Source organism: Cupriavidus sp. HMR-1 (assembly GCF_000319775.1).
Taxonomy (GTDB): domain Bacteria; phylum Pseudomonadota; class Gammaproteobacteria; order Burkholderiales; family Burkholderiaceae; genus Cupriavidus; species Cupriavidus metallidurans.
Genome location: NZ_ANKP01000129.1, coordinates 1 through 48,712, shown reverse-complemented (window position 1 = coordinate 48,712; position 48,712 = coordinate 1). Strand labels below are relative to the sequence as shown.

The following is a 48,712-nucleotide window of genomic DNA, read 5'->3' as shown; positions in this document are numbered from 1 at the left end:
GGTCAACGCTCAAGAACGGTGGGGGTCGGCGCGCCAGCGGGCGGGCCGACCCGGTGTGTCTGTTTTCTTCCTGAGGAGATGGTGATGCAATCCCAGTGCATTCAACGGGCGCCCGAGCTGCGGGTGCCGTGGTGGATCGACGGCGAAGGGCGCAGCATGGCACCGCTGAAGCTGGCCGATCTGGGCGACGGGTTCAAAGTGATCTTCTGCTTCCAGCACTGGTGTCCGGGCTGCCACAGCCATGGCTTTCCGACCCTGCAGAAGCTGATCAAGGCGTTGGGTGATCGCGGCTTCGCGTTTGCCGCGGTGCAGACCGTGTTCGAGGGCGTCGAGTCCAACACCTTCGAGCGCCTGCGCGAGACGCAGCTGCGCTACGGCTTGAACATTCCTTTCGGACACGACCCTGCGATCGGACGGGCGTCGTCGCTCATGGCCGACTACGGGACGCGGGGCACGCCGTGGTTTTTGGTGATCGATCCGCTGGATGAGGTGCTCTACAGCGACTTCGAGCTCGACGAGCGGCAGCTGATCGGGGCGTTCGGCGCTTCGAACGATGGTCTCAAGGCGGCCTGAAGCCATGCGTGCTTCCACACCAAAGTCCGTGTCGGAGCCGAAGACGCCGGGGACGGGCCCGGCGTTTCGGCTGCCGTTTGACAACAGCTTCTTCCGGGACATGCAGGGGTTCTATGTGCCTTGGAAGCCCGAGCCGTCCCCGGCCCCGGCCTGGGTGCAGTTCAACGACGCCCTGGCGCTGGAGCTGGGGCTGGAACCGGCGGTGCTGAAGTCTGCGACCGGTCTGGCGTGGCTGTCCGGCGTGGAAATGCCGGCTGAGGCGGCGCCGCTGGCGCAGGCCTACGCGGGGCACCAGTTCGGCCAGTTCTCGCCACACTTGGGGGATGGCCGCGCCTTGCTGCTCGGGGAACTCATCGACACGGCAGGACAGCGTCGGGACCTGGCCCTCAAGGGGTCGGGCCGTACGCCGTTTTCGCGCCGTGGCGATGGCAAGGCGGCACTGGGCCCGGCGCTGCGCGAGTACCTCATGGGCGAGGCCATGCACGCGTTGGGCATTCCCACGACGCGTGCGCTGGCGGTGATCCGGACCGGTGAGCGGGTGAACCGCGAGGGCTCGCCCCCCGGGGCGATCTTGGTGCGCGTGGCGGCCAGCCACTTGCGGGTGGGCACTTTTGAGTTCTTCGCGGCGCGGGAGGAGGAGGTGATGCTTCGGCGGCTGCTCGACTATGCCGTGGCGCGGCATGACCCCGCCCTCGCCAAGCTTTCCGACAAGCCCATTCCGATGCTGGAGGCCGTCTGTGAGCGGCAGGCGCAGCTGATTGCACGCTGGATGGGCGTGGGCTTCATCCACGGGGTGATGAACACCGACAACATGAGCATCTCGGGCGAGACCATCGACTATGGTCCGTGTGCGTTCATGGAGGGTTTCGATCCGGCCACGGTGTTCAGCTCGATCGACCGTCAGGGGCGATATGCCTACGGCCAGCAGCCGGCCATGGCGCAATGGAACCTGGCCCGTCTGGCCGAAGCGTTGCTGCCGGTTCTGGACGCCCGCGATATCGACGTCGTGGAACGGGTGGAACAGGTGGTGGCCGGGTTTGCCGTGCGCTTTGACCGGCATTGGACCGGGCAGCTGCGCGCCAAGCTGGGCTTGGCCGCTGAAGAGCCGGACGACCGCGCCCTGGCGGACGACTTCCTGCAGCTGCTGCAGCGGGAAAAGGTGGACTTCACGCTGGCGTTCCGCCTCCTGTCCGACGCCATCACGGGGCCGGATGCCGCACTGCACGACCTGTTCGGACGGGAGCGCCCGGCGCTCTCGGACTGGCTGGCGCGCTGGCGCCAGCGCATGGCCCGGGAGGGAAGGACCTTGCAGGACTGCGCCGCAACGGCGTGGTCGGTCAATCCCTTCGTGATCCCGCGCAATCACCAGGTGGAGGCGGCGCTGTCGAGTGCCGTGGACGAGGCCGACCTCGGTCCGTTCGAGCGCCTGCTGGCGGTGCTGGGGCGGCCGTACGAGACGGTGGAGTCCGCGCGGCCATTCACGCTGCCGGCCTCGCCCGAAGTGGCCGCAGCCCACCGCACCTTCTGCGGCACCTGATTGGGGTACCCAACGATTTCTGAAAGGAGACTTCGCATGACCACAATGAAACAGGAACCCGGTGTCCTTGGCGAGGCGGCCGCTCCCCTGGGTGTGACCCGGTGGGTGGACGCGTCGGGCCAGGCGCTGGAACACTTCGACCTGGACCGCATGCCCGGCCGGTTCAAGCTCATCTTCTGTTTTCAGGACGCCTGCCCGGGGTGCCATGCGACCGGCTTTCCGGCGCTTGCCCGGGTGGTCGACGCGTTTCGGGGGAGCGACTTCGTCGGGTTCGCCGCAGTCCAGACCGTGTTCGAGGACTTCGGTTCGAACACCTGGGAGCGCATGCTGGCCAATCACGCCCGCTACGCGCTGGGCATTCCCTTCGGGCACGACGCCGGTGACGAACAGGACGGCGCGGGTTCGGAGCTGATGCGCCGCTACCGCAACGGCGGCACACCCTGGTTCATTCTGATCGATCCCGATGGCAGAGTGGTCTACAACCATTTCCGAATCGACGCCGACAAGCTCGTCACCTTTCTCAAGCGGCTGGAAAACGAACCGGCGGCACCGGAGCCTGGGCCCGACATGTTGACTTGGAAAGGAGTGATTCAACTGGTGGAAACGGGCAACCCGACGCCACCGCGCCGAGTTGAGCGCAGCGAAGCCGAGTGGGCCCAACAGCTGACGCCCGAGCAGTTCCGAATCACGCGGCTCAAGGGCACCGAACGGGCGCACAGCTCCTCGATGTGTACGCTGTTTTCGCCCGGGATCTACCGGTGCGTGTGCTGCGGCACTGAACTATTCGATGCGTCGACCAAATATGACAGCCGCAGCGGCTGGCCCAGCTTCACGCAGGCCATTGCCCCGGGTCTGGTGGGCTATCACGGAGACAACAGCCACGGCATGGTGCGGGTGGAGACGACGTGCAACGTCTGCGACGCCCACCTGGGTCACGTGTTTCCCGACGGACCCAAGCCCAGCGGTCTGCGCTACTGCATCAACGCCCTGGCACTGGAGAAAGCATGAGCAGCGAAAAGGTAGGCTTCGCTGGCAGCAGCCAGGGTCTGCTGGTGGGTGTCTTGGAACGCCCGGACCATGCACCGTTACAAGCCCTGGCGGTGTTTGCCCACTGCTTTACCTGCGGAAAGAACTCTCTCGCCGCGACCCGCATCAGCCGGGCGCTGGCTCAGCAGGGCATCGCCACGCTGCGCTTTGATTTCACCGGTCTGGGCGAGAGCGAAGGCGACTTCGGGCGCGGTGGCTTTTCGTCCAGCGTGGCGGACATTGTGGCGGCGGTGCACTGGATGCAGAGCACGATCGGCATGCCTGCACTGTTGGTCGGACACAGCCTGGGGGGGACGGCGGCCATCGCGGCGGCTGCCCGCCTCGACGGCATACGGGCGGTTTGCACGCTGGGCGCACCCGCGACGGCCGACCATGTGCTTCGTCACTTCGGTCCGACCAAGTCCGAAGAGGATGGGCAGATCCAGGTCGACCTGGGCGGCCGGGCGTTCAGGATCGCGCCGGCCTTCATTGAAGAGCTCCAGGCCCAAGCCCACGAGAACCCGGTCAAGGGGCTTCGCGCGGCCTTGCTGGTTATGCACGCGCCAAGTGACGCGGTGGTGGACATCGGCGAGGCACAGGACCTGTTCAAGGCGGCCAGACATCCTAAGAGTTTCATCAGCCTGGACGATGCGGACCATCTGCTCACGCGCCCGGCCGATGCGCAGTATGCGGCTGACCTGATTGGCGCCTGGGCCTCGCGGTTTCTGCCGATGCGAGCCGAGCGAAACGATGCGCCGTCGGACCTTCGTGCGGGCGAGGTGTGGGTGGGGGAGCACGATCACGCCTTCTGGCGATCGATGCGAGCAGGTCCGCACCACCTCGACGCCGATGAGCCAAAGGAAGTGGGTGGTGGCGAACGCGGGCCCGATCCTTATGAACTTCTGCTGATGTCGCTGGGCGCCTGCACGTCCATGACATTGCGCCAGTACGCCAAGCGAAAAGGCTATGCGCTCAAGGATGTCCAGGTCAGGTTGCGTCATGAGCGCGCGCACGCGACCGATTGCCAGGAGTGCGGGGATCGCTCGGGACAGGTTGACCACGTCACGCGGCAGCTCCTGCTGAGCGGACCGTTGAGTGAAAGCCAGCGACAGGACCTGTTGCGCATCGCCGATCGTTGCCCCGTGCATCGAACGCTGGAGAACCATCCGGTGATCACCACCACACTGATTCGGGACTGATCCCAACCACACACAAACGAAGGAGACGGAGCATGAGAGCCATCTGGAAAGGCACCACCATCGCTGAGAGCGATGACATCGTGGAAGTTGAAGGCAACGCCTATTTCCCACTCGACGCGTTGCGCCCGGAACATTTCAAACCAAGCGATACGCACACCACCTGTCCATGGAAGGGGCGGGCCAGCTACTACGACGTGGTGGTCGGCGAAGACGTGAACGCTGACGCGGCGTGGTACTACCCGTCGCCCAAGGCTGGTGCGGAGGCGGTGACCGGCAGGGTGGCGTTCTGGCGCGGTGTCGAGGTGCGGCCATGAGCGGGGAACAGAGGTTCGACGCGATCGTGATCGGAGCCGGTCAGGCCGGTCCCTTTCTGGGCGCGACACTCGTTGCCCGGGGTATGAAGGTGGCGCTCATCGAGGAGCGTGACCTGGGTGGTACCTGTGTCAATCGGGGCTGCACCCCAACCAAGACCCTACGCAAGTCGGCTCGTGTGGCTCACATGGCGCGCCGGGCCAGCGAATTCGGTGTGCAAACCGGGTCGGTCCAGGTCAACTTCAGGGCAGCGATGGAGCGCATGCAACGCCGGGTGGAGGAGGCTCGCTCTGGCCTGCAGGCCTGGCTGGGCCAGTTGGAAGGACTCACCATCATCAAGGCGCGCGGTCGCCTGGCGGGCCGTGACGGCGAACAGTTCGTGGTGCTGGCCGGCGAGCATCAGCTGGTGGCGCCCAAGGTGGTGCTGAACACCGGCACACGTCCCTTTGTTCCGCCGGTGCCTGGGCTGGACGAGCTGCCGTTCCTGGACAACGAACGGCTGTTGGCGCTGCGTGAATTACCGTCCAGGCTGGTGATCATCGGCGGTGGATACATCAGCCTGGAGATGGCTCAGATCTTTCGGCGGCTGGGAAGTGAGGTTGCCATTCTGGAAACAGGGCCCCGCCTCACGGCCCGCGAGGACGAGGACATTGCAGCCGCTGTGACCGGAATGCTGACAGCGGAAGGCATCGAAGTGAACACCGGCGTGCGCATTGAGCGGGTCGGCAAGGCGGACAACGACGCTGGCGTGCGGGTGCAGTTGGCTGGTGGCCGCAGCGTGGATGGCAGCCACCTGCTGGTGGCCACCGGGCGAATACCGAACACCGACTGTCTGGGCCTGGAAACGGTGGGCCTGGAGGTCAGTGCGCGAGGCTACCTGGTCACCAACGACCGGCTCGAAACCGCGGTTCCCGGCATCTGGGCGCTGGGTGACATCAATCAGCGCGGGGCCTTTACCCACACCAGCTACCACGATCAGGACATCGTGGCGGAGAACCTGGCCGGAGGGCAACGCAGCGCCGCCGCGCGCGTCGGCATTTATGCCATGTTTACCGATCCTCCGCTGGCCCACGTCGGTCTTTATGAGGCCGACGCGCGAAAACTCGTGACCGAAGGGCGACGCATTTCCCAGGCGGTTCACGCCATGAAGGACGTCAGTCGCGCGAAGGAAGAAGGCGAAACCGTGGGCAAGATCAAGCTCCTCATCGATGAGGACAGTGGTCATTTCCTCGGAGCGACCATGCTCGGGATCCAGTCGGACGAGATCATCCAGGCGATCGGTCTGGTGATGGCCAGTGGCGGCACCTGGAAGGTGGTCCGGGATGCATTGCCCGTTCACCCGACGGTCACCGAGTTCCTGCCCACCATCATTGATCGACGCAAGCCCTTGACCGCAAGTCCTGGGTGAGCCGGAGGACCCACACCATGCCCATCAACCGCTCATTCAGCGGCCGCAATCGCGATGTCCACAACCACGGCGGTCGACTTCCGCCAGGACAGTCCCTGACGGAAGGTTTTCCCGTGCTGACTGCGGGCCCCACCCCAAAAGCCTTGGCGCTTGGCGATTGGCGCTTGACCTTGAAGGTCGGTGTGCGGCCGGTTCGCGTTTGGACCTGGAGCGAATTCCAGGCCCTGCCCCAGACCGAGCAGGTGGTCGACATCCACTGCGTTACCACCTGGTCGAAATTCGACACCCGCTGGCGCGGTGTGACGTTGGACACCTTGTTGCAGGCGGCCGGACTGGAAGCGCCCACGCCTTGGGTGCTGGCGCATTCCCAGGACGGCTACTCCACCAACGTGCCGTTGGCCGATCTGACACAAGGGCGCGCAATGATCGCAACGCACTACGACGACCGACCGCTCGCGCCCGAGCACGGGGGACCGGCACGCCTGTTGGTGCCGCATCTCTATTTCTGGAAGTCGGCCAAGTGGGTCAATGCGCTGCAGTTCAACGAGCGCGACGAGGCCGGGTTCTGGGAACTGCGGGGCTATCACATGCGAGGCGACCCTTTCAAGGAAGAGCGCTATGGATGAGGCCGTTGGTCAGCAACGGCTGAGCTGGCAGTCCGCACGCATCGAAGCGTTGCAGGCACTGACCCCACGCGTCATGCGGGTGGTGCTGCGTCCTGACAGATGGGTTCGCCCGAGGCCGGGCCAGCATTTGGATGTCCGACTGACAGCAGAAGATGGCTATCAGGCACAACGGAGCTATTCGCTCCTCTCACCTCCTCAACGTACCGGGCTCTATGAGCTGGGCATTGAGCGGTTGGACGATGGCGAAGTATCCACCTGGTTTCACGATGGGGCCCAGCACGGCGAAACGATTGAAATTCTCGGGCCGGTTGGTGGTCATTTTGTGCTTGACGAGTCGAACACACGACCAGCCTTGCTGATTGGGGGAGGATCTGGCGTTGTTCCCCTTTTGTCCATGGCAGCGCAACGCGTGGGTGCATACAGCCAAGCGCATACAACGCTGTTGGTTGCCGCACGTCATCTGGACGAAGTGTTGCTCTGGCCCACCCTGCAGCGATGGGAAGCGTTTACGCCGCGGTTTCGCAGCCGACTGGCGCTCTCGCGGGATACCTGTGCCCCGCGCGCACAGGACCACGTTGGCCGCATTGATGAGGCCGATGTTGCTTGGGCATTGCAGCAATTGGGTGATGTGGCGACCGAATCTGCGCAGGTTTTCATCTGCGGGCGTAATGACTTTGTCGAGTCCATCGTTCATATGGTCACCGGGCTAAATGTGCCCGAGGTCTCCATCCGCACCGAGCGCTTCGGAAGTTGACTCTCTTTTTTCTCATCTGCCGTGACACCTGAAGACATCCGCCTAACCCGATACGTCTCTGTCCGTTCGCGCAGCGAACGGCTGTGTGCCCCTCTGAGCGCCGAGGACCATATTCCCCAACCGGTTTCCGACGTCAGTCCGCCGAAGTGGCACTTGGCCCACACCACGTGGTTCTTCGAGACTTTTGTCCTCGCGAAACAACAGCCGGACTATCGACTGTTCCATCCTCTGTATGGCTACCTGTTCAACAGCTACTACGAATCGGAGGGCGCTCACCTGGCACGCCCGCAGCGAGGAAGCTTGAGTCGCCCGACGGTGGCTGAGGTGATGGCGTACCGCGCGCATGTGGACGAGTCCATGCGCCGTCTGCTGAAGGAACCACTGGAGCCCGCAGTCGCGGCTTTGGTAGAGCTGGGCATGCAGCATGAACAACAGCATCAGGAGTTGCTGATCACAGACATCAAGTACATCCTGGGCCACAACCCATTGCATCCGGCGTATGACCCTCTGGGCATCGGTCCCCAAGATGTGACGGCCGAACATGATGGAACCTGCCCACCCCTGGACGATTGGCTTAGCGTCGAAGGGCAGACGATTCGCATCGGCCACCAGGGGCCAGGGTTCGCCTTCGACAACGAGTCGCCATCGCATTTGGCGCTCATTCAAGGGGTAGACATCCGTGTGGCGCTAGTCACCAATGATGAATACCTTCAGTTCATGCGCGACGGAGGATATCAGCGCCATTCGCTCTGGCATGCGGAAGGCTGGGACTGGGTGCAAACGCTCGAACACCGTGCGCCGATGTACTGGCAGCCCGACCCTAACCAGCCTGAAGGATGGGGTCATTACACGCTCCAGGGTGTGATGCCGCTGACCAGTCAGGCACCGGTGACGCACGTCAGTTACTACGAGGCACACGCTTTCTGCGATTGGGCGGGGTGGCGATTGCCCACCGAGTTCGAGTGGGAGGCAGCGGCAAGCCTGTTCGGCTGGGGGCGTCGATGGGAATGGACGCGGAGCGCCTATCAGCCCTATCCCGGTTTTGCCCGCAGCGAGGGCGCGGTGGGGGAATACAACGGGAAGTTCATGGTGAACCAGCAGGTCTTGCGCGGAGCGTCCTGGGCCACATCGCCGGGCCACGCCCGTTTGACATACCGGAACTTCTTTCACGCTCCGTTGCGTTGGCAGTTCACGGGCATCCGTCCTGTTCGCTCGCGGGAGTCCGCATGACTGATCGGGACAGACTGACGGAGCATGTTCTGCAAGGGTTGACGCGACCACAGAAGGCGCTCTCATCCGCTTGGTTCTACGACGATGAGGGCTCGCGCCTGTTTCAGCAGATCATGGCGCTGCCCGAGTACTACCTCACACGCCTTGAGCACGAGCTGCTGCGCTCACGCGCGGATGAGCTTTCCCGGTGGATAGATCCTCGGTGCAGCCCGATCGATCTGATTGAACTGGGCAGCGGCGACGGGGCCAAAACGCTGTCGCTGTGCCAGGCACTGGCGCAACGTGAAGTGGATTGCATCTACAGGCCTATGGATGTGTCCGCACACGCCCTAGCGGATCTGAGCCGCCGCTTTGACACGTACCTCCCCCGCATGGCCATCGAACCGGTGCTGGGAGACTATTTCGAGCATTGGCCTCAGGTTGCCGAAGGGCGACGCCAGGTTGCAATGTTGCTGGGCAGCAATCTGGGCAACCTGGACGAACACGGTGCCGTCAAGCTGCTGCAACGGGTGCATTCGCATTTGCGCCCAGGTGACCTTGTGCTGCTTGGTCTGGATCTGGTCAAGGACCCGGCCGTGTTGCGCGCAGCTTACGATGACTCCCAGGGCGTGACTGCTGCGTTCAATCTGAACCTGCTGACGCGGCTGAATCGCGAGTTGGGCATGGACTTCGATCTGACGAAATTTCGGCACTACGCCAGCTACTGTCCGCTGGAACACGTGGCCAGAAGCTTTCTGGTGAGCCAGGTTGACCAGGTGGTCCACAGCAGAACCCTTGACCGAGGGTTCGTATTCCATGCCGGGGAGACCATCTATACAGAGCAATCCCAGAAATACTCCCTGGCTTCGATCGAACACCTCGCAGGCCGAAGCGGGTTTGACAACACCTGCACCCTGACCGACCCCCGAGGCTGGTACGCCATCACCGTCTGGCACCGGCTACCGTTCACCCCAACGCAACAAACGTCGACCTGACATAGGAGTCCTAATGAGCAACAAGACCCATCTGCGCCAGACCATGCTGGACCTTGCCGAAGGGCGCCTGCGGTTTGCCGAACAGACCTATGCGCAATACCTGGTCGGTGCGGCGGGCCGCGGAGATGAACCCAGTGAAAGCGATGCGGCGTCGCGGGCCGTCAACAATGCTGCTCTGGCGCAGGCGTTCGAATGCCCCATTCACGACCACCAGGAGGCCCTGGAAGTCTTGCGTCAGATCGATTTCGGTCCCCGGGATTCGGTGGAGACAGGCGCCGTGGTTCGCATCGACGGGCGTTGGTTCGTGATTGCGGTTGCCAGCGATGCCTTCCAGTGCGACGGCAACACCTACATGGGAATTTCCACCCAGGCGCCCATCTACGCAGCGATCGCAGATGCCCGAGCCGGTGATGTTGTCAGCTTCCGGCAACGCGAACTGCACATAGAGGAAGTCTTGTGATGCACCTCATTCGAGTCTGAACGATGGGCAGCACGCTGCGCGACCTGGTCCGGCGCTTTCATGGCACAGGTCGGCTTGATGCCATCGTTCTGCGCCCGGATCGCCTCAAGGACGCAGTGTCCGTGCAGGAGGCCAGGGCCGAACCGGGTCTCGGGCTGATTGGCGATCACCGCTCCCTGAAGCTTCGTCAGTCGGATGCGCAACGCCATCGCGAGCTGAGTCTGATCCAAGCTGAGCACCTTGGCTTGCTCGGGGTCTGGACGGGGCAAGCTCCAATTGCCCCGGAGCGTTTGCGGCGCAACCTTGTGATCTCGGGCATCAACGTCGCCGCAATGCATTCACCCTTCCGGGAAGAACGCTTTGTCTGGCGAATTGGCGGATCGGTCCGCATTGAAATCACGGGGCCATGTCCTCCTTGTTCACGCATGGAGGACGAACTCGGTGAAGGCGGTTACGCCGCGCTGCGCGGTCACGGGGGCGCCACGGCACGGATCGTCGTAGGTGGCGTGCTACGGGTTGGAGATACCGTTAACTTCGAGGTTGAATCCACCGTGGGTTGATAGCCATGATCGAAGCAGAGCGTACGCCTGGGTTTCTCCATCTTCTCCAGATGACCGGCGGTGCGTCGTGGTTGCACATGTGCATCCACCACCGCGAGACGGAGAGTTTTCTCTCAAGCGTGACCGGCCTGGACAAGCTGATCGCCGCAGCGATGGTGTCTGAAGATACCCGCTCGCGGTTGCGCGTCCACGGGCAGGGCGTGATGGTTTTGCTCAAAGCGATGCATTTGAGAGCTGATGGAGTGGGGCATCCGGAGGACATGGTGTCCATGCGAATCTGGATTGATGAGCGTCGGGTTATCACGACCCGCGAGGAGGATGTGGATCCCATCCTCGAACTTGCGGAAGACATCTCTCAGGGGCGGGGCTCGGCAACGCCAGGTGACTTCCTTTGCGATCTCATCGAAGAGCACCTCTCGGAAGTTTCCGAGCAGGTCGAGATGCTAGAGGATGGGGTGAATCTGATCGGCGGCCTTCTGGTTCAACACCAGACGGAAGCGGCATGCCCGAGCATGGCCAATACCCAGACCGCGATCTCTGGCTTTCTGCGTCATCTTGGCCCCCAGCGGGCCGTTCTTCAAACGTTGACAACCCTCGTCGTCCCGCCGCTGAATACCAATCATCGAGGCCGACTGGAGGAGCACCTGAACCAGCTGTTGCGGTTGCTCGAAACGCTGGAGAATTTGCGTGACCGTATCGATATCCTCAGTGACCAGGCAAACCGCATTCAGGAGCGACAGCTGAACCAAAGCTCTTATGTTTTTGCCGTGGTATCCACAATCTTCTTGCCCTTGAACTTTGTCACTGGCCTGTTTGGCGCCAATCTTCTGGGACTGCCGTTCGCAGATGCCACCAACGGTTTCTGGGTGTTGGTAGGTCTTTGCTTACTAATGAGTGTTGGGTTGTTAGCGGTTTTTCGCTGGCTCAAATGGCTTTAGTAGACGGTTTGTGGACTCTCTGAGATGTATCTTCGGAGCCGTCCATCAAGGACGGGTGCGCTGTTAGGAAACACGATACGTGCCTGTTGATTCATCAGCACAACTGAGCCAGTGATCACGTCGAATACTGAGCCACTGGGTTGATGGATGTTCTGGCTACTCGGTTGTGGATAAGTCTATCGGGTCTGCTGCTTTTCGATCTCCTTTCTGAGCTTTTGCACGTGGCTTGGACGGTGCCGCGCCAGCGGCACTGGAGTGCTTGAATCGCCAGCTCTCATTGCCTGTCTCCACGATGTGGCAGTGGTGCGTGAGGCGGTCGAGCAAGGCGGTTGTCATCTTGGCGTCGCCGAAGACGCTGCTCCATTCCGAGAAGGTGAGGTTGGTGGTGATCACCACGCTCGTTCGCTCGTAGAGCTTGGAGAGCAGGTGGAACAGCATCGCACCGCCCGACTGCGTGAACGGCAGGTAGCCCAGTGTTGGCGCCGATTCAAAATTGAGCCACCGTGCCGATTGAATTTTGAGCCAGGGCTATTGGCCAACCGGTGAAGGCTGGCTGTGGATAAGTGTAGTGCCTTGAGTTGGTTTGGGTCTCCTTGGTGAACGGCCTCGGTGGTCGTCGTTGAGGGCAAGCCGCGCAGGGCGAAGCCCGTAGCGGCTTGCCCTTGAACCGCTCACCTGGACTCAGAACGGCTCAGCCTTCTGGGCCTGTTCGCGTGCCTTGATGCGCTTCTTGGCCACGGCCGTGCTGTGCATGAAGCGGTGGGACTCGTTGCCCGTCTCGACGATGTGGCAATGGTGCGTGAGCCGGTCCAGCAGCGCCGTGGTCATCTTCGCGTCGCCGAACACGCTGGACCATTCCTTGAAGTCCAGGTTGGTGGTGATCATCACGCTGGTCTGCTCGTAGAGCTTGCTCAGCAGGTGGAACAGCAAGGCGCCACCCGCCTGGCTGAAGGGCAGGTAGCCCAGCTCATCGAGGATGACCAGGTCCATGCGCTGCAAGCTCGCTGCGATGCGGCCTGGCTTGCCTTGGGCCTTCTCCTGCTCCAGTGCGTTGACCAAGTCCACCGTGGAGTAAAACCGCACTCTTGAGCTGTGGCGCGTGATGCCTGCCACGCCGATGGCCGTGGCCAGATGCGTCTTGCCCGTGCCGGGGCCACCGACCAGCACCACGTTGTGCGCCTGCTCGGTGAACGCCATGCTGGCCAGTTGTTCGATGAGCTTTCTGTCCACCGGCGAGCATTCGAAGTCGAAGCCCGCCAGGTCGCGGTGCACGGGGAACTTGGCCGTGTGCATTTGGTAGCTCACCGAGCGCATGGCCCTGTCCGTGACTTCCGCTTGCAGCAGGTGCTCCAGCAGCCAGCGCGAGCTCTCCAGTGTGGCTTGGCCGCCTTGCTTGACCAGGTCTTCCCAGGCCCCGGCCATGCCGTACAGGCGAAGCTCTTTGAGCTCCTTGTCCAGCTCACGCATGATCGGCCTCCTGCATGTCGCTGCCAGCGCGCAGGCTGTCGTAGCGCGCCGTGTCGGCCAAGGGTGTCTGGCTCACTTGCAGCGTGGTCTCCACTGTCTGCGGTATCGGCTGCGCTTGCAGGCGCGCCAGCACGTTGATGACGTGCTCGGTGCTCACCCGCCCCGATGGCGGTGCGCTCTCCAGAGCAAGCTCCACGGCCACCAGCACCGCATCCAGCCCTTGCTTGGGCACCTCGGCCAACACCTGCGCCATCACCTTGTCGCCGCCATCATGGTGCAGCAAGGCCTGGCGCATGCGTTGCAGTGGCCCGGGCAGGTCCGCAAACGGCGCGCCGTTGCGCAGCGCGCCCGGCTTGCGCTCGATCAGCGGCACGTAATGCTGCCAGTCGTAGCGGGTCTGGTTGCGATCACTCAGGCGCTCGTGCGTGGCCACCACCGTGTCTCCCGCCACCACCACGATCTGCGCCGGGTACAGACGCGTGCTGACCATGTGGCCTGCCCATTCGCAGGGCACCGAGTAGCGGTTGCGCGCCACCGTCACCAGGCAGGTGCTGCTCACCTTCGCCGGGTTCTCAACATAGCCATCAAAGACCACCGGCATGGGCATCAGGTGGCTTTGCTCCAGCTCCAGCATCTCGGCGATGCTGAACGCTTTGTGCTGGGGGTGGCGCAGCTCCTGCCACAGGGCCCGGCAGCGCTCGCCCAGCCACGCGTTGAGCTCGGCAAAGCTGCCAAAGCGCCGCTGCCCCGCCTCCACCCAGATCCGACGGCGGCTGTCTTGTACCTCCTTCTCCACTCGACCCTTCTCCCAGCCGCTGGCACGGTTGCAAAAGTCAGGGTCGAACAGGTAGTGCGCGCACATGGCCGCAAAGCGCGCGTTGACGACTCGTCCCTTGCCCTTCTTGACCTTGTCCACTGCCGTCTTCATGTTGTCGTAGATGCCACGGCGCGCCACACCGCCCAGAGCCGCGAAGCTGCGTGTGTGCGCATCGAACAGCATCTCGTGGCCCTGGCTGGGGTAGGCCACCAGCCAGAACGCCCCGCTGGCGCACAGCTTCATGTGCGAGACCTGCATGCGGTAGTACACCCCGCCCACCAGCAAGCCGTCTTCGCTCCAGTCGAACTGGAAGGCCTCGCCCAGCTCGAAGGTCAATGGCACAAAGGCTTTGGTGCTCGCCTGTTGGCCTTCACCTTGGCGCCACTTGCGGATGAAGTCCGTTACCCGTGTGTAGCCGCCCTCGTAGCCCGCTGCCTTGATCTGCGCGAACAAGGCCTTGGCCGTGCGCCGCTCCTTCTTGGGCCGCTTGGCATCGGCCTTCAAGGCTTGCATGAGTTCGGCCTCGTACGCCGACAGCTTGGTGGCCTTCGCCGCCTCACGGCGGTACTTGGGCTCGACCGGCTGCGCCTCATCCAGCCACTTGGCCACCGTGTTCCTCGACAGGCCCGTGGCCCTCGATATCTCCCGCTTCGTCTTCTTGTCTCGGCGATGCATCCGCCGAATCTTGCCAATCATGTCCATGGTGATCACCTTCTTCTTCCCACTGCCGCAAAAAGCAGCAGGGTAGGTAAAACACCTGGCTCAGTTTTGGATCGGCATCACCCAAAAAAGTGGCTCAGTTTTCGGTCGGCGTCAACAAATTCATCTTCTATACATCGCCATCCGTGGGGGAATCGGTGCTGGATCCCGTGTAGCCAGATTGAGAAAGTCTAAGCGATGACGAACAACAATGCCTCCGCCCTTCCGACACCTTCTGATCTTGACGAATGCGCGGCGATGACTGTCGCCGACGCTCTGAAGATCATTCTGGCGAACAGCTACGCGATTTACCTGAAGACAAAAAATTTCCACTGGCACGTCTCCGGACCCTACTTCAGGGACTATCACCTGCTTCTTGATGAGCAGGCCGCAGAGATCCTCGCCGTCACCGATGCGATCGCCGAGCGCGCCCGAAAGACGGGCAACACCACCATTCGATCGATCGGCGATATCGCGCGCCACCAGACGATCTTCGACCGCCACATGGGCGGTGCCGCCAGTCCGAAACAGGTCCGACGCATACAGCATCAACAGCCACAGGTTCCGGACTGGAATGCGCCCCACGAATCCGGGCGTGACCCCTGATTCGGTGGAAGTCGGTGGCGCGATGAGACCCATCACCAGCCCTGCAGCAACCGTGCGGTGGCCTGACGTGCCTCCTCAGGGGAGTCAAACCAATACTCTTCCAGCAGGGGGCCGATCTCTGTGTCCACGACTTGCTGGAACCATCGCCGGGTGCTGCCCGCATCCAGCCGATGCACGGGCGTGACATAGCTGTGACCGATTCGGAACTGCTTGCCCAGGCGTGCATCCACTGCAATCTGCTCGTTCAGCTCGGCCATGCGTCGCTCGATGTCTGACGCCAGTGCTTCATCCACACCGCAGGCTGAAACCACCCAGTTCCGCCATGCTGGGCCGAGGCGGGGCTCAAGACCAACAAACGCAAAGCGGCGCCGCAACGCCAGATCAACCAGCGCCAACGACCGATCCGCGATGTTCATGGTGCCGATCACATGAAGGTTCTCGGGGATGTGGACCGGCCGCCGTACGCCGTCAGCATCCGGGTAGCACAGCTCCAACGCCTCGCTGGGGGTGCGCTTGCCTGCCTCCAGCAGCGTCAGCAACTCACCGAACACCTGGGCCGGATTGCCTCGGTTGATCTCCTCGATGACGACCACGAACTTGGCTGCAGGCTCCTTCTTCGCAGCCTTGATCGCCTCCATGAAGACGCCATCGGCAAGCGTCAGCTTGCCTTCACCAGTAGGCCGCCAGCCGCGCACGAAGTCCTCATACGAAAGATTCGGGTGGAACTGGACGGCTCTGACCTTGCTTTCGTCCTTCTGGCCCATCAAGGCGAAGGCCAATCGCTTGGCCAGCCATGTCTTGCCTGTGCCGGGTGGCCCTTGCAGGATCAGATTCTTTTTGGTGCGCAGCCGGTCCAGTAGCTGCTCAAGCTCTGGCTCCGACATGAAGCAGCCGTCACGCGTGATGTCGGCGAGCGAGTAGGGAACGATGGGGGCCTGAGACTGGACGACTTCGGCTGCACGTTCTTCGCCTGCGTCTTCGCGTGGCATGTCCGGCGTGACGTCGTCCTCTTGAGGCGCGGGCGTCGCATCCTTGAACTGCCACGATGCCAGCGACAACTCCGGGAAGCTGTGCACCGGGTAGTCGTCCTCCGCGAACCGCGTCCGCAGGTCGTCGGCAAGTTGCAAATACGTGGCCGCATCACATGGCGCTTGCGGCGCTGGGGTGGTGATCGGAACGCCCAGGCGCTTCTGGATGTAGTGCCGCGACTGGCTGTCCAGCGTCGGAAACTCCCAGGGGGCAGTCCAATACAAGCCAGTGGACAGATTCCACGCCACACCCCAGACATGGGTGGCGCCGTCATAGGCCTCGATGAACTCGTCGCGGGTGCCCGGCCCGTCGTCTTCAACCAGCGCCTGCGCTGCGGCAAAGACGCGCCAAAGCGCATCAATGTCTCCCGCCCCTCGCTTGTCCGCGTAGCGGAAGAACCAGGAGCGCTGGTTATTGAGCACGGGGATGCCTTCGAACGTCGCGGGCACAGGCACGGTGACGCCAAGCAGCTTCGCCAGCTCTGCAGCAATCAGCTTGCGGTTAGCGTCCGTCATGCCCCGGTTGAACGTGCCCATGACTGTGAACGGGCAGATGTCCTGCAGCGGGCCGCTGCTTCCATCTGGGAATTTGTCCTGCAGATAGCCCAGGCCCTGCACACGCTGAGCAATCTGGTGGATGCCTTGAATGAGCGGCACTCGGTCGCTTGCGTACGCCAGCAGCTTTTCTGCGATGGCCTCGTAGAAGTCCGCCCACTGAAACAGGGTGCCGAAGCGGTCCTTCCAGTACGGCGCGTTGCGGAATCGCTCGATGTCTTGGGGCTTGCCATTGAATGCGAACTCGATCAGTGCATCCGCATTCCATTCGCCGGGCACAACGCGCCAGATGGTGGGGCGGTAGGTGTAGAAGTACCACTCGCGCACGCCATCGGCGGGCTGCCACTGCACTTTGACGCGCTCACCGTCCTGTGGGTTCTCGGTGATGACACCGATGGCCTTGATGCCCATGACAGACACCGTCTGCTGACGGTTGTCGAACGGCAGGCCGTGCTTGCGCACATACGCGGCCTTGATGGCAATGCGCTCACCAGGCCGCATGGAGCGAACCAGCGCCTGCTCCTTCTGGCTGGGGCTGCTGATCTCCCAGATGCCTTCTTCGAGGAAGCGGGCGCTCTGGTCATCGGTGTGACCGAAGCTGGCTCCGACGAACCACGTTGTACCGGACGATTGGTTGCTGGTCTGTTCTGTCATTTTTCTCCCTTCGTCATCCCGATGCGTCAAAGCAATGGCTTGGACGATTGCGATGCCGATTCACGGCGCCACCGCATCACGGCCTGTATTGACCGTGTGCTGTCGGCCCCTCACAATCGCATGCAACACGGCCCCTCTCGGTGTCCTCGCTGTCGAGCGAGTGCGCAGCTGAGGGGTTCTTTTTTCGCGGCGCCTGCTCGTAGGTTCTGTATCTCCCTCAAGCCTTTTGCTCGAATCGCAGGAAGGCGGTCAGTCGGTCCGACTCCTTGATTTCATCGTGCGGCACCAGCAGGTAGCGCCACGGCTTGCTGCCTACCGTGGCCGCATGAGCTGATGCGTGCGAGCACCAGCGAACAGCGGCAGCGGCCTTTGACTTCACCTCGTCCGAGCTCAAGTCGTCCCGCTTCTTGGTCTCCACCATGAGGATCATCGAGTCGGTCTCCGCCACGAAGTCGGGGATGTATTCCGGCTGCTCACTGCCCAGCTTGTAGTAAATCTGGAACTGCCCTTTGGCGGGCTTGAACCACTTCAAAGCATCGCGTTCCAGGATGACCGCGAAGCGCCGCTCGGTGTCCGAGTCAAACTTCTGCAGTGGGTAGAGGCAGCGCGAAAAACCGCCGAACAACATCTGTTTGATCTTGCTCAGCTCGGTCACCGTTTCACGGTAGTTGTGTGCCGTCTGCCCGGCCACCGCCGTGTAGTTGCACGGTTTGAGTTCTGTGAAACCTCGGCTGACCTGCACCTCGTAGTCGGTGGCTTGTTCCCAGAAGTGGGCCAGCATCTCGGCCCGGATCAGACGGGCGAGCTCTGCACCATAGGTGTGGAACACTTCATGCAGCTCGTTTTCCGAGTAGTTCTGCGCTTGGTAGTGGGCTACCGCCTGACCGGCCAAGTCGTAGAGCAACTCGGCCTGTGTGAAGTAGTCGATGTCGTCGTAGTCGATCAGCTTCTTGACGATGTAGTCCTCGAAGCGCTGCTCCCTGATGCCCGCTTCACGGCTCATGGTGAACTGATGGTTCGTGCGCAGCTCTTGGCCGACGATCTCCCGTTGCCCCGGCTGAAAGTTGGGCAGTGAACCCAGCTTGAACGGGTGGAAGCCGGTGGTGACCTCCCCGGTAGGCACCACTGCTATTCGCGGAATGTCGATGGTTTGCTGAACCACGATCTCCGTGGTCTTGGACACGACAGCCGACAAATCAAGAGCCGGTGCGGCATCGTCCACTTCAGCCAGCAACTCCCCCTGAGCAGGCTTCAGTCGCTCTGTCACTTCAGCCAGGATGGCCGATTGCACCTCCGGGGTGAGCAGGGCACTGCTCGTCGGCACGAGGTCACGCTTCACCTCGTACTTGCCGATCACATCCATCACCACGCGAGCGGCTTGGCGCTCGCGCTCTGTGGTGAACACGGGCGCAGGCGCGGCCGCCGGTGCCGTCCCCGTGCTGACAGCACTGGTGGCCACGGGCGGGGGCTCCGCAAGACCCAGGCGGGCCATGGCGCCTGAGCTGACCTGCACGCTCACCTTCTTGTCGTCAGCGCTTGGTGCCTCCAGGATCACCTGCTTCAGCCGGATCGGCGAGTCGCCTCGATTCGCCTCGTCGATGATCTCTTGAAACTTGTCGTGGGCCACGATGTTCAAGCGGTCCACCGCAGCAACACCCGTGCGCTTGCCATAGGGCAGGCGCAAGCCGCGACCGATGGATTGCTCGATCAGCGTGCGCGCGTTGGCTGCACGCAGGGGCACGATGGTGTAGAGGTTCGTCACGTCCCAGCCCTCTTTGAGCATGTTGACGTGGATGACGATCTCAGTGGGTTCGTCCACGCTCTCCACAGCCAGGAGCTTGGAGATCATTTCCTCCTCTTCGGCCCCGGTGCGGCTGGAGTCCACCTGAATCACCTTGTCCGCATAGCGCCCTTCATAGAAGGCCGATGACTCAATCAGCGTCTTCAGCTGCGAGGCATGCGTGGTGTCCCGTGCGATCACGAGCATGAAGGGCTTGACCACCTTCACGCCGTTCTCTCGGGCATAGGTCAGCAGCTCGACCTTGGTAGTCTCATGCAGGCGAACGCCATCTTCCAGCTTGATCTTTTCGATCTCTTCGGCCGAGTGCGCCTTGGCGTCGAAATTGCGCTGGGTCACAGCGGCAGGCTCTTTGACGAAGCCGTCTTCCATCGCCCGCGCCAGCGGATAGTCCATCACCACGTTTTTAAAAGGCACAGGGCCACGCGTGGATTCCACAAATGGGGTGGCCGTCACCTCAAGGCCAAACAAGGGCTTCAGTTCGTTGATGGACCGCACGCCGGCACTGGCCCTGTAGCGGTGCGACTCGTCCATCAACAGCACCAGGTCGTCCAGACTGGCCAGGTAGTTGAAGTAGCTGTCTCCCAGCACCTCGCGCATGCGCTTGATGCGTGGCTCCTTGCCGCCACGCACCTCCGAGTTGATCTTGGAGATGTTGAAGATGTTGATGCGCACGTCGTGCGCAAAACCCATCGTCTGGTCCTGAACCACCGCACCGGTCTGGTCGTAGTTGTCGCCCGTGATGATCAAGGGCGGCTGCTGAGCGAACTCGGCGATTCCCTTGAACACGTACTTGGGCGTGTTACGCGTGAAGTCGGCGATCAGCTTGTTGTAGATCGTCAGGTTCGGCGCCAGCACGAAGAAGTTGTTGATGCCATGCGCCAGGTGCAAGTAGGCAATGAACGCGCCCATCAGCCGTGTCTTGCCCACGCCGGTGGCCAGCGAGAAGCACAGCGAGGGGAACTCGCGTTCAAAGTCCTCCAGCGTCGGGAATTCCGCCTTCAGCGTGGCAAGGATGGCCGCCACATCTTGGTCGTGGCCGAGCAGCTCCGGTGCGGCCTCGATGGCGCGCACGAGCTTCGCAAGAGACTCCGCTTGCGGCGGGCGCAGAGACAGTCGGCCGGTGACGGCGTTCTGGACGCGTGCATTCATTCTTCGTTCTCCCCGAACAGACCGCCTTGCCCCGCGTTCGTGGCGGCGGATTTCTTGGTTTTGCGTGTGGCAGCGCCCGCTGTAGACACGGTCTCTTCAACCGGCTCTGTCTTCTCCGCCATCGGAAGGTTGGCGACGTTGAGGCTGTAGTCGTCGTGGCCCCACTCACAGCGGGCCAGCACCATCTTCGGAATCTTCTTCAGCGTCAGGTTCGGCCAGCGCTCGGATGCTTTGGCTGCGGTGACGCCATGGAAGGCTGCGCAGCAGACGAGCAGGCTCTGGTCGCTACCAACTTCATCCGACAGTGCCTGAAGTTGATCTGCGGATAGGTTTTGGGTGGTGACGTAGATGAAGTCCCGCTCGCTGGAATGGCCGTGCTGCCACCACTGCACCTCCGATGGGGCATAGGTGAACCCTTCCAGCTTGGAGAGGGCTTCCGCCAATTGCGCGGCGTTGTACTCGGGGTTGATGACCGGATTGCCCCAGCGGTCGTTGACGATCAAGCTGGGGGCGAGGCGGTAGTAACGGAACCCGCCGCCACCTTCCCACCCTGAGCTTTCGGTAACGCCGCCGCCATCCTCCCCATCAATGACCTTTCGAAGGCGCGGAATGATGTGAGTCTGGCAATGCTCACCCAGTTCGACCATGATCCATCGGCGCCCCATCTTGTGGGCAACGGCGCCAGTTGTTCCAGAACCGGCAAAGGAGTCGAGCACTAAGTCGCCGGGGTCGCTCGCCAGCGAGATGACTTGCGAAATCAGCTTTTCCGGCTTGGGTGTTGGGAAGTCACCGATATCGAGGGCTCGCAATTCTCGAATGCCATCTTGGTTGTGTCCAAACTCTGCGCCATCAGCCCAGAGCGTGGTGGGCATGACACCCTCACCTGCTTCACTCAGATACATCTTGAGCCGTGGGGCGTTCTCTCCACTTGGTCCCCAGTAGACGCGACCATCAGCATCCAACTTCTTGAAGCCACTTGGATTGCGACTCCAGCAACGATTCGGAGGAGGAAGAAACACCTTCCCGCTCGGCGAGGTCACCTCAAAGATGTTCTCAGAAACCCCGGTTTTTGCGTACTGTCTACCGCGTGCTCCACCGACGAGACTAATTGTCATCGTGACGGACTGCCAAGGTCCTCTCGGATCATCGTCGGGATTGCTGTATCGCTCGGTCTGCTTCGCAGATCGACCAAATTGATTCAGCCGAAGCTGCGTGCGATCCTTTGCGTAAACCAGAATGTGCTCATGTGCGGATGAGAAGAACTGTGCGTTGCTTCGTACCGCGTAGGACTTATTCCAGACCACATTGGCGATGAAGTTGTCGCGGCCAAAGATTTCATCTGCGAGCACCTTGCAGTATTGAGCCTCGTTGTCGTCCAGCTGAATCCAGCAACTACCATCTGCCGCCAGCAGATTGCGTAGAAGGACCAAACGCTCACGAATCAGCCCCAACCAGATCGAGTGCTCAAGGCCATCCTCATACTGAGCAAAGGCGGAACCGGTGTTGTAGGGCGGGTCGATGTAGATACACCTGACCCGACCGGTGAACTCATGCTCAAGTGCCTTCAATGCGAGCAGGTTATCCCCGAAGATCAACCGGTTATCGAAGATGTCGTTCCCCGTCACACGATACTTGGCGTGGTATGACTTGCCAGGGTCTTCTAGCAGGATGCGCGGCTCCAGCTTAGGGCGCTTTTCTTTCCCGATCCAAGTAAGTTCTAGTTTTTGCTTGCTCATAGCGGCACTCATAGTTGCGGCGCACGGCTCGACAAGTAGTCAAACAGGCGCTTGCGTGGATAGACGTCCGCAGCAGTCTGAATATTGCGCAACGGGGCTATCGCCGGGTCGGCGGTCAGCGCGAAGTGCGTCTCCATCAGATCCGCCAGGAACGCAGTCACATTGCTCTGGTTGCGGAAGTAGGCCAGTGGCCCCTCAAAGGTCAGGCGCTGTTGCCCCAAGCTGAACGCGTGTTGTCGTAATTGGTCGAGCGTGTCTGCCTGGCTGAGTAGTGCATCTATTTCCGCCACGTCGACAACAGCTGCCGCGCCTATTCGATTGCGCAGGCGCTTCATCATGACCGCTGTGATGACATGAATGCCGTGGCGGTAGATCAAGCGTTCTTGGCTGCGTGCCGGCGCTCGCAGCTCGTAATCAACAACCAAGGCGCGGATGGCGCGGTGGCACAAGACGGCATTGACCAGTGCCGCGCCCGTTAGCGTGTTGGCGAAGAGTGCTTGGTACTCGGCGGAGTCAGGGTTAGCCAGCCTCGCTGGTTCGCTCTTGAGCCACACAGCGTATCGAGGATCGTGTTGCTGTGAGGCCAGGGCTCTCAGCGCCTCATCCAGCGTGATCGCCGTGGGGCCGGTCGCCAGCGCCTCGGGGCGGTAGTGATACTCGAATCTCAGGTGGGCAATTTCCTGCCGCAGCCGCTCTTGTTTTTCGTCGAGCGACGCAAAGTTGGCGGTCTGGACAGGGTTCTGGTGGTTGCGGGCTTTGGTCACCCGCTTGCCGAATGGCCCGTCCGCAGGTGCCTTGATCAGGGTAAGCATCACCTTGGCGTCGTCGATGCTCCTCCCCGGATACTGGCGCACGAATTCGGCGGCCGACGCCACGGTCTGCGCGCCGTTGATGATGGACAGTCCGCGAACCTTGAATTTCTTGGCACCATTCTTGGTAGCCTTCGGCTCAATCAGGTCACAGACGGCAGTGACGCCATTGTTGAGATAGAAAAAGTCGCCCGGAGCGTCGTGTAGGGTGGTCTTGATGGCCTTGTTGACATCGGACTTGCTGCTACCGAGAAAGTACCGGATGTTCCTTTCGTACAGGGCTTTGCCATGTGTCTGATGGAGCGTCACCAAGTCGCCCAAGCGCGCGACGCCGTAATACGTGCTTCGTGGATGTTCGACCTTTTCGTGCTTCTGCAAGGCGATTTCGGCGTGCACCTGTGCATAAGCTTGCTCCGCCAGTAGGTCGCGGGTGATCTCGGTCGCTGTGTAGTACGCCACTTGCTTGACCAACCGCTCTTCGTCCAAGTCTTCGTCGTCGAGCAGCGCTTGCAAAGCATCGCTGGCCGTCTTTGAGATGCCATCGCCTGTGTAAGGCACAACCAACTTAATGTGACTGCATGAGTCGAGTGCACTTTCGATGTCAGCCTGGCGGGCCTGCACATTCGCGTTGAAGGCGGCGAAGTCCTGCTTCAGCAGCAGGCGGATGCCCTCGCAGAACGGCAGAGCATCTTCCTGCTTGAACTGTTCCGACTCCTTCAGCTTCGTCTGCAACAGATACAGCGTTTCGGTTGTTGCGTCGTAGTGGATCGCATCGATGCCCTTGTCGTTGAAGTCATCCACCACGGATGCGGCAGCGGCCTGCGGCGTGATGTCGAGCAGCTTGTGCAGCACGAAGGCGCTGAAAGCCCGAGAAAGCTGCTTGGCCTGTTGCTCTGCCGCAGGCTTGGTGGTGTCCAGCAATGGCGGCAACGAAGGCACGAAACGCTCCGCCAGCGCCTTCTTGAGGATGGTCATGTACTGCGGTTCGAGCGCTGCCATCAGCCACGCCCTCCAACCCGAGCCCGAGCGCGTTCTTGGACACGAGCCTCAAGCGCCGCACGCACTTGGGCATAGAGTTGGGCCTCAGCGTTTTCACGATCGGCGAGTACGGCAGTCAGGGCGTAAGGCTCATTGCCATCTCGGTCGTCTGACCAAGGTGAGTCTTGGCGAGTCACCACTACAAACACCTTGTCCCCATTCGCCAGTGCCTGTTTAAAGGTCCAGCGCGAGACCTGGAGTGTTCCGGCTTTGCGGGTATCGTTGGGGAGCCAGCGCCCGTTGCTGCGCTCGCCCATGCCTTCTACGCGGTTACGCCGGAAGGCTTGCGTAACCTCATCCAAACTGGACGCAGTTACCAGGGTGAACCACAACTTGGCTCGACGATAGTCAAGGCGGGTTGTTCTGACGGCAGGACTGTATGCAAGCGCGATGCTGATCTCGCGAGTGCGACGGCGGCCACTCCAAAAACCGTCTGGTAGAGGCAATTCGAAGAAGTGGTGTTGGTCGTTGCCGATTTCCTCTTCTGCCAGCAAGGTGACGGTCTGATCCAGCGAGCGAAATAGTGCGGTGTCATCCACGCGGCCGTATCCAACCAGGCGCAAGAGCTTGTCGCGCCCTTCCGTGTTGCTGGTGGCGTTGAGCAATTCGACACAAGGCTGCGGCCATTGGGCGTGCGCACCGATTAGCGAACGCAGCAGATTTGGTGTGGCGTCAGGTATCTCTGCCAGCAGCTTCGCAGCCTTGTGAGCGATCTGAGGAGCGGCATAACTGGTGCCAATATCTTCTTTGAAGGCCGGGCCTGCACCAAAGCCCCCGTTCAGCGAGATGACTCCTAAGCCCGAGTGACGCGGTCGGCCACCGGTGCGTGCCAATGCGACATTGCCAGCATGCTCGACTACATCTGGTTTGATTGCACCATTGATCGACAATCCACTACGCGTGAGTGGGAAGGGTTGCCCGGCCCGCGCCAGCGGATGATCTTCAATCGCATTCGGGTAACGCTGCGCATCACGTGTGGCTTCGTTCATGCTCAGGCCGCCGACAGTCAAGGCATTGAGCGCGGTGGCCGGGTCCACCAATCGTGCAATATCACCAAGCAAGTAGTTGGGGTAATCCTCGCGGGCGTTGGCAGGAAGATCGGCAAACAAAAGATTACCTGTCGGCACCACGAATAAGACTCCAAGCTCGCGCGTCAGGCGGTCCAACGTGTAGGCGAGACCCCGCAAATGACGACCGTCGTATATCTTGTTGAGGTCGCCATAGCTGAAATTGAATACCCGACAGCCGTACCCCGCATGCAAGTCGCGAACGGCCTCTTCAACAGCCTTTTCGACAAACTCTGTTTGATCCTGCCCATCGTCCTCGAACACCTTTCCGGAAAACAGACGGAGTTGCGGGACAAATTGGCCTTGCTGCATGCAAGCGTGTATGTCACCATACAAGGCCAATCCGCTCACGAATGTTCCATGCCAGTGAGGTGCCTCGTCGTCTGGGCTGCGATGTGGCGCGAGGTAGCCTTGCGCATCGCCAACTGACGCACCGAGCAAAGCGTGCCCAGGGGTCAACCCCGAGTCGAGAACCGCAATAGCCGGAGCGTCATCGTCAGGTGGATCGATCTGCGGGAATTGGTTGATATCGGTGTGAAGCAGCGCAACAGACACACCTAATCGAGGTGGCAAATCGATAGTGCGCACATCCCTGTGACGGAGGAGTTGCTCAGCCTGCGCCCGATTGCAGCGCACGCGCACCATGACCAGTGAAGGCTGGCTAATGTCATCAAGGCGCTGGATACCCTGATCTCGCGACCAGTCAAGGAACGAACGCAAAAGAGCTTGACGTTTGTCCTGTCGCTCTTGGGGCCAGAGTTCAGCGTCAAGCACAAAGGGCTCAACAGCAGGGAGTCCACCGTCGCGTAAAGCCGGGCCTGTGCGGTCTTGAGGCGTCCAGTGATCGAAGTCCTCAATGACAAACAGCAGTTCCTTACGTGTCACTACGCCATCGCGCACCAGTGTGGCAAGGCGGCTCTCAAACTCACTCAATCCTTGATCGGTAGCAAAAGCAAGTACGATGGCCTCATCTTCCTGGCTGACGATCTCTACGCCAGGAATCGCGTCAAAGGCTGGTACGGCCTTATCCCCCGCGCGCAGCCGAATCTTGAGAAGTTTCCGATCATCGAATCCGCCCACATCTTCTGCTTCGGCTCGTTGCCGCGCTACGCCGAGGCGTTGTGCCAATGTGGCCCCGTGAGCCCTCGGGTCGGTAGGTGGACGAATACCCGGATGACGCCTCGGATGTCGTTCAGTCAGTGGTGCCTCGCGCCCCAGACGCAGGTGTTCATATGCCATGCCTCCCATCTCCGTTCTTAGTTTTTATGGCGATATTCGCGAGCCAGCGCAGTGTCAATGTGGCTCTTTTCCAGGAACTCCCGACCGGACAGAATCATTTCCTTAACAGCCCGGCGCAGTACACGCTCTATGTCGGCGTGAGACATTCCCTTGAATAGAGATGCGATCTGGCCGTCATCGGGCTCGAAGTTCCGGCGAATACCAGATAGCTTCAATGCCAAAAGACGCTTGATCTGTTCCAAATTCGGCATTTCTAGGCGAACGATCTCATCGAAACGCCGCCAGACAGCCTTATCCAGTAATGTTTCGTAGTTGGTTGTCGCGATGAGAATACTCTCCCCACGGTAACCATCCATCATCTGCAATACGGCGTTGACCGACCGCTTTAGCTCGCCATGATCGGCGCTGTCCCCACGATCTTTCGTCAATGCATCAAATTCGTCGAAAAGCGCCACTACTGGTTGCGATGCGATGTAGTCGAATACTTTGCGCAAATTGGCTGCCGTTTCGCCCAAGAACGAGGAAATGACAGAGTCGAGTCGAACCAAGATAAGCGGCAAAGACAAACTGTTCGCGATCACCTCCGCTACCAATGTCTTGCCGCAGCCGGGAGGCCCGCAGAACAAGAGTTTTTGTGCGGGCTGCATCCCGTATGAACGTAATACATCGGCCCGATTGTGCTCCATCAGAATTTCATCAAGCACTGATTGGGCTGAATCCGAGAGGATAATATCCTTCTCCTCTCGAACCACTGGACGCTCTTCGAGCAGCGCCAAGCCATTGTCTTTGTTGGTCGGGAGAGCGCTGACCACGTGTAGCTTCCGAACGGAATTCGGGGCCCTTGCTTGATCGCCATAAAGCAGGCGCTCAAGGTCGTTAGCTAGTAGGTGGTGGTTTTTTTCGCGCTCTTCTTTGATGACTGCTTCGGACGCGGCACGAAAACTCGCAGAGTCGCCTTGCGCTCCTGATTTGATCAACTGGCGGAGCAATTTAGCGTTTGCCATTTTCGCACCTCTTAGATTTCTGCATGAAGCATTCTCTGGAACAGGTTAGTTCTTGGATTAATTTGCTGTCAGGCATTACAACAGCTCCCATTCAACGGTGAACAGGGTTTGCTCTTGCACCTCCTGCTGCAACTTTAATTCCAACTCATTAATCAGCTCGTTGCGCTCAGCCTCAATCGCATCTTGGCGGTTGAAAAGCTCGCGCCGCAGCTTGGTGCGCTTGGTCTCAAGTTCCCTTTGTTGCTTCTGCCATGAGAGCTTCTCCTCCAGCGTGGGGGCGCTGGCTGCTGTGCGACGTACTTCCTTGATCTGGCGGTCGATCTCTTTGATCTCCTGCTCAATGCCCAGCTTCAAGTCATCTGCCCACGCATCGAGCTTCTGGACTTCCTGCTCGAAGTAGCCCAAGTTGCGCTGGTTGATCTCGCGGAGCACGGCAGACATCCGAGTCGCTACGTCTTCGCGAAGTTTGGCGACATCCGGGCCAATCTGGTCGGCAGGTAGCGTTCGCGCGGGCAAGCGCAGGAGCTTTTCGGGGTCGTCCTCCGCAAGGGGCTGTCCGTCTGAGGTGATAGCTGCCACCACCAGACGCTGTTCTGCGTTTCCGAGGGCTTCAACAGACACAAGCTTCAAGGTCAGCCAGCCGGTCTTGCCACGATAGGGCTTCAGGGTGCTGACTTGGATGCCGTGCGCGTCGTAGTCGAACACGAGGCGCGAGCCCGCGAGTACGCGGCCTTTCGCCTTCTCTGTCACCCACTCGGCAAGCGGATGACCGATGCGATAGAGATGTGAGTCGCCAGAGCGGCGGGGCAACTCATAGCGACCGAGTTCAACGGCATTCAGGGTGTCGGCCGGCAGCTGTCGCAGGACGAAGCCGTCGTCATCGAAAGAAGCGCACTCGCCAAGCTCCGCTCGCGTGAGTTCGAGCAGCATGTTTTCGTATTTGCTGCGTGCCGCACGGCTATCAGCAGCACGCACGCGCAGTTTGTCCTGGACTTCTTCGTCAAAGTTCTCAAGCAGGATTTGCCGGGTCTTGACCATGGCCTCGTTGATCTCGCCGGACAGGTCCCGCTGCAACTGCTCGAAGCTGGCCTTGATCGCATCTGGGTCACGGCAGTTTTGATAGATGTCCGCGATACGCCGCTCGAAGTCCACGCCGGAGCCGATGGCGCCCAGCACCTCGTCGCTGGCACCAAACACGCCTTCGAAGAGTTGGAACTTTTGGTCCAGCAGCTCGTAGACGCGGGCGTCGGCTTCATTGCTGCGGTCAACGAAGTTGACCACCACAACGTCAAACTTCTGTCCGTAACGATGGCAGCGACCGATACGCTGCTCGATCCGTTGCGGGTTCCATGGCAGGTCGAAGTTGATCACCAGCGAGCAGAACTGGAGGTTGATGCCTTCAGCGCCTGCCTCGGTGGCAATCATCACCGTGCCGCGCTCTTTGAAGTGCTCTACCAGGGCCGCGCGCGTGTCGGCCGTGCGCGAGCCGGTGATCTTGTCGGTGTCCTGGTGGCGCTTGATCCAGTCCGCGTAGACAGCCTGGGCTCGGGCGTCGCTGTTCGTACCGTTGAAGAGCACGATGCCTTCGCCGTACTGCGTCTTCTCTAGGAGCGAGAGTAGGTACTCCTGAGTGCGCTTGGACTCGGTGAAGATGATGGCCTTCTTGGCGGCTCCCAACCGCTCAAGTTCGGCGAATGCCTTGTCCAGGGAGGTCAGCAGCGCGGTGCCCTTGGCGTTCTCGCGGATGTTGGTTGCCAGGGCCTTGAAGTGCCGTAGCTCGGCGATCTCCTGTGCAACAGCGTCGCGCTGGGCCGCGGGCGATGCGTCTGTAGTCGCAGCGCTGCCATCCCACTCGTCTGCGGTTTCGTCGAGTGACTCGTAATCGTCGTCGAGTACCTCAGCCAGATCGGGGACATCGGGCGATGCTTCGAGCTCGCCTTCCAGGCGCTTGGCCATGGTTTCCAGGGCGCCAGCAATTGCGTGTGTGGACGACGCCAGCAGCTTCCACAGTACGAGCGAGATAAGCTGCCGCTGGCCCTCTGGCAGGGCTTTGAGGTTGGGCCGGCGAAGGTAGTCGGCCACCAAGTTTGAGAGTTCGCGCTCTTCAGTCGAGGGGGTGAACTCCTCCACCATGGCTCGCCTCGCCGTATATGGCACGTACTGCTGGACTTGCCTGCGCAGCGTTCGCTTGCACACGGTCGCAAGCCTGGAGCGCAGCACAGCGAAAGCCTGCTCACGGGGTTGAGCGGTGAACTGCGAGCGGAAGCTGTCGATGTCGCCGAACACACGGTCGTCGATCATGCTGACAAGGCCGTAAAGCTCCAGCAGCGAGTTCTGCAGAGGTGTGGCGGTCAGCAGCACCTTCGAGTGAACGTGCGCCAGCGCCTCCTTCAGCGTCTTGGCGATGACGTTGCTGGTCTTGTAGACATTGCGCAGGCGGTGGGCTTCGTCCAGGACCACCAGATCCCACTCGACGGTCTTGATGTCATAGGCCTTGGCCTTGGCGAACTGGTACGAGCAGATGACGGGGCCTGTTGCGCCTTGGAACGGGTTGCGGCGGTCTTGCTTGCGAAGGGAGTTGTAGCTCTTGGCTTCTAGCAGAACACCCTGCAAGTTGAACTTGTCTTGCAATTCCTGATGCCATTGCTTACGCAGGTTGGCGGGCACGATGATCAGGATGCGACGGCGGCGCTCAGCCCAGCGCTGGGAGATCACCAGCCCTGCCTCGATGGTTTTGCCGAGACCCACTTCATCAGCCAGGATGACGCCGCGCGATAGTGGATTTGCACACGCGAACAAGGCCGCCTCAACCTGATGGGGGTTGAGGTCAACTTGCGAGTCCACCAAGGTGGAGGCCAGCGACTCGACAGAGTCGCCCGCCGCGCGTCGGGTCAGCAGCCAGGCGTAGTACATGCTTTGATACGGCGTCAGCGTCTGTTGCATCAGGCTTTACCCTCCGCCTTGATCAGCGACCATTTCGCGCCGCGTCCCTTTCCCGTTGGGGCAATTAATCCCTCAACCTTCATGGCCCGCAGGATTACTCGCACCATGTCGCGGCTGACGCCGGGGCAGGCTTCTTCGATCTCCGAAATGGAGAACGGCAACTGGCGCTTGAGAATTTCTGCGCGAACGCGATCCCCCTTGGCGCCCCTTCCGCGCTCAATGGTGCCCACGCGCTCCTCGAATTCTTTGTAAGCGCGCAGCAGAGCCCCCCAGAAATAGTCGAGCCACGGGGCGATGTTGTGAGCCGCTTCGTGCCAGCCTTGAGAACTGGCTTCCAGCGTTTCGTAGTAGCTTTCCTTTGACTCCTCGAAGATGCGCTCCAAGCTGATGAAGCGGCCCACTGCATAGTCAAAGTGATAGAGCAATTGCAGGGTCAACAGGCGTGCCATGCGGCCATTGCCATCCGGGAATGGGTGAATGCACAGGAAGTCGAGGATGGCCAGCGGCACCAAGACCAACGGATCGGCCAGGTGCTGATCCAGCGCAGTGCGGTAGCGACTGATCATGTCAGCCATCGCCATGGGTGTCAGGTACGCAGCAACAGGACGGAAACGCACCCTTGAACTGCCGTCAGGATGGCGCTCAATGATGTCGTTGTTCGTCGCCTTCCAATGCCCGCCAGGCTGAGGCATGTAGCGGTACAACACGCCATGGAGTTGCAGCACGGTGCCCTCTGAAAACGGCATCTGGTCGCCGCTTTCATGAATCAGGCCCAGGGCATCGCGATACCCTGCCACTTCTTGCTCGGACCTGCTCTGCGGCGTGGCATTTTTCAGCACCAGAGACTTGAGCCGATGGGCCGCGACGACCACGCCTTCCAGCCGGTTGGACGACTCGGTGGACTCAACCACAGCAACCTGCCGCAGGTCACTCAAGACCTCAGGCGACTGCGCCACGAAAAGCTGCTGCTTACCCCTGTATTCACCCAAGGCGCGCAGCGTCGCCAGTTGCTGAGCGTCGAAGCGCAGCTTGGCGAGGTAGTCTGGCGAGAGTGATTGCATGCAGCGGCTTCCGAGTAGGCAAGAATGGGGTAATGCTAATGCAAATAAGGGTATATCGAAGCCGATTTACCCCAATTTCTGATTGATTACCCCATTCGGCTATCACCGTCAGCTCACTGGCCCAGGTTCGTCTGGCTTGTTCAGGGCAGCCGGGGCTGCTGCGTCTTTCACAGGGCGCTCAACCTCGATGCTCACTGGCTGCAACAGATACCCCCGTCTGCCCTGTGATGCCGTGCCGTAAAGCTTTTGAGTCTTGGCAGACAGGTGGCCAAGCCCGCGACTGACCGCACCAGCGTCACCAACCCGCTTGACATCCGCCGCCCACTGGTGTCGCAGGCAGTACGCCGTGATCGCCTGCGGGTGTGCGGGCCAAAGGCTGGCGGCCAATCGGCGCACCTCCACAGAGAAGTTGCCCGCGTGGTCGATCTGGACGACCATGGGCGTTTGCTGAGAGTTGCTCAACACCCCCTTGAGCATGAGCACCAGAGGGTGTTCATCGTCTTCGGCATATCGGATACGGCGGATGGGCTGTCCTTGCATCTTCTTGACTTTGGTCCCGTCGATCACGATCTCGATCAGTGATTGCCCAGTCACTGGGCTGACCACTCGCGAGACCTCAATCCCCCTCTCCAACTCGGACGGGCGACACCCGCTCAAGGCTGCCAGCAACAAGGCGTCGGCGTACCGGCCTGTGCTGCCTCGATGACACAACTGCTCCCGCCAGTCTGGGGGCAGTCCGCCCAGGGCAACTCGTTTGCTGCGGCGCCGCGCCCTCTGGCCCACCAGACCCTGCCGCCTGAGTTCAATCACCGCTTGGATGTGGTCAATCTGCTCGTCGAGCAAGCGCAGCCACTTCTGAGCCAGCTCTGGTGTCACCGGCTCCACGATGCTGTCCAGCAGTTCCAGCTGCCTCGACTGCAAGGTGAAACGCAGTGCGGCGATGCGCTTCTGGAATGTGGTTGGGCGTCGGGTGTCCGACACGGCACCGATCAGCCCACCATCGGCCGTTTTGGCACGCGTCAGCAAGGTCTGGGCGAGCCGCAGGTAGTCGTGTTCGGTGTTTGGTGAGCGACCGGTTCTGCGATTGCGCTCCGAGGCGATCTGTTGAATCAACTCGGTGGAATGCAGCAGCTTGGCCTTCAAGTCTTCGATGAGGTCACTCATTCGAGCCTCCCTTCAGCTTGGCGACAGGGGGCGGTGAGGCGTGCAGTGCCAGGCCGCCGTCGAAAGGCTCGACCTTCGCCTTTGGGTAGACCATCTGAACCTTGTGAAGGCCATGCAGGAACCCTCGTCGGAAGGTCTCCTTGGCATGCAGCCCTTGAGGCTGATGGGCAAACTGTCCCATCAGCGCGGCCCACGGGATAGCGACGGGGCCACCTTGGATGCGGTGCAGTCGGTAAGCCAGCCAGGTGTAGATGTCCAAGGCCAGAGCCGAGCCCTTCAGCGCGGCGAGGGCACGGCCATCCAGCGGGACACCGTGTTCCAGCAGCTCAGCGTAGAAGGGCTCAGACAACACTAGCAACCCTGGCCAACGAGACGTTGCCCCAAGCGTTCGCGGGTGCCACGCTTCAAATTGCTGTACTGGCAGGCTGTTGAACGTACGCCCCTGGAATCCGAGCTGCAAACGACATGCAGCCAGGGCATGTATCTGCTTGCGGAGCATCCTGTAACGGTGCCCCTGAAGGTCGTAGCCGAGCATGTGCAAGAACTCGGCGGCGCTTCGCCCAATGTCAATTTCGCGTGTTTTGTAACGCAGGGCAAGCGTCGAAATGCAAGTCAAGGCCAGCCTCGCCGTGGCGCCGTACGGCACGGGTTGCGAAACTGGCCCTGTCCCCTCATCCAGAAAGCCTGCCTGAACACTCAGCCACGCTGCGCCAAAACTGTGCCGGAACTCTCTGTCCTTGACCTCGCTACGCGGCAAACCGATCTGGGTCAGGATGGAGTGACAGAACATCAGCTCATCGCCCCCGGGGGCATCAGAGCTGATGATGACATTGGCGTCGATCAGCTTCGAATCGGTCATTGGCCCCTCCCTTCTTCAGGGGCACGGGCTGCCGAGGTTTGAGCCCACCGCTCGCGAGCAAGCTGCTCGACTTTGGTGGGGCGACCACGTGGGCGCCTCGAAGGTGGAGGCTCAGCGGGACGATTGGATTCGATCCAGGCCAGCACTTCGTGCTCCCACCAGCACAAGCGCCGACTGTGCGGCATCTTGAACGGTGCGGGGATCAGGTGCTGGTACTTCTTGTTGGTCGCGCATGTCCTGATCGTGGTTGCCGTCTTGCCGATCAGTGCGGAGAGTTCTTCAATTCGAATGCATCGAGGGATGCCACCGCTCTGGGTGGCCGGACGTTTGGTCATTTTCTTCACCATCGCGAAGCGTTGGGCGACACGGTCGCCTTAACAGCGCTTTCGAGCGCTGCGACGCAAATTCAGCGATGGACGGCTCGGGGCGGCGGCGTCGCCCGGAGAGGTGAGACCGAGAAGAAGCGGCGGGCCAGTGCATTCCACCGAACGCGGGCACCTTCGTGGTACGGCTCGTTCTTTCGACGAACCAACTCGTCATGTGCTGGCGACCAGATGAAGTAGATGGAAGCCAGAATGCCCACGATGCACATGGTCACGGCCAAGGCCAGCGCGTGATTCACCAGTCCGCCAGTGATGCCGGAAAAAATCGAAGGCGCCAAAAACATGAGCACCATCAGGATGCCCATGATCGCGCAGCAGCGAACAGCCGCACGCATCCCAGCCTCTCGGTATTTCGTGAGAAGCTGTTTGGGAATTGGGGTGAACGGTGCGAGATGCATGGCTGTTCGTAACAGTACAGATCCATGCAGAGCCTGTCAAAGGCCTAATCTGCGCGCCACCAGTGGTTGCATTCATGCCCATTCAAGTCTTGGGACAAATTTGGGACACTGAGTCCGGAAATTTGCTTTGAAACGACATTCATGACGATTCAAAGAAAAAAGCCCAAGTGCTTGATTCACTTGGGCTTTTTGGTGTGTTTTTTGGTCGGGGTGAGAGGATTCGAACCTCCGGCCTCTACGTCCCGAACGTAGCGCTCTACCAGGCTAAGCTACACCCCGATTTCTGGTTTGCCGCAGCAACTTGCGTTGTCAGCAGCAAAGAACAAAAGTTTAGCAGCGTTTCTTTCGGATGGGAAGAGGGGGCGAGAAGATTTGCGCCGCCCTCAGCTTTGCCTTTGCGCCACTCTTAGCTTTGCCGTTGCAGCGAGAACGCGCACAGATCGATCAGCGTCTGCTTGAGCGGCGAGTCCGGGAACTGCATGGCGGCCTTCTCCGCGGCCTCTGCTTCACGCTGGGCGGCTGCGAACGTCACATCGAGCGCGCCGCTGGCGTGGATCGCCGAGAACACGGCATCGAAATGCTCGGTGCCGCCTTGCACGATGGCGTCGCGCGCCAGTTCGCGCTGCTGGGCCGTGCCATGTTCGAGCAGGTGCAGCAGCGGCAGCGTCGGCTTGCCTTCGCGCAGGTCGTCGCCCGCGTTCTTGCCCATCTGCTCGGCGCTGGCCGTGTAGTCGAGCATGTCGTCGATCAGCTGGAACGCGGTGCCGATCCGGCGGCCGTACTCCGCTGCGGCTTCTTCCATCTCCGCGTCCGCGCCGGCGAGCACCGCGCCCAGTTGGGCCGATGCCTCGAACAGCTTGGCGGTCTTGTAGCGGATGACCTGCAGGTAGCGCTCCACCGTGACTTCGGGGTCGTGCATGTTCAGCAGTTGCAGCACTTCGCCTTCGGCGATCACGTTGGTGGCGTTGGAGAGGATCTCCATGATGCGCATGCTGCCGGCTTCCACCATCATCTGGAAGGCGCGCGAATAGAGGAAGTCGCCCACCAGGACGCTGGCGGCGTTGCCGAACACCGCATTGGCGGTATCGCGGCCCCGGCGTAGTTCCGATTCGTCGACCACGTCGTCATGCAGGAGCGTGGCGGTGTGGATGAACTCGACTACCGCGGCCAGTTCGTGGTGGCGATGGCCTTCGTAGCCGAACGCGCGCGCGGAAAGCAGCAGGATGACGGGGCGCAGACGTTTGCCGCCCGCCCCGATGATGTACTCGCCGATCTGTTCGATCAGCGGCACCTCCGACGACAGGCGCCGGCGGATGACTGCGTCAACGGCGCGCATGTCGGCAGCGACCGGGGCAAGCAGGGCAGTAGCGGAAGACTGGGACAAGATGAATCACCGTTGCGCAAAACCCGAGGATTATATGCGATGCGGGTGTGCGTTTGGCTGTTGCGGGTAGCAAGCTGGAAGGGATTGTCAGGACGGGATGTTGCCGTGGCGCAATTTTCTGCGTGGTCACGCTTCTATAATCCGGCCATGAACAAGTCACGCGTATCCCGTCGCCCCGTCCGTCGCGCCGCCTGGTGGGTGGCTTTTGCGGCATTGGCCGGGTACCTGCTAGCCGACCTGACCTGATCGTCCGGGCGTTGGAAGTGCCGCGATCGCCTCAGGGGGTGCGCTGGCAGGCTATCTCATTGTTTTCTTTGCAGTTTTCCCGCAGCTGGTTTATAATCACCGGTTCTTTCGGTCGTGTTTGTCACGCGCACCGTCTGCGGCGCACGAAACGGCGCCGGTTCCGGGGCTCCCGGGGCAGCATTCAACGTTTCAACTCAACATCGAGAGGTTCGACAATGTACGCGGTCGTAAAAACCGGCGGCAAGCAATACAAGGTTGCTGCTGGCGAAAAACTGAAAGTAGAACAGATACCGGCTGACATTGGCGCAGAAATCACGCTGGACCAGGTGCTCGCAGTGGGCGCTGGCGACCAAATCAAATTTGGTACGCCGCTGGTGAGCGGGGCTTCCGTCAAGGCTACCGTTATCGCCCAGGGTCGTCACGACAAGGTGAAGATCTTCAAGATGCGCCGTCGCAAGCACTACCAGAAGCGTCAGGGCCATCGTCAGAATTACACCGAACTGCGCATCGAAGCCATCGTTGCCTGAGCCTCGGCTCGGACACAGGCTTAATCGCAATAGGTCAACAGGAGTAAAGACATGGCACAGAAAAAAGGCGGCGGTTCTACGCGGAACGGCCGTGATTCGGAATCGAAGCGTCTGGGCGTGAAGGTGTTCGGTGGCCAGGCCATCAACGCCGGCGGCATCATCGTTCGTCAACGCGGCACGCGCGTGCACGCTGGCGAGAACGTGGGTATCGGCAAGGACCACACCCTGTTCGCGCTGGTGGACGGCCACGTGCAGTTCGCCGTCAAGGGCGCTGCCAAGAAGCAGCAAGTCAGCGTCGTTCCGGCGGCCTGATACAGCCTTTGCAGCACGAAGGCCCCGCAGTGACTGCGGGGCTTTTTTGTTTTCTGCCAAGATAAAATGTCGCTGGCCCGTCGCGGGCCGGCGGCGACAAGCCCGAACCACCACGGAAAACCAACATGAAGTTCATTGACGAAGCCCGTATCGAAGCGATCGCCGGCAATGGCGGCAACGGAAGCGCTTCGTTTCGGCGCGAGAAATTTGTGCCCTTCGGTGGCCCCGATGGCGGTGACGGCGGCCGTGGCGGCAGCGTGTTCGCACAGGCCGACCGCAACATCAATACGCTGATCGACTTTCGCTACGCCAAGAAGCACGTAGCGCGGAACGGCGAAAACGGCCGGGGCTCGGATTGCTACGGCGCGGCGGGCGAAGATGTCACGTTGCGGATGCCCGTGGGCACGCTGATCTCCGACATGGACACCGGCGAAGTCATCGCCGACCTGACCGAGCACGGCCAGCTGGTCTGCCTGGCCGAAGGCGGTATGGGCGGCTGGGGCAATCTCCACTTCAAGTCGAGTACTAACCGCGCGCCGCGCCAGCAGGTCGACGGCAAGCCGGGCGAGCGCCGCATGCTCAAGCTCGAACTGAAGGTGTTGGCGGACGTCGGTCTGCTCGGCATGCCCAACGCGGGCAAGTCGACGTTTATCTCGCACGTGTCGAATGCACGTCCGAAGGTGGCCGACTATCCGTTCACGACGCTCCATCCGAACCTCGGTGTGGTCCGTGTGGACCATGAGCAGTCGTTCGTCGTTGCTGACATTCCGGGCCTGATCGAAGGCGCCGCCGAAGGCGCCGGTCTCGGACATCAGTTCCTGCGTCACCTGCAACGTACCGGGCTGCTGCTGCATATCGTCGACATCGCACCGTTCGACGAGAATGTCGATCCCGTTGCCGAGGCCAAGGCCATCGTCAACGAACTGAAGAAATACGACGAGACGCTGTACGACAAGCCGCGCTGGCTGGTGCTGAACAAGCTCGACGTGGTTCCGGAAGAGGAACGTGCCGCGCGCGTGAAGGATTTCGTCAAGCGCTACAAGTGGAAGGGGCCGGTGTTCCATATCTCGGCCCTGACCGGCGAGGGCTGCCGCGAACTGGTCTACGCGATCAAGGACCATCTCGCCGCGCTCAAGGCAGAGGAAGCCGCCGCGCTGGCCGAGCCCGATATCCGCCTCGACGACCGCCTGCATAACGTCGATCGAGACGACAGCAAAGCGTAACGCACTACAACAAGGCACCACGGAGACAGGACCCGCCATGCAATCGGTCATCGCCCAGGCAAAACGCATCGTTGTCAAAGTAGGTTCGAGTCTGGTTACCAACGACGGCAAGGGGCTCGACCACGATGCCATCGCGCGCTGGGCAGCACAGATCGCCAAGCTGCGTGGCACGGGCAAGGAAGTCGTGTTGGTCAGCTCAGGCGCGATTGCCGAAGGGATGCAGCGACTGGGCTGGGCGCGCCGGCCGAAGGAAATCCACGAACTGCAGGCCGCTGCAGCAGTGGGCCAGATGGGCTTGGCGCAGGTCTACGAAAGCCAGTTCGGCCGATATGGCATCCGCACCGCGCAGGTGCTGCTGACGCACGCTGACCTGGCCGATCGCGAGCGCTATCTGAATGCCCGCTCCACGCTGCTGACGCTGCTGTCCCTCGGCGTGGTGCCGATCATCAACGAGAACGACACGGTCGTCACCGACGAAATCAAGTTCGGCGACAACGATACGCTCGGCGCGCTGGTGACGAATTTGATCGAAGGCGACGCACTGGTGATCCTGACCGACCAGCGCGGGCTCTACACCGCTGATCCGCGCAAGGACCCGAATGCCGAGTTCGTCCATGAAGCGCTGGCTGGAACGCCCGAACTCGAGGCCATGGCCGGTGGCGCAGGCTCGTCCATTGGACGAGGCGGCATGCTGACCAAGATTCTGGCGGCCAAGCGGGCGGCGAAGTCTGGTGCTCATACGACGATCGCCTCGGGTCGTGAGGCCGATGTGCTGGGCAGGCTGGCTGCTGGCGAGGCCATCGGCACGCAACTGCTGGCGCCGACCGGTCGTCTGACGGCGCGCAAGCAGTGGATGGCGGATCACCTGCAATTGCGCGGCCGCGTGATCATCGACGCGGGCGCTGTAGAGAAGCTCACCAGCGGTGGCAAGTCGCTGCTGCCGATTGGCGTGGTGGAAGTGCAGGGCGAGTTCGCTCGTGGCGAGGTCATTGCGTGCGCCAGCCCGGAGGGGAAGGAAGTGGCGCGCGGCATCACCAACTATTCGAGCGCCGAAGCCCGCCTGATTGCACGCAAGCCGTCATCGGAGATCGAGTCGGTGCTGGGCCATCTGAACGAGCCCGAACTGATCCATCGCGACAATCTCGTGCTGGTCTGAGCGCGAGGCAGTTACCCACGAACCCATGAAAAACGGCGGGGCCCGCAAAGGCCCCGCCGTTTTTTTACGCTCGGATTACCGCTCAGCGGCTAGGCGCGTACGCCTTCAGGTCGCGGATCAGCTTGTCCGCCTTGCCCGCCACGGTTCGACCTTCGCAGAAGTAGTCCGTCGCCAGCGTGGCAGCGTAGGCATTGCGCACACCCGTTTCCATGCGGCGCCACATGTCGCGGTCCTCTCCCCGGTTGGGCACCCACTCGGTGGCGCCCTTGGGCAAGGTGGCGTAGAGCCTGCGCTCGAACGCATCGCAACGGATGCCTTCGTAGGTCACGTTGCGCCCACCACCACTGCTCGTGATAACAACCGTGAATCGGACGACGTTGTCGTCGCCCACGGAGACCGACTTGGGGTCTACCGCGAAGCGGAATGAACTGCCGCCGTTCACCGAGAACGGGATCAGATCTTCGTCACGCGGCAGAGCGGGCAGGGTGGTCGCCCCTTCCTTGAATGGCTTGTCCGCGAACGGGTTGAGCCAGGAACTGGCCGGTTGGCCGTCGCCAGTCGGGGTGTCGGCCGCCTGTTCTTCGTCCTTGGGCAGGCCCTTGTCGGTGGTCTTGCAGGCCGACAGCGCCAGGCAGACTGCTGTCAGCAACAGGCCGGCGCGAATGTGCCGGCCGCTGAAACTAATCATCGGAACTCCGTTGAGTGGATGCCGGACTGGCCGGCGAAACGGGCGCGGTCGCGAGATCGCCATGTGCCGCTTCCTGCACGGTCGCCTGAATGGTAACCGATGCCGTGACCGAGACGCTCACCTCGGTTACGGTGGTCTCCTCGAGCGGCACGGGCCTCGGTGGCTGTCCCTGGTCGCCATGCCGGCCAGGGCCTCCGTGGTGGCCATGGTTACCATGGTTGCCGTAGGGGCTCAGCGGCACGCGTCCACGGTTCAGGAAGCGCGATAGCTCGGTCAGCGCCATCTGGTAGACGTTGCGCTTGAACTCGATGACGGCGTCCAGCGGCACCCAATAATGGCTCCAACGCCAGGCGTCGAACTCAGGATGATCGGTCGCGCGCAGGTGGATGTCGCAATCGCGGCAGACCATGCGCAGCAGGAACCAGATCTGCTTCTGGCCCCTGTAGTGGCCGCGGATCTCGCGGCGGATGAACTTGTCCGGCACCTCATAACGCAACCAGTCGCGCGTGCGACCGACGATCCTGACATGCTCCGGAAGCAGGCCGACCTCTTCGTGCAGTTCGCGGAACATGGCCTGTTCCGGCGTTTCGCCGTACTTGATGCCACCTTGCGGAAACTGCCAGGAGTGTTCGCCGATTCGCTTGCCCCAGAATACCTCGTTGCGTGCGTTGATGAGGATGATGCCGACGTTCGGGCGAAAGCCTTCACGATCGAGCATGACTGCACCTCGAATCCTTTAGAATTACGACGATTATAAAGGATGCGCGCGGGTCGGCCTGATGGCGGGAGTGCTGGTTTTCCCCGACCGGAAGGGCAGTTTCCGGCGCGTCCGGCCCAATGGATGCCGCATCGCGGCGCGGTCGGGATGCCAGATGGCGCCCGGCCTTACGAGAAAGCAACGGATGAAAGCCTCGCAATTCTTCATTTCCACCCTCAAGGAAGCCCCCGCCGACGCGGAAATCGTGTCGCACAAACTGATGATGCGGGCCGGCATGATCAAGAAGCTCGGCGCCGGCATCTATAACTACATGCCGGTGGGCCTGCGTGTTATCCGCAAGGTCGAGAACATTGTTCGCGAGGAAATGAACCGCGCTGGTGCCGTGGAGCTGTCGATGCCGGTGATCCAGCCTGCCGAACTCTGGCAGGAGACCGGCCGCTGGGACAAGATGGGGCCCGAGCTGTTGCGCCTGAAGGATCGCCACGAGCGCGATTTCGCGGTGCAGCCCACTTCCGAGGAAGTCGTCACGGACATTGCCCGGACCGAAATCCGCAGCTACAAGCAACTGCCCGTCAACTTCTACCAGATCCAGACCAAGTTCCGCGACGAGCGCCGTCCGCGCTTCGGCATCATGCGCGGCCGCGAGTTCACGATGAAGGACGCCTATTCGTTCGACCGTGACATCGACGGCCTGAAGGCGTCGTACCAGAATATGTACGACGCGTACGTGCGCATCTTCCAGCGCTTTGGCCTGGAATTCCGCGCCGTGGCGGCCGACAACGGCGCCATCGGCGGTTCGGGCTCGCACGAGTTCCACGTGATCGCCGATACCGGCGAGGACGCCATCGTCTACTGCCCGACGTCCGACTACGCCGCCAATATGGAAGCGGCCGAGGCGCTGCCGCTGCTGGCAACGCGCGCCGCGCCGGCCGAGGAATTGAAGAAAACCTCGACGCCCGAGAAGGCCAAGTGCGAGCACGTCGCCGAATTCCTGGGCATCCCGCTGGAACGCACGGTCAAGTCGATCGTGCTGGCCACCGACAGTGACGCCGGGGCCCAGATCTGGCTGCTGCTGATCCGTGGCGATCACGAACTGAACGAGGTGAAGGCGTCGAAGGTGCCGGGCCTGGTTGACTTCCGCTTTGCGACCGAGACTGAAATCGTCGATACCTTCGGCTCGCCTCCGGGCTACCTCGGTCCGATCGGTCCGAAGAAGCCGGTCAAGGTGGTGGCGGATCGTACCGTCGCCAACATGAGCGACTTCTGCTGTGGTGCCAACGATCGCGACTACCACTACACCGGTGTGAACTGGGGCCGCGACCTGCCGGAACCGGCCGTGGCGGACCTCCGCAACGTGGTGGCTGGCGACGCCTCGCCGGACGGCAAGGGCACGCTCGACATCTGCCGTGGCATCGAAGTGGGCCACGTGTTCATGCTCGGCACGCGCTATTCGGAGTCGATGAACGCCACGTTCCTGGACGAGAACGGCAAGACGCAGCCGATGCAAATGGGTTGCTACGGTATCGGCGTGACCCGGATTCTGGGCGCCGCCATCGAGCAGAACTATGACGAGCGCGGCATCATCTGGCCGGCGGCGATCGCCCCGTTCGCGGTGGTGGTGTGCCCGGTTGGCTACGATCGCAACGAGGCCGTCAAGGCCGAGGCCGATCGCATCCACGCCGAGCTGCTGGCTGCGGGCGTGGACGTGATTCTGGACGACCGTGGCGAGCGCCCGGGCGTGATGTTTGCCGACTGGGAGCTGATTGGCGTGCCGCACCGCGTGGTGGTGGGTGACCGTGGACTCAAGGAAGGCAAGGTCGAGTACCAGGGCCGCCGCGATGCCCAGGCCACCCCGGTGGCGGTGGCGGATGTGGTTGCGCACGTGCGCGGCCAGCTGGCTGCCTGATCCGCGTCCTCGATCATGCGCATTCCCGGCCTGCCGACGCGCAACTGCTGGTCCGCCTGGGCTGGCGGTTTGCTGTGCGCGACGCTGATCGCGAACGCCCATGCCGGCGCGCAGAAGGAGGAGGCGCTTGCTGACTCAGTGCGCGGGGCATTGGCGGCCGCGATCGCCGACAACAGGCCGGTGCGCCCGGCCTTTGCGTCCGGGTCGGAGCGCCTTGGCTACCTGAAATGGCTCGGCGAGATGTCGCGCCGGCTGGAAGCTCGGATTCCCGAGCCGCAGGTACGCGTCGAGCTGATCGAAACCGTCTACTACGAATCCAAGCGCGCCGGCCTGGAGCCGTCGCTGGTGCTTGGGCTCGTGCAGGTGGAAAGCAACTTCCGCAAATATGCGATCAGTTCGGCCGATGCGCGCGGACTGATGCAGGTGATGCCATTCTGGGTGCGCAGCATCGGAGATGGCGACACGCGCAAGCTGTTCCATCTGCAGAGCAACCTGCGCTATGGCTGCACGATCCTGCGTCATTATCTCGATCGCGAGAACGGTGACCTGTTCCTGGCGCTGGGTCGCTACAACGGCAGCCGCGGGCGCCCCGAGTATCCAAACGCGGTGCTGGCAGCATGGAAGCGGTGGCAGTATTCCGAGGCGACTGTGACCATCGCGGGGGATCCGGATCCCGCCGCGGTCACCCCGGCACCCATGCGACGCGCGCTGCCGCCGGAATCGCCCGCCCGCAATCCGTTCTCGCCGCAACGTCTTGCCAATCCGTCATGAAGTCATGAAGCGCGATTCCCGCGCGGGGTACAGCGCGTCTTCGCCGGAGCTGGAGCACTGGCTGACACGCCATATCGCGCAAGGCTTCGATGCCGAGTCGCTGGTGCTGTCGATGCTGCGCTCCGGCTACGACGCTGCGTTCGCGCGCGACACGGTCAGCGCCGCAATAGGGCATCCTCAGGCCGCTGCCAGTGCGGCAGCGCCCGCGCCCGTAGCGAAGGCTGCCACAACGCCAACGGTCACCGGTGGCAACGCCTTCCGCCACAAGGATCGCGAGATGCCGGTCCTGTTCAGGCTGGAGTCGCCGCGCATCCTGTTGCTGCAGAACCTGCTCGATGACGCCGAATGCGATGCCGTCGTGGCGCTGGCGCGCGACCGCCTGCAGCGTTCGCCCGTGGTCAATCCGGACACTGGCGACGAGAACCTGATCGATGCGCGTACCAGCATGGGCGCGATGTTCCAGGTTGGCGAACATGCGCTGCTGCAACGTATCGAGGCGCGGATCGCGGCCGTGACGGGCTGGCCGGTCGAGCACGGCGAAGGCTTTCAGGTCCTCAACTACAAGCCTGGCGGCGAGTATCAGCCGCATTTCGATTTCTTCAATCCCAAGCGTCCCGGCGAAGCGCGCCAGTTGCGCGTGGGCGGACAGCGCGTTGCCACGATGGTGATCTACCTGAACAGTCCGGCCTCTGGTGGTGCCACGGCATTCCCGCGCATCGGGCTCGAGGTGGCGCCGGTGAAGGGCAATGCGGTCCTGTTCAGCTACGGCCTGCCCGATGGCGCGCTCGACGAGCGCACCTTGCACGCGGGTTTGCCGGTGGAGGCGGGCGAAAAATGGATCGCGACCAAATGGTTGCGCGAGCATCCCTACCGCAGCAGGGGCTGAACCTGCATTCGCAAGGTAGCTGAATCGCTTGCCTTTGCGTGCTCATGATTTTCCTGCAATTAGTGAAATTGCCAGATATATGTAATCTATGATTATTGATCTGGCTTCATGTTTTAAATAAATCACTCTCATAAAATCGCAAGACCCGCTTGAGGTGGTAGCTATGTGGCGATTATTTGGATTTATTTCAATAAATCAAATGATTGGCTTAATGGTGCGATCGCCTCTGGTATGGGTTTGTCAATCGTATTATTGCGAAAGGTCGATTTATGAGGGTGATATTACCATTGGTCGCATTGATGTTGTCATCGGCGGCCAATGCCGTGGTTATTGATGAAGATACTTTCAAGCGGCATGGCGGCGATACGGGAAATGTCGCTGCATCCATTCGAAGCGCCAGCGAAAAACTACGTGGGTACAGTTATGCAAAGCCCTGGCTGACCATTGGACGGATCAACGGATGCACGGCAACCTGGCTCGGCAGCAAGAATGGCTGGGCCTATTTCCTAACGGCCGCACATTGTGTTCCCTATTCGGCAACGGAAACGCCTGTACAGCTAACGTTCAACGGCTGGGACGGCAGCATCGTGGCCTCCGGACTGGGGATCGCCTATGTGCCCAAGGAGCGCGTCAAGGTTCCTGCCTACATGGGTGGGGCTTCGACGGATGTCGCCATCGTAAAGCTTCCGCTGACCAATCCGCTGAAAGACAGGGCAGGGATTCCGGTGGAGAGGCCGATTCTGAACGACAGGGAGGACGAGAAAGACCGGGCTGTCATGTTTGTCGGCTATGGAGTCTGGGGTGTAGGGCTGAACGAAGGCTATGGGCCGGAAAGCGGCGCCAGGAGACTGTACGGCCGCAGCAAGATCACGTCGATTTTCGAGAGCGACTACGGCATCGGGGCAAGCTATAAACCGGTTGGTCCTTCAGCCAACTGGGCCCGTGTCGCGGCTGGAGACAGCGGTTCGGCATGGTGGCAGATCAAGGATACGAAGCCCGTGATCGTTGCCACCACAAATGGCGGTCATTCGAAACTCTCGACGGGTGCCCGCATCTCAAAATATGCGAACTGGATTCGCTCGATTTACCCGGAAGCCCGCTTCCTCTCGGAGACCCGTCCGCAGGGCTGCATTGTCAGCCTGAGGAACGGTGCAAAGTACTGTCTCGAGGTTGGACAAAGGTCGGACTACAGTCTGCCCGCCTGGATTTACGCGCACGATGTCTTTGTACAGGCGGATAGCGGAGTTTCGGTCATGCTGTCTGACTGGGATAACCTTTCCTATAACCGACTGGCGGAGTTTGTCGGTACCGTGGAAAACGACAAACTGCGTGCCGTCAAGGCCCACAACGGAGAGACGCTGGATTTCTCAAAGCCACGGGCGATGCGTGTCACACATAGTACCCGCCCCTTGGGCTGCATCGTCAGTCTGATCTCGGCCGACAAATACTGTCTTCCGGCTGGCGAGCGCTCCGGGTACTCGCTGCCCGCGTGGATCTATGAGCACGATGTTATGGTCCAGGCGGACCCTGGCATCGGGGTCATGCTGTCTGACTACGATAACCTTTCCTATAACCGATTGGCAGTTTTCAGTGGCGTCGTTGAGAACGAAAATATGAGGAAGGTGAAAGCTTACGACGGACAGACGCTGGACTTTTCAAAGCCGCATTCCATGCGGGTAGTCCAGCAATAATCATTGGGCTGACGGCTGCCCCGTATAGCCGGTTCGTCAACTGTCATGGTGACGAGGTCGGTCAGTACCGGTCCTTTCTTGGCAAAGTGTGCCGGTACTGTATTGATGAGTCTGCCTAGACTGGGTGTACTCGGCAATTCCTGATGTACATCCATGACTTTTCCAGCCTTTCTTCCCAATCTGGCCGCCGGCTCTGGTGTGCTGCTGGCCTTTTGCGCATTTGCGCTGGTCTCGTCCATCACCCCCGGCCCCAACAATACGATGGTGCTCGCGTCCGGCGTCAACTTTGGCATCGCGCGCACCGTGCCGCATCTGCTCGGCATCAGCATCGGCTTCTCGGTCATGGTGGCGCTGGTCGGCCTGGGGCTGGGTTCGATTTTCACGGCCTGGCCGTGGATGTGGGACCTGCTGCGTGTGGTGGCCACGGCCTATCTGGTGTGGCTGGCGTGGAAGCTGGCGACGGCTGGCGGCGTGCAGGACCGCGAAGTGGCACGGCCGATGAGCTTCCTGCGCGCGGCCGCATTCCAGTGGGTGAATCCGAAGGCGTGGGTGATGGCGGTGGGGGCGTGCAGCACCTATGTGCTCGACGCCAACATCTGGGTCAATGCCCTGGCAATGGCTTGCCTGTTCGCGGTGATCAACCTGCCCAGCGTGGCTACGTGGGCGGTGTTTGGTGCTGCGCTGCGCAGCCTGCTGGCGCGGCCGCGCGTGTTGCGCGTGTTCAATGTGACGATGGCCCTGATGCTGCTGGCCTCGCTGCTGCCAATTCTCGGCGCCCACCCGCACGGGTAGTCACCAACAAAACGATTCTGGCGTCGTAGCGCGGCCTTGGTCAGTCCACTTGTACTGTCTGCGGCCGCGCCCTTGCAGGGCACGCCCTAAGAATCAAACCAGCGCGCGGATCGCGCCCAGGTTACGCCAGTAGCCCTTCACGTCCATGCCGCAGCCAAAGACGTAGCGGTCTGGTACCTGGAAGCCGCAGAAGTCCGGGTGCATCGGCTTGATCTTGGTCAGCGTCTTTTCGCACAGCACGGCGGCGTGGCATTCCTTGGCGCCCATGTCCATGATGCGCTGGCGGATGGCTGCCATCGTCTCGCCTTCGTCGAGGATGTCGTCGAGCACCAGCACCACGCGGTCCTTGACCGATTCGCGCGGCGCCACGCGCCATTGCATCTCGCCACCAACCGTCTTGTTGTTGTAGCGCGAGAGGTGGATGTAGTCGAATTCCAGCGGGAACTGCAGCTTGGGCAGCAACATGCCGGTGAAGACGACGGCGCCGCCCATCACGGACAGCACCAGCGGAAACGTGTCGCCCATCTTTTCCGTGATGTCGTGGGCCATGCGGTCCAGCGAGTTCTGAACTTCCTCGGCGCTGACGATTTCCTCGGAGTCGAGCCAGAGTTCGCGGGCCTGTTCAGCGGTCATCATGATCGTTGTCCTGTTCTTGTCTTGCTTGTCTTGCGGGGGGCTGGTGGATGGTGTCTTGCCGCTGGTCAGCGGTTGAACAGGCCCTTCATGCCACCCTTCATCGCGCCCATCTGGCGCATCATCTTCATCATGCCGCCGCCCTTGAGCTTCTTCATCATGCCCTGCATCTGGTCGAACTGATTGAGCAGGCGGTTCACTTCCTGCACCGGCACGCCGGCGCCAGCGGCGATGCGGCGCTTGCGGCTGGCCTTGATCAGATCGGGTTTGGCGCGCTCGGCCGGCGTCATGCTGTTGATGATGCCTTCCATGCGGCGCACCTGCTTTTCCGCCTGGTCCATGTTCGCGCCCTGCGCCTGCGCGGCGAACTGGGCCGGCAGCTTGTCGACCAGGCTGCCCAGGCCGCCCATCTTCTTCATCTGGCCGATCTGCGCCTTGAAGTCCTCGAGGTCGAAGCCCCCGGTCTTCTTGATCTTCTTGGCCAGCTTCTCGGCGGCTTCCATGTCCACGCCGCGCTGGGCTTCCTCCACCAGTGCGAGGATGTCGCCCATGCCCAGAATCCGCTGGGCCATGCGGTCGGCATAGAACGGCTCCAGGCCGTCGAGCTTTTCGCCCACGCCGACGAACTTGATCGGACGCCCGGTGATGTGACGCACGGACAACGCCGCGCCACCGCGCGCGTCACCGTCGAGCTTGGTCAGGACCACGCCGGTCAGCGGCAACGCGTCATTGAACGCCTTGGCCGTGTTGACCGCATCCTGGCCTAGCATCGCATCGACCACGAACAGGGTTTCGGCGGGCTTCAGTTCGGCGTGCAGCGCGGCGATCTCCTGCATCATCGCCTCGTCGATACCCAGTCGGCCGGCCGTATCGACGATCAGCACATCGTGATAGTGCTTGCGCGCCCAGTCGAGCGCGGCACGCGCGATCTCCACCGGCTTCTGGTCGGGCTGGGACGGGAAGAAGTCGACGCCAACCTGCTCGGACACAGTCTTGAGCTGGGCGATAGCGGCGGGGCGGTACACGTCACACGAGACCGTCAGGACCTTCTTTTTCTTGTTTTCCTTCAGCCACTTGGCCAGCTTGCCCGAAGTGGTCGTCTTGCCGGCGCCTTGCAGGCCGGCCATCAGGATGACCGCTGGCGGCTGGACGTTCAGGTTCAGTTCGTTGGACTTCTGGTCGCCAACGGCTTCATCGCCGCCGATGACCGCCGTCAGCTCGCGCTGCACCACGCCCACCAGGGCCTGGCCCGGCGTCAGGCTGGAGACGACGTCCTCGCCAAGGGCCTTTTCCTTGACGCGGGCAATGAATTCGCGCACGACTGGCAATGCCACGTCGGCTTCGAGCATGGCAAGGCGCACTTCGCGCAGCATCTCGGCGGTATTGGCCTCGGTCAGTCGGGCCTCGCCGCGCATGGTCTTGACGACCCGCGCCAGGCGTTGAGTGAGGTTATCCAGCATGGCAGGAAGAGGGAGGAAAATCGGCTTGAGAGCGGGGCGCAGGTGGTGCCGTGGCAGCATTGTGGCGGGAATCCACCAGCGAATCCACCGGCATTGGCACTAAGGTAAACTGCGCAAATGGCCATTGTACTGTATGCCTTGACGGCACTTCTCTACTGCGGCCTGGCCTTTCATGGCTGGGCGACCCGCAACCCGCGACTGGCGGCGGCCGGCGGGGCCACACCTGGCCATCCGGGGCGTCCCGG

Annotated in this window: 40 protein-coding genes, 1 tRNA gene and 3 pseudogenes; 24 read left to right on the top strand and 20 right to left on the bottom strand. The window is 61.5% G+C overall.

Annotated elements, in window-relative coordinates:
* The 13 genes from D769_RS17005 to D769_RS30705 form a co-directional block, all read left to right on the top strand.
* On the top strand, positions 1-573 hold a 573-nt coding region (locus tag D769_RS17005), incomplete at its 5' end, for a redoxin family protein (protein WP_241227876.1).
* A 4-nt stretch (positions 574-577) separates the two neighbouring features.
* Entirely contained in the window at positions 578-2,110 is a 1,533-nt protein-coding gene (locus D769_RS17000; RefSeq protein ID WP_008647315.1) for a protein adenylyltransferase SelO, read from the top strand.
* 567 nt (positions 2,111-2,677) lie between these two features.
* Entirely contained in the window at positions 2,678-3,118 is a 441-nt protein-coding gene (msrB, locus tag D769_RS16995; RefSeq protein WP_034054008.1) for a peptide-methionine (R)-S-oxide reductase MsrB, read from the top strand.
* Positions 3,115-4,335, top strand: a complete 1,221-nt coding sequence (locus D769_RS16990) for a bifunctional alpha/beta hydrolase/OsmC family protein (protein WP_008647313.1) — start codon at positions 3,115-3,117, stop codon at positions 4,333-4,335. Before msrB ends, D769_RS16990 begins: the two co-directional genes overlap by 4 nt.
* A 32-nt stretch (positions 4,336-4,367) precedes the next feature.
* Positions 4,368-4,649 (top strand): DUF427 domain-containing protein, encoded by a 282-nt coding sequence (locus D769_RS16985; protein WP_008647312.1) that lies wholly within the window; start codon positions 4,368-4,370, stop codon positions 4,647-4,649.
* On the top strand, positions 4,646-6,055 hold the full coding sequence (locus D769_RS16980) for a mercuric reductase (protein ID WP_008647310.1): 1,410 nt from the start codon (positions 4,646-4,648) through the stop codon (positions 6,053-6,055). Before D769_RS16985 ends, D769_RS16980 begins: the two co-directional genes overlap by 4 nt.
* 17 nt (positions 6,056-6,072) lie before the next feature.
* Positions 6,073-6,681, top strand: a complete 609-nt coding sequence (locus tag D769_RS16975; protein WP_008647302.1) for a sulfite oxidase-like oxidoreductase — start codon at positions 6,073-6,075, stop codon at positions 6,679-6,681.
* The gene (locus tag D769_RS16970) at positions 6,674-7,435 is read left to right on the top strand and encodes an FAD-binding oxidoreductase (RefSeq protein ID WP_008647299.1); all 762 of its coding nucleotides are present in this window, start codon (positions 6,674-6,676) and stop codon (positions 7,433-7,435) included. Before D769_RS16975 ends, D769_RS16970 begins: the two co-directional genes overlap by 8 nt.
* 21 nt (positions 7,436-7,456) lie before the next feature.
* Complete coding sequence (gene egtB / locus D769_RS16965; RefSeq protein ID WP_206537003.1) at positions 7,457-8,665, top strand: ergothioneine biosynthesis protein EgtB; 1,209 nt, start codon at positions 7,457-7,459, stop codon at positions 8,663-8,665.
* A complete protein-coding gene (egtD, locus tag D769_RS16960; RefSeq protein WP_008647294.1) occupies positions 8,662-9,639 on the top strand; it encodes an L-histidine N(alpha)-methyltransferase in 978 nt (325 codons plus the stop codon). Before egtB ends, egtD begins: the two co-directional genes overlap by 4 nt.
* A gap of 13 nt (positions 9,640-9,652) precedes the next feature.
* A complete protein-coding gene (locus D769_RS16955) occupies positions 9,653-10,099 on the top strand; it encodes a hypothetical protein (protein WP_008647292.1) in 447 nt (148 codons plus the stop codon).
* Between the two features lie 23 nt (positions 10,100-10,122).
* Entirely contained in the window at positions 10,123-10,659 is a 537-nt protein-coding gene (locus tag D769_RS16950; protein WP_008647291.1) for an MOSC domain-containing protein, read from the top strand.
* Positions 10,660-10,664: 5 nt separating this feature from the next.
* Positions 10,665-11,597 carry a CorA family divalent cation transporter gene (locus tag D769_RS30705; RefSeq protein ID WP_008647290.1) on the top strand — a complete coding sequence of 311 codons (933 nt, stop codon included), beginning with the start codon at positions 10,665-10,667 and terminating at the stop codon, positions 11,595-11,597.
* A 156-nt stretch (positions 11,598-11,753) separates the two neighbouring features.
* Here D769_RS30705 and D769_RS16940 read toward each other — a convergent pair.
* From D769_RS16940 to istA, 3 genes and pseudogenes are all read right to left on the bottom strand, one after another.
* Positions 11,754-12,071 (bottom strand): annotated as a pseudogene (locus D769_RS16940) (ATP-binding protein); the annotation flags it as partial.
* A 207-nt stretch (positions 12,072-12,278) separates the two neighbouring features.
* The gene (gene istB / locus D769_RS16935; RefSeq protein ID WP_008647288.1) at positions 12,279-13,064 is read right to left on the bottom strand and encodes an IS21-like element helper ATPase IstB; all 786 of its coding nucleotides are present in this window, start codon (positions 13,062-13,064) and stop codon (positions 12,279-12,281) included.
* Positions 13,057-14,583: an IS21 family transposase gene (gene istA / locus D769_RS16930; protein WP_008647287.1), complete on the bottom strand. Its 1,527-nt coding sequence runs from the start codon at positions 14,581-14,583 to the stop codon at positions 13,057-13,059. The genes istB and istA overlap by 8 nt, the downstream gene beginning before the upstream one ends.
* Before the next feature lie 195 nt (positions 14,584-14,778).
* Between istA and D769_RS16925 the strand changes: the two are divergent.
* Positions 14,779-15,078, top strand: a pseudogene (locus D769_RS16925) (ferritin-like domain-containing protein); the annotation flags it as partial.
* A 140-nt stretch (positions 15,079-15,218) separates the two neighbouring features.
* Here the strand turns inward: D769_RS16925 and D769_RS16920 are convergent.
* The 13 genes from D769_RS16920 to ispB form a co-directional block, all read right to left on the bottom strand.
* On the bottom strand, positions 15,219-17,423 hold the full coding sequence (locus D769_RS16920) for an AAA family ATPase (protein WP_008647283.1): 2,205 nt from the start codon (positions 17,421-17,423) through the stop codon (positions 15,219-15,221).
* 217 nt (positions 17,424-17,640) lie between these two features.
* Positions 17,641-20,373 carry a DEAD/DEAH box helicase family protein gene (locus tag D769_RS16915; RefSeq protein ID WP_008647281.1) on the bottom strand — a complete coding sequence of 911 codons (2,733 nt, stop codon included), beginning with the start codon at positions 20,371-20,373 and terminating at the stop codon, positions 17,641-17,643.
* The gene (locus D769_RS16910; RefSeq protein ID WP_008647279.1) at positions 20,370-22,109 is read right to left on the bottom strand and encodes a site-specific DNA-methyltransferase; all 1,740 of its coding nucleotides are present in this window, start codon (positions 22,107-22,109) and stop codon (positions 20,370-20,372) included. Before D769_RS16910 ends, D769_RS16915 begins: the two co-directional genes overlap by 4 nt.
* Positions 22,110-22,117: 8 nt before the next feature.
* Positions 22,118-23,917 carry an AIPR family protein gene (locus D769_RS16905; RefSeq protein WP_008647275.1) on the bottom strand — a complete coding sequence of 600 codons (1,800 nt, stop codon included), beginning with the start codon at positions 23,915-23,917 and terminating at the stop codon, positions 22,118-22,120.
* Positions 23,917-26,262 carry a S8 family peptidase gene (locus D769_RS16900; protein ID WP_081596820.1) on the bottom strand — a complete coding sequence of 782 codons (2,346 nt, stop codon included), beginning with the start codon at positions 26,260-26,262 and terminating at the stop codon, positions 23,917-23,919. The genes D769_RS16905 and D769_RS16900 overlap by 1 nt, the downstream gene beginning before the upstream one ends.
* Positions 26,263-26,279: 17 nt before the next feature.
* A complete protein-coding gene (locus D769_RS16895) occupies positions 26,280-27,266 on the bottom strand; it encodes an ATP-binding protein (protein WP_008647270.1) in 987 nt (328 codons plus the stop codon).
* A gap of 75 nt (positions 27,267-27,341) precedes the next feature.
* The gene (locus D769_RS16890) at positions 27,342-30,209 is read right to left on the bottom strand and encodes an SNF2-related protein (protein ID WP_008647269.1); all 2,868 of its coding nucleotides are present in this window, start codon (positions 30,207-30,209) and stop codon (positions 27,342-27,344) included.
* Positions 30,209-31,270 carry a Fic family protein gene (locus D769_RS16885; RefSeq protein WP_008647268.1) on the bottom strand — a complete coding sequence of 354 codons (1,062 nt, stop codon included), beginning with the start codon at positions 31,268-31,270 and terminating at the stop codon, positions 30,209-30,211. Before D769_RS16885 ends, D769_RS16890 begins: the two co-directional genes overlap by 1 nt.
* Positions 31,271-31,378: 108 nt before the next feature.
* A complete protein-coding gene (locus D769_RS16880; RefSeq protein WP_008647267.1) occupies positions 31,379-32,434 on the bottom strand; it encodes a hypothetical protein in 1,056 nt (351 codons plus the stop codon).
* Complete coding sequence (locus D769_RS16875; RefSeq protein ID WP_008647265.1) at positions 32,427-33,293, bottom strand: replication protein RepA; 867 nt, start codon at positions 33,291-33,293, stop codon at positions 32,427-32,429. The genes D769_RS16880 and D769_RS16875 overlap by 8 nt, the downstream gene beginning before the upstream one ends.
* Positions 33,294-33,699: 406 nt before the next feature.
* Positions 33,700-34,074 (bottom strand): hypothetical protein, encoded by a 375-nt coding sequence (locus D769_RS16870; protein WP_152415014.1) that lies wholly within the window; start codon positions 34,072-34,074, stop codon positions 33,700-33,702.
* A gap of 202 nt (positions 34,075-34,276) precedes the next feature.
* Positions 34,277-34,353, bottom strand: a tRNA-Pro gene (locus D769_RS16865).
* Between the two features lie 127 nt (positions 34,354-34,480).
* Complete coding sequence (gene ispB / locus D769_RS16860) at positions 34,481-35,410, bottom strand: octaprenyl diphosphate synthase (RefSeq protein ID WP_008647261.1); 930 nt, start codon at positions 35,408-35,410, stop codon at positions 34,481-34,483.
* A 509-nt stretch (positions 35,411-35,919) separates the two neighbouring features.
* Between ispB and rplU the strand changes: the two genes are divergently transcribed.
* From rplU to proB, 4 genes are all read left to right on the top strand, one after another.
* Positions 35,920-36,231: a 50S ribosomal protein L21 gene (rplU, locus tag D769_RS16855; protein ID WP_008647259.1), complete on the top strand. Its 312-nt coding sequence runs from the start codon at positions 35,920-35,922 to the stop codon at positions 36,229-36,231.
* 51 nt (positions 36,232-36,282) lie between these two features.
* Entirely contained in the window at positions 36,283-36,543 is a 261-nt protein-coding gene (gene rpmA, locus D769_RS16850) for a 50S ribosomal protein L27 (protein ID WP_008647258.1), read from the top strand.
* Positions 36,544-36,668: 125 nt separating this feature from the next.
* On the top strand, positions 36,669-37,766 hold the full coding sequence (obgE, locus tag D769_RS16845; protein WP_008647251.1) for a GTPase ObgE: 1,098 nt from the start codon (positions 36,669-36,671) through the stop codon (positions 37,764-37,766).
* Between the two features lie 37 nt (positions 37,767-37,803).
* Positions 37,804-38,922, top strand: coding sequence for a glutamate 5-kinase (proB, locus tag D769_RS16840; protein WP_008647250.1), 1,119 nt, complete (start codon positions 37,804-37,806; stop codon positions 38,920-38,922).
* Positions 38,923-39,004: 82 nt separating this feature from the next.
* On the opposite strand, the gene D769_RS16835 is transcribed toward proB, so the two are convergent.
* Complete coding sequence (locus D769_RS16835; protein WP_008647249.1) at positions 39,005-39,610, bottom strand: CNP1-like family protein; 606 nt, start codon at positions 39,608-39,610, stop codon at positions 39,005-39,007.
* Entirely contained in the window at positions 39,603-40,328 is a 726-nt protein-coding gene (locus tag D769_RS16830) for an RNA pyrophosphohydrolase (protein ID WP_008647248.1), read from the bottom strand. Before D769_RS16830 ends, D769_RS16835 begins: the two co-directional genes overlap by 8 nt.
* 184 nt (positions 40,329-40,512) lie before the next feature.
* On the opposite strand from D769_RS16830, the gene D769_RS16825 reads away from it, so the two are divergent.
* The 5 genes from D769_RS16825 (at position 40,513) to D769_RS16805 (ending at position 46,374) form a co-directional block, all read left to right on the top strand.
* On the top strand, positions 40,513-42,234 hold the full coding sequence (locus D769_RS16825) for a proline--tRNA ligase (protein ID WP_008647247.1): 1,722 nt from the start codon (positions 40,513-40,515) through the stop codon (positions 42,232-42,234).
* A 15-nt stretch (positions 42,235-42,249) separates the two neighbouring features.
* Positions 42,250-43,005 carry a lytic transglycosylase domain-containing protein gene (locus D769_RS16820; RefSeq protein ID WP_008647246.1) on the top strand — a complete coding sequence of 252 codons (756 nt, stop codon included), beginning with the start codon at positions 42,250-42,252 and terminating at the stop codon, positions 43,003-43,005.
* 4 nt (positions 43,006-43,009) lie between these two features.
* A complete protein-coding gene (locus D769_RS16815) occupies positions 43,010-43,891 on the top strand; it encodes a 2OG-Fe(II) oxygenase (RefSeq protein WP_008647245.1) in 882 nt (293 codons plus the stop codon).
* Positions 43,892-44,178: 287 nt separating this feature from the next.
* On the top strand, positions 44,179-45,582 hold the full coding sequence (locus tag D769_RS16810; RefSeq protein WP_241227875.1) for a hemolysin: 1,404 nt from the start codon (positions 44,179-44,181) through the stop codon (positions 45,580-45,582).
* A 153-nt stretch (positions 45,583-45,735) separates the two neighbouring features.
* Entirely contained in the window at positions 45,736-46,374 is a 639-nt protein-coding gene (locus tag D769_RS16805; protein WP_008647243.1) for a LysE family translocator, read from the top strand.
* A gap of 93 nt (positions 46,375-46,467) precedes the next feature.
* Here the strand turns inward: D769_RS16805 and D769_RS16800 are convergent, their stop codons facing one another.
* Together D769_RS16800 and ffh are read right to left on the bottom strand one after the other, a co-directional pair.
* On the bottom strand, positions 46,468-47,010 hold the full coding sequence (locus D769_RS16800) for a hypoxanthine-guanine phosphoribosyltransferase (RefSeq protein WP_035884301.1): 543 nt from the start codon (positions 47,008-47,010) through the stop codon (positions 46,468-46,470).
* 65 nt (positions 47,011-47,075) lie between these two features.
* Positions 47,076-48,467 (bottom strand): signal recognition particle protein, encoded by a 1,392-nt coding sequence (gene ffh, locus D769_RS16795; RefSeq protein WP_008647241.1) that lies wholly within the window; start codon positions 48,465-48,467, stop codon positions 47,076-47,078.
* 117 nt (positions 48,468-48,584) lie between these two features.
* On the opposite strand from ffh, the pseudogene D769_RS32705 reads away from it, so the two are divergent.
* A pseudogene (locus D769_RS32705) lies at positions 48,585-48,712 on the top strand (inner membrane protein YpjD); the annotation flags it as partial.

Bases quoted from the DNA above. Each gene is read 5' to 3' on its own strand.
- D769_RS16830 (WP_008647248.1), bottom strand. From the start codon at position 40,328: ATGCTCGATCGTGAAGGCTTTCGCCCGAACGTCGGCATCATCCTCATC.
- D769_RS16815 (WP_008647245.1), top strand. From the start codon at position 43,010: ATGAAGCGCGATTCCCGCGCGGGGTACAGCGCGTCTTCGCCGGAGCTG.
- D769_RS16990 (WP_008647313.1), top strand. From the start codon at position 3,115: ATGAGCAGCGAAAAGGTAGGCTTCGCTGGCAGCAGCCAGGGTCTGCTG.
- ffh (WP_008647241.1), bottom strand. From the start codon at position 48,467: ATGCTGGATAACCTCACTCAACGCCTGGCGCGGGTCGTCAAGACCATG.
- D769_RS16950 (WP_008647291.1), top strand. From the start codon at position 10,123: ATGGGCAGCACGCTGCGCGACCTGGTCCGGCGCTTTCATGGCACAGGT.
- D769_RS16915 (WP_008647281.1), bottom strand. From the start codon at position 20,373: ATGAATGCACGCGTCCAGAACGCCGTCACCGGCCGACTGTCTCTGCGC.
- istB (WP_008647288.1), bottom strand. From the start codon at position 13,064: ATGCGTGAGCTGGACAAGGAGCTCAAAGAGCTTCGCCTGTACGGCATG.
- D769_RS16980 (WP_008647310.1), top strand. From the start codon at position 4,646: ATGAGCGGGGAACAGAGGTTCGACGCGATCGTGATCGGAGCCGGTCAG.
- D769_RS16910 (WP_008647279.1), bottom strand. From the start codon at position 22,109: ATGAGCAAGCAAAAACTAGAACTTACTTGGATCGGGAAAGAAAAGCGC.
- D769_RS30705 (WP_008647290.1), top strand. From the start codon at position 10,665: ATGATCGAAGCAGAGCGTACGCCTGGGTTTCTCCATCTTCTCCAGATG.
- D769_RS16900 (WP_081596820.1), bottom strand. From the start codon at position 26,262: ATGGCATATGAACACCTGCGTCTGGGGCGCGAGGCACCACTGACTGAA.
- D769_RS16895 (WP_008647270.1), bottom strand. From the start codon at position 27,266: ATGGCAAACGCTAAATTGCTCCGCCAGTTGATCAAATCAGGAGCGCAA.
- D769_RS16870 (WP_152415014.1), bottom strand. From the start codon at position 34,074: ATGCATCTCGCACCGTTCACCCCAATTCCCAAACAGCTTCTCACGAAA.
- D769_RS16890 (WP_008647269.1), bottom strand. From the start codon at position 30,209: ATGCAACAGACGCTGACGCCGTATCAAAGCATGTACTACGCCTGGCTG.
- egtD (WP_008647294.1), top strand. From the start codon at position 8,662: ATGACTGATCGGGACAGACTGACGGAGCATGTTCTGCAAGGGTTGACG.
- D769_RS16905 (WP_008647275.1), bottom strand. From the start codon at position 23,917: ATGGCAGCGCTCGAACCGCAGTACATGACCATCCTCAAGAAGGCGCTG.
- D769_RS16875 (WP_008647265.1), bottom strand. From the start codon at position 33,293: ATGACCGATTCGAAGCTGATCGACGCCAATGTCATCATCAGCTCTGAT.
- msrB (WP_034054008.1), top strand. From the start codon at position 2,678: ATGTTGACTTGGAAAGGAGTGATTCAACTGGTGGAAACGGGCAACCCG.
- D769_RS17000 (WP_008647315.1), top strand. From the start codon at position 578: ATGCGTGCTTCCACACCAAAGTCCGTGTCGGAGCCGAAGACGCCGGGG.
- D769_RS16955 (WP_008647292.1), top strand. From the start codon at position 9,653: ATGAGCAACAAGACCCATCTGCGCCAGACCATGCTGGACCTTGCCGAA.
- D769_RS16975 (WP_008647302.1), top strand. From the start codon at position 6,073: ATGCCCATCAACCGCTCATTCAGCGGCCGCAATCGCGATGTCCACAAC.
- D769_RS16820 (WP_008647246.1), top strand. From the start codon at position 42,250: ATGCGCATTCCCGGCCTGCCGACGCGCAACTGCTGGTCCGCCTGGGCT.
- D769_RS16985 (WP_008647312.1), top strand. From the start codon at position 4,368: ATGAGAGCCATCTGGAAAGGCACCACCATCGCTGAGAGCGATGACATC.
- proB (WP_008647250.1), top strand. From the start codon at position 37,804: ATGCAATCGGTCATCGCCCAGGCAAAACGCATCGTTGTCAAAGTAGGT.
- D769_RS16805 (WP_008647243.1), top strand. From the start codon at position 45,736: ATGACTTTTCCAGCCTTTCTTCCCAATCTGGCCGCCGGCTCTGGTGTG.
- rplU (WP_008647259.1), top strand. From the start codon at position 35,920: ATGTACGCGGTCGTAAAAACCGGCGGCAAGCAATACAAGGTTGCTGCT.
- obgE (WP_008647251.1), top strand. From the start codon at position 36,669: ATGAAGTTCATTGACGAAGCCCGTATCGAAGCGATCGCCGGCAATGGC.
- D769_RS16835 (WP_008647249.1), bottom strand. From the start codon at position 39,610: ATGATTAGTTTCAGCGGCCGGCACATTCGCGCCGGCCTGTTGCTGACA.
- ispB (WP_008647261.1), bottom strand. From the start codon at position 35,410: ATGCGCGCCGTTGACGCAGTCATCCGCCGGCGCCTGTCGTCGGAGGTG.
- D769_RS16880 (WP_008647267.1), bottom strand. From the start codon at position 32,434: ATGAGTGACCTCATCGAAGACTTGAAGGCCAAGCTGCTGCATTCCACC.
- D769_RS16825 (WP_008647247.1), top strand. From the start codon at position 40,513: ATGAAAGCCTCGCAATTCTTCATTTCCACCCTCAAGGAAGCCCCCGCC.
- D769_RS16800 (WP_035884301.1), bottom strand. From the start codon at position 47,010: ATGATGACCGCTGAACAGGCCCGCGAACTCTGGCTCGACTCCGAGGAA.
- D769_RS16920 (WP_008647283.1), bottom strand. From the start codon at position 17,423: ATGACAGAACAGACCAGCAACCAATCGTCCGGTACAACGTGGTTCGTC.
- D769_RS16970 (WP_008647299.1), top strand. From the start codon at position 6,674: ATGGATGAGGCCGTTGGTCAGCAACGGCTGAGCTGGCAGTCCGCACGC.
- rpmA (WP_008647258.1), top strand. From the start codon at position 36,283: ATGGCACAGAAAAAAGGCGGCGGTTCTACGCGGAACGGCCGTGATTCG.
- D769_RS16885 (WP_008647268.1), bottom strand. From the start codon at position 31,270: ATGCAATCACTCTCGCCAGACTACCTCGCCAAGCTGCGCTTCGACGCT.
- istA (WP_008647287.1), bottom strand. From the start codon at position 14,583: ATGGACATGATTGGCAAGATTCGGCGGATGCATCGCCGAGACAAGAAG.